The following is a 57,014-nucleotide window of genomic DNA, read 5'->3' on the forward strand; positions in this document are numbered from 1 at the left end:
GCGGACGAGGCCGCCGGCCGCTTTGCGGCCGCCCTGGCAGAAGCGACCGCCCAGGCCGAACCAGCGCCTGCAGCCCCCGGACCGCGCCAGGAGGCGCCCGTCGCCGGCGATGCCGCGCGCGCGCTGGCCGCCGCCGACGGCACCACGCCCGCGTCGGCCGCGCCGGCGGCCGAGGGCAGCGCCCCGGCATCCGCCCCCTTCCATGCCCACCTCGCCGCGGCGATCGACTCGCCGTCGTTCGCGCCGGCCCTCGGTGCCCAGGTCAGCGTGTTGGTGCGCGACGGGATCCAGGCCGCCCGGCTCGAGCTGAACCCGGCGGAGATGGGGCCGATCTCGGTGCAGATCGAACTGGCCGGCACGCAGGCGCACGTTTCCTTCGGCGCCGACCTGGCCGCCACGCGCGCGGCACTCGAATCCAGCCTGCCCGACCTGGCCGCCGCCCTCAGCGCCGGCGGCTTCACGCTGGCCGGCGGCGGGGTGTTCGCAGGGGCCGGCGGCCAGGCCGGCGGCACGGCGGACGGCCGCCGGGGCGACGGCGGGCACGGCCCGCAGCGCCCGGGCGACGACCTGGCGCCGCAGGCCACCGCCACGCCGGCGCAGCGGGCACAGCGCGGCGTGGTCGATCTGGTGGCCTGACGCAGGCCCGCGGCGGCGGCGCGCAGCCGCGGTCTGCCCAGCAATCCGGGCGCTTTTCACGGCATCGGCACAGGGCCGGGGCTCGAATAATCGGTCCCATGCTGTGCGGAAGGCCCTGCCTTTCGCGACCCGAGTCTGCCAGGAGCCTGCATGTCAGCCGCCGCTGCCACCGACGCCGCCAACGCGCCCAAGAAGAGCAACAAGAAGCTCATCGTCATCATCGCGGCCGTGCTGCTGGTGGTGCTGGGCGGCGGCGCCGCCGCCATGCTGCTGCTGAAGAAGCCCCACGACGGCGAGGAAGGCGAGGCCGAGGTCGTCATCGCCCCCAAGGCCGAGCGCAAGGTCCAGCACAAGTTCGATCCCAAGCACGCCCCGACCTTCGTGCCGCTGGACCCCTTCACCGTGAACCTCGCCGACCGCGATGCCGAGCGCTATGCGCAGATCGGCCTCACGCTGGAAGTGGAGGACCCGTCCCTGCCCGAGGCCCTGAAGGCCTACATGCCGGCCATCCGCAACAACATCCTGCTGCTGCTCGCGCAGAAGACCGCCGCACAGCTGCTGGACCGCGAAGGCAAGGAGAAGCTCGCCGAGCAGATCCGCCGCGAGGCCTCCCGCGCGCTGGGCTACGAGATCGAGGAGGACGAGGACGACGCCACGTCCGGTGCCGACGACGACAAGCCGAAGAAGAAGCGCAAGCGCCGCGCGCCGCAGGTGCTGCCGATCATCGCGGTGCACTTCTCGAACTTCATCATCCAGTGATGGTGCCCCTCGTCCGACGGCATGGGAGCGGCCTGGCACTCGGCCCGCTCGGCCGCGGTCTGCCGAAGGAAGTCCACGCATGAACCAGCAGATCCTTTCGCAGGACGAAGTCGACGCGCTGCTGCAGGGCATCACCGGCGAGAGCCAGAAGCTCGAGCAGGAGGACGTGCCGACGGGCGGCGTGCGCGACTACGACCTGTCGAGCCAGGAACGCATCGTCCGTGGGCGCATGCCCACGATGGAGATCATCAACGAGCGCTTCGCCCGCAACGTGCGCGTGGGGCTGTTCAACTTCATCCGGCGCAGCCCGGAGGTCTCGATCGGCGGCATCAAGGTGCAGAAGTACAGCGCCTTCCTGCGCGAGATCGTCGTGCCGACCAACTTCAACATCGTCAGCGTGCGGCCCCTGCGCGGCTCCGGCCTGATCGTGTGCGACCCGACGCTGGTATTTGCGGTGATCGACGCCCTTTTCGGCGGCGGCGGCAAGTACCACACCCGCATCGAAGGCCGCGACTTCTCGCCGACCGAGCAGCGCGTGATCCTGCGCATGGTCGAGGTCATCATCGAGGAGTACCGCAAGGCCTGGGTCGGCATCTACCCGCTGGAGCTGGACTACCAGCGCTCGGAGATGCAGCCGCAGTTCGCCAACATCGCCACGCCGAGCGAGATCGTCGTGGCCACCAGCTTCACCCTGGAGATCGGCGACACCACCGGCACGGTGCACTTCTGCATCCCCTACTCCACGCTCGAGCCGATCCGCGACGTCCTGTACAGCACGATCCAGGGCGACTCGGCGGAGCCCGACAGGCGCTGGATCAACCTGCTGAAGCAGCAGATCCAGTCGGCCGAGGTGGAGCTGATCGCCGAGCTGGCCCATGCAGGCGCCACCGTCGAGCAGCTGCTCAGCTTCAAGCCGGGCGACTTCATCGAGCTCGACATCAAGCCCGCCATCCAGGCCAAGGTCGATGGCGTGCCGGTGCTGGACTGCCACTACGGCATCTCCAACGGCAAGTACGCCATCAAGGTCGACCAACTCATCTCCAGCTCCAACCTGAGCTGGCTGGGAGATCACAATGCCCAATGACAACGTGAACCAATCCGAAGAAGACGCGATGGCCGCCGAATGGGCGGCAGCGCTGGCGGAATCCGCGCCGCAGACCGCCTCGGAAGTGACGCCCGCGGCCGAGCAGGTCTCGACGCCGTCGTTCACCAACTTCTCGTCGGCCGCGCCCCAGCTCACCGGAACGGGCAACGACATCAACATGATCCTCGACATCCCGGTGCAGCTCACCGTGGAGCTGGGCCGCACGAGGATCCCGATCAAGCACATCCTGCAGCTGGCGCAGGGCTCGGTCGTCGAGCTCGACGCGCTGGCGGGCGAGCCGATGGATGTGCTCGTCAACGGCTACCTGATCGCCCAGGGCGAGGTGGTGGTGGTGAACGACAAGTTCGGCATCCGCCTCACCGACATCGTGACCCCGAGCGAACGCATGCGCCGCCTGAGCCGCGCGAACTGACGCACTCGGAACCTGAATGACCGCTTCCCTCACTCCCCTGCTGTGGTTCATCGCCATCCTGGCCATGATCCCCTTGGCCCTGTGGCTGCTCAAGCGCAGCCCGATGGGCCAGGCCGCCACCCCTGGCGCCCCGATGCGCAACGTGGGCACGCTGACCCTCGCGCCCAACCAGCGCCTCGTCACCGTCGAGGTGGGCAGCGGCGAGGAGCGCCGCTGGCTGGTGCTGGGGATCACGCCGCAGAGCATCACCACCCTCTACACGATGCTGCCGCAGTCCGACGAGGCGCCGGCCGGCGGCCAGGTCGTCGCGCCGTTCGCGCAGCTGATGGCACGCCTGAGCCCCTACACCCCCAACAAGCGCAACAGCCAGCAGCCTGGCGATCCCGATGTCTTCTGACCGTACCGTGCACGGCCTGCGCATCCTCGGCCTGTCGGTGCTTTCGGCCGTTCCTGCACTCGCTTTAGCCCAGCAGGCCGGCACGGCGCCGGGGGCGCTGCCGCTCGTCGTCGCGCAGAACGCCGGCGGCACGAGCTACTCGGTGCCGATCCAGACGCTGCTGTTCTTCACCGCGCTGTCCTTCCTGCCGGCCGTGCTGCTGATGATGACGGGCTTCACCCGCATCGTCATCGTGCTGGGCCTGATGCGCCAGGCGATGGGCACCCAGGCGGCGCCGCCCAACCAGGTCGTGATCGGCCTGTCGCTCTTCCTGACCTTCTTCGTGATGGGCCCGACCTTCGACAAGGTCTACCAGGAGGCCTACCAGCCCTACTCCGCGGGCCAGATCCCCTTCGAGCAGGCCGTGGTGCGCGCCGAGGCGCCGATGCGGGAATTCATGCTGAAGCAGACGCGCCAGTCCGACGTGCAGCTCTTTGCCAAGCTGGCCAAGCTGCCCGCCGACGTGAAGGGCGAGGACGTGCCGCTGAAGGTGCTGGTTCCCGCCTTCGTCACCAGCGAGCTGAAGAGCGCGTTCCAGATCGGCTTCCTGATCTTCATCCCCTTCCTGATCATCGACATGGTGGTCGCCAGCGTGCTGATGTCGCTCGGGATGATGATGCTGAGCCCGGTGCTCGTCGCCCTGCCCTTCAAGCTGATGCTCTTCGTGCTGGCCGACGGCTGGAACCTGCTGCTGGGTTCGCTGGCGGCCTCCTTCGCGACCTGATCCCTTCCCTCTTTCCATCATGAACGCACAACAGGTCTTCACGGTCGGCCAGCAGGCGATGCACATGCTGCTGATGGTCTCGGCGCCGGTGCTGCTGGCGGTGTTGGTCGTCGGGCTGCTCGTCAGCGTGTTCCAGGCCGCGACGCAGATCAACGAGGCCACGCTGAGCTTCGTCCCGAAGATCCTGACCGCGGTTGCGGTGCTGGCGATCGTCGGGCCCTGGATGATGACGACGCTGGTCGAGTTCCTGCAGCGCACGCTGCTGTCGATCCCGACCGCCGTCGGCTGAGCCGACGCCGCCTGATGGTCACCTTCACCGAAGCGCAGTTGCTGGCGTGGATCACGCCGGTGCTGTGGCCGTTCCTGCGCGTGCTCGCGCTGTTCTCGGCCCTGCCGGTGCTGGGCCAGCGCAGCGTGCCGGCGCGGGTGCGCGTGGCGCTGTCCTTCCTGATCGCCGTGTGTGCACAGGCCGGTCTGCCCGAGATGCCGGTGGTGCCGCTCGACTCCGGCCTGGGCTTCATGCTCGTGGCGCAGCAGGTGGTCATCGGCTTGACGCTGGGCTTCGCGGTGCGCATCGTCTTCGCCGCGGTGGAGTTCGCCGGCGAGCTGATGGGCCTGCAGATGGGCCTGAACTTCGCGGGCTTCTTCGACCCGGCCACCGGCGGCCAGGCCACGGCGACCAGCCGCTTCCTCGGCACGATGGTCTCGTGGATGTTCATCGTCATCGGCGGCCACCTGCTGATCATCGACGCGGTGCTGCAGAGCTTCCGCGTGTTCCCGGTGGCGCCGGAGCCGTTCGCCTTCATCCGGGCGCTGCGCCCGGAGGTGTGGGGCGCGGAGATCTTCTCGATGGGGCTGTGGATCGCGATGCCGCTGGTCGGCATGCTGCTGTTCGTCAACCTCGTGCTGGGGCTGATCTCGCGCGTCGCATCGCAGATGAACGTGTTCTCGATCGGCTTCCCGATCACGCTCGGCGTGGGCCTGGTCGGCATCCTGCTGACGCTGCCGATGATGCAGGCGCCGTTCACGATGGCGCTGGAGCGGATGCTCGAGCGCTTTCAGTAGGCCGGGGGCCGCGGACGCCGCCCGGCGGGGGCTGACGCGCACCCCGCGGCACCGGGTGCCTGCTGTCTAGCTGCCGACGAGGCCGTTGCGGATCGCGTAGACGGTGAGTTCCGAGTTGTTGCCCAGGCCCAGCTTCTCCAGCACCCGGGCGCGGTAGACCGACACCGTCTTCGGCGAAAGCATCAGTTCCTCGGCGATGTCCGACAGCCGCTTGCCCGACGCGATCATCACCAGCGTCTGCAGTTCGCGGTCGGAGAGCTTCTCGTGCGCCTGTTCCGGCACCGGGGTGGTCAGGCTCTCGACCAGCATCTGCGCGATCTCGGGCGTCACGTACTTGCGGCCCTGCGACACGGTGCGCACCGCCTGCACGATGATCTGCGGGTCGCCGCCCTTGTTCACGTAGCCGTACGCCCCGGCCCGCAGCGCGCGGATGGCGTACTGGTCTTCGGGGTACATGCTGACGATCAGCACCTTGATCGGCGAGCCCTCGTCCTTCAGCACGTGCAGCACGTCGAGGCCGCTGCGGCCGGGCATGTTGATGTCGAGCACCAGCACGTCGCAGGTCTGGCCGCGCAGCAGCGCGCGCAGTTCGCCGTAGTCGCCGGCTTCGCCGACCACCTCGATGTCCGAGGCGTCGGACAAGGTGTCGCGGATGCCGCGCCGAATCAGCGCGTGGTCGTCGCAGAGCATCACCTTGATCATGGTTTCCCCCAGGCAGATGGATCGTGTGTTTCTTCGGCCATGTCGTCGACGTCGTCATCGCCGGACGGACCGCGGGGCGCATGCAGCGGCACCGACAGGATCAGCGTGGTGCCCCGGCCGCTGCCGCCACTGCTCAGTTCCACCCAGCCGCCGACGGTTCCCGCGCGCTCGTGCAAGCCGCGGATGCCGAAGCTGCGCGCCTTGGCCAGGTCTTCGCTCGACAGCCCGCGTCCGTTGTCGCTGACCTCCAGCGACAGCACGCCCTGCGCCAGCGACAGGTCGATGGTCACGCGCGAAGCCTGCGCGTGCTTGCTGATGTTGGTCAGCGCCTCCTGCGCGGTGCGGTACGCCACGAGCGGCACGCCGGCCGGCAGCGTCGGCAGCGCGTCGTGGCTGACCCGGCACTGGCAGGCGATGCCGGTGCGCTTCTCGAAGCGGTTCGCCATCCACTGCAGCGCGGCGACCAGGCCCTGCTCCAGGATGGCAGGCCGCAGGTTGTGCATGATGCGCTGGCTGGCCTCGATCGCGTAGGAGACGGTTTCCAGCGCCTGCTGGACGCGGTCGTAGACGTCGGTGTGCACGGTGTGCCGCGCGATCCAGGCCAAGTCGAACTTGACGGCGGTGAGCGAGCCGCCGACGTCGTCGTGGATCTCGCGGGCGATGGCGGCACGCTCCATCTCGACGCTGGTCTGCAGGTGCTGCGCCAGCTCCGACAGCCGCTGCCGCGACGCCGCGAGCGCCCGGTCGGCATCGGCCTTGAGGCGGCGCATCTCGGTCGCCTCGATCGCGTGCTCGAGCGCGGGCGCGAGGCGCGACAAGTTGGCCTTCAGCAGGTAGTCGCTGGCGCCGTTGCGCATCGCCTCGACCGCCGTGTCCTCGCCGATTTCACCCGAGACGAGGATGAACGGGATCACCAGCCCGCTCTCGTTCAGGATCTCCAGCGCCGTCAGGCCCGAGAACCCCGGCAGGTTGTAGTCGGACAGCACGGCGTCCCAGGGCTCCTGCAGCGCGGCCCGGAACTCCGACTCGGTCTCGACGCGGCGCGTGTCGACATCCAGCCCGCCACGGCGCAGGTACGCGAGTGCCAGATCGTGATCGAGTTCCGAATCCTCGATGTGCAGAACACGCAAGCGTTGGTCGATAGACATGGCTGCGAGTATCGGACCACCGGGGGACCGGCAGGGTGGGTTGAACTGGGGCGCATTTTGACGGGTGATCGCCGCATTGCGCGGCGAGGGGCTCCGAACAATGCATTGCATCGAAAACCGGGCCCTCGAGACCTGCCCGACCCCCGGGGACGATCCACCACGCCGGAGCCGCGAGAACAATGAGTGAATTAACCGTCTCCACCCCCAGCAGCATGCTGCTGGCCAATGCAGACATGCAGGATCACCTGATGGTGGCTTGCAACGACCTCGAACGGCTGCAGCGCCTGCTCACCGGCGCCTGCGACACGCTGCTGACCTGCTTCGACAACGCCAACGCGGCGCTGGCCCGGGTGCCGGCGCAGCAGGCGCACAGCGAACTGGCCGAGGCCATCGCGCAGCACCTGCAGCAGGCGGTCACGGCGTTGCAGTTCCAGGACATGTCCTCCCAGCTTGTCGCGCACACCATGCAACGCCTGCGCAACTGCGCCGACCGCCTCGCCGCCGACGCCTGGGGCAACGACGACGAGGACGGCATGGCCATCGTCGAGACACCGCCGCTGCGGCCCAACCCGGTGACGCAGGACGAGATGGACGCCGGCTCCATCGAACTCTTCTGACCCTCGCCTAAAGAAGCCCCGGCTTCGCCCGAAAACCACCGAGAACGATTCGGAGTAACGAACGATGCACTCAATCCTCGCCGTCGACGATTCGGCGTCCATGCGTCAGATGGTGTCCTTCACGCTGAAGAACGCGGGCTACAACGTTGTCGAGGCCGTGGATGGCCAGGACGCGTGGGAAAAGGCCAACAGCCGCGACTTCAACCTCGTGCTGACCGACCAGAACATGCCCCGCATGGACGGCATCGGGCTGACGAAGAAGCTGCGCGAGAACCCCAAGTTCAAGGCGACTCCGATCCTCATCCTGACCACCGAGTCGAGCGACCAGATGAAGCAGGCCGGCCGCGCCGCCGGCGCCACCGGCTGGCTCGTCAAACCCTTCGACCCCGCCAAGCTGATCGAGGTGATCGGCAAGGTCATCCGCTGACGGCGCCGGAGTATCCAATGGGTGAAATGACACAAGAAGGCGGCAACGCCTCCGCTGGCTTCGACCTGAGCCAGTTCTACCAAGTCTTCTTCGAGGAAGCGGGGGAAAACCTCGACAGCATGGAGCAGATGCTGCTCCAGATCGACCTGGAGTCCGCCGACGACGAGGAGTTGAACGCGGTCTTCCGCTGCGCGCACTCGGTCAAGGGCGGTGCGGCCACCTTCGGCTTCGCCGACGTCGCCGAGCTGACGCACCAGATGGAGACGCTGCTCGACAAGCTGCGCCGCCACGAGCTGGCGCCCAACGCGCAGATGGTCGACGTGCTGCTGCTGGCCGGCGACGCGCTGCGTGCCCAGCTCGCACGCCACCAGGGCTCGGGCGCTGATCCGGTGGACACGACGGAGCTGCTGTTCAGCATCCGTGCGCTGGTCGATGGCGGCAGCGCCCCGATGCCCGCTGCGGCCGCCGCCGCGCCGGCCCCGGCTCCCGAGCGCATCATCGACGACCTGCCCGCCCCGCCGGCGCAGGCGCCCGTGGCCGCCCCTGCGGGCCCCGCGCTGCGCCAGCTCGAGCTGACCGTCGGCCCGCTGCCCAAGCCCGAACATGCCGACAACCTGGCGGAGCTGTTCAAGGAAATCCCGGACCTCGGCGTGATCGAGCCGCTGGACGCCGGGCGCGCCGCCGACGGCATGCGCCGCTTCAAGATCACGACGGCCAGCGCGGACAACGACCTGCTGGACCTCTTCACCTTCCACGTCGCCCGCGAGCAGATGAAGCTCGAGCCACTCGGCCCGGGCTACGGCTTCCACGACGGCAACCCCGGCGTGCCGCCGGCGAGCGCCGCCGCGGCCGATCCGGGCTACGGCTTCTTCGACGACGCACCGGGCGCCCCGGATGGCAGCGCCCCCGTGGCGCAAGCCCATGCGACGCCCGGCCCCGCTTCCACCGGCGATGCGGCCAAGGCTTCGCCCACGGCGAGCGCCGCGCCCCGCGCCGCCAAGGCCGAAGCCAAACAGGCCGCCGGCGCGCTCGACTCCGCCACGCTGCGCGTGTCGGTCGAGAAGGTCGACCAGCTGATCAACCTGGTCGGCGAGCTCGTCATCACGCAGGCGATGCTGGCGCAGAACAGCAAGAACATCGACAGCGGCATCGCCCAGCAACTCGTCTCAGGCCTGGCCGACCTGGAGCGCAACACCCGCGACCTGCAGGAAGCGGTGATGTCGATCCGGATGATTCCGATGTCGATGGTGTTCAACCGCTTCCCGCGCATGCTGCGCGACCTGGCGGCCAAGCTCGGCAAGAAGGTCGAGCTGGTCACGCAGGGCGAGGCCACTGAACTGGACAAGGGCCTGGTCGAGAAGATCACCGACCCGCTGACCCACCTGGTGCGCAACAGCTGCGACCACGGCGTGGAAATGCCGGCCGACCGGCTGGCCAAGGGCAAGAGCGAGACGGGCACGATCACGCTGGTCGCCTCCCACCAGGGCGGCAGCATCGTGATCGAGGTGCGCGACGACGGCCGCGGCCTGTCGCGCGAGAAGCTGCTGAAGAAGGCCCGCGAGAAGGGCATCGACGCGCCGGACACGATGTCCGACAGCGAGGTGTGGAACCTGATCTTCGCCCCGGGCTTCTCCACCGCCGACGTGGTCACCGACGTGTCGGGCCGCGGCGTCGGCATGGACGTGGTGAAGAAGAACATCACCGCGCTGGGCGGCTCGGTGGACATCGATTCCGCCGAAGGCTACGGCATGAGCGTCAAGGTGCGCCTGCCGCTGACGCTGGCCATCATGGACGGCATGAGCGTGGGCGTCGGCGACGAGTGCTACATCCTGCCGCTGTCGAGCGTGGTCGAGTCGTTCCAGGTGCAGCCGGGCATGGTCAAGACCATCGGCGGCAGCGGCCGCGTGGTCGAGGTGCGCGACGAATACATGCCGGTCATCGACCTGGAGGAAGTGTTCGCGGTGCCGAGGTTCGACTTCGAGCACGTGAGCAACATCCTCGTGGTCATCGAGGCCGAAGGCGGCCGCGTCGCCGTGCTGGTCGATGAACTGCTCGGCCAGCAGCAGGTGGTGGTGAAGAACCTCGAGGCCAACTACCGCCGCGTCAACGACGTGTCGGGCGCCACCATCATGGGTGACGGGCGCGTGGCCCTGATCCTCGACGTCGGCAGCCTGATCCGCCGCAGCCGGCACTGAACCGGTCCACGGGGCACGAAGACGCCCCGGGGCCTGCGGACGCCACAAGGGCGTCCATCCATGACAGACGAATCGTTGGGACACCATGCAGTTCAACCACCTGATGCGAAGCTTCACCATCCGTATGCGCATGATCGGCGCGATCGGCGTGGTGCTGTTTCTTTTGGCGCTCGTCGGCAGCGCCGGCCTGTTCGGCATGTACCGCATCGCCGCGATCAACGAGGCCTTTGCGCAGAACACGGTGGCCGAAGCCTCCGAACTGAGCGACCTGCGCGCCGCGATCGGCGAGCTGCGCACCCGCGAGAAGGACATGATCATCAGCTACGAGAAGCCTGAGCTCGTGGCCAAGCACTTCGCGGCCTGGAAGCAGACCTTCGAGGGCGCGCAGCAGATCATCGACAAGATGCTGGCGGGCGAGGAGGACGTCGACAATGCCGTGCTGCGCCGCCTCAAGCCCGAACTGGACACCTACGCGCAGAAGCTCACCCCCGTGGCGCGCCAGCTCGAAGCCGGCGCCTACGACACCGCGACCGTCGCCAACCGCATGCTGGTGCAGGCGCACAAGTCGAGCGACGCGGCCGCGGCGATGCTCGGGGAGATCCGCGATGCGCTGCAGAAGGAAGCCGATGAGGCCCATGCCTCGGCAAGCTCGGCCGTCTCGAGCACGGTGCTGCTGTTCGGCGCGGCGCTGCTGCTGGCCGTGGCCGTGGTGCTGCCGCTGACGCTGCTGAACATGCAGTCGATCTGCCAGCCGATCGACCAGGCGCGCCGCCTGGCCGAAGCCATCGCCAAGGGCGACCTCACCGGCGACGTCACCGCCGACGGCAAGGACGAAACCGCCGCGCTGCTGCGTTCGCTGGAGGCCATGCAGCAGCGGCTGCGCAGCATCGTGGGCGACATCCGCGACGCCGCATCGAACATCCAGCTCGCCTCGAGCGAGGTGGCCACCGGCAACCAGGACCTGAGCCAGCGCACCGAGCACACCGCCTCCAACCTGCAGCAGGCCGCCAGCAGCATGGAGCAGCTCACCGGCACGGTGCGCCAGACCGCTGATGCCGCGACCACGGCCAACCAGCTGGCCGGTTCCGCCTCCGACACGGCCGGCAAGGGCGGCGCGGTGGTCTCGCAGGTCGTCTCGACGATGGACGAGATCCACACCAGCTCGCAGAAGATCGCCGACATCATCGGCACCATCGACGGCATCGCGTTCCAGACCAACATCCTGGCGCTGAACGCCGCGGTCGAAGCGGCCCGCGCCGGCGAGCAGGGCCGCGGCTTCGCGGTCGTGGCCGGCGAGGTGCGCAGCCTCGCCCAGCGCAGCGCCGAGGCCGCCAAGGAGATCAAGACGCTCATCGGCGCCAGCGTCGAGCGCGTCGAGACCGGTTCGCGCCTGGTGCGCGACGCCGGCACCACGATGGGCGAGATCGTTGCCAGCGTCCAGCGCGTGACCGACATCATCGGCGAGATCACCGCCGCCTCCGGCGAGCAGAGCCAGGGCATCGCCCAGGTCAACCGCTCGGTGATCGAGCTCGACCAGATGACGCAGCAGAATGCGGCGCTCGTCGAGCAATCCGCCGCCGCGGCCGAGAGCCTCAAGGAGCAGGCCGCGCGCCTGACGGGGCTGACGGCATCGTTCACGCTGGCGGGCCACGCCGCCTCGCCAGCTGCACCGGTACGGGCCCCTGTGCCTGCGCCGGCAGCGGCGCCCGCGCGCGCCGCCATCCAGCATGCGAGCCGCAGCTCGCGCCAGGTCGCGTCGAAGTTCGTCGCGACCGTCAAGAAGGCAGCGGCCCGCCCGCAGCCGACCCCTGCGAAACCCGAGGCAGCCGTCAGGCCGAAGGAGATGCACGCGCCCGCCCCCATCGCACGAGCTCCGGCCGCCGCCCCTGCGGCACCGGGTGAAGGCGACTGGGAAACCTTCTGACGCTGCAACCGCGAACACCCAGCCCCGCCGCCGTTGCAGTCTCCCGGCGATGCCGAAGGAGATGCCACGATGACCACCGCCGCCGTTCCCACCGGGCCCGCCCAGGGCCTGCTCGCCCGCCGCATTGCACTGGGGGGCAGCCTGCTGATCGCCCTGGTGCTGATCGGCATCTGCGTCGCGACCTCGATGGTCACGTCGGGCACGCAGCGCCAGGCGGCGATCACCGCCGCCACCGAACGCGCCGCGACCATGGCGTCGTTCGTCGACGCGTTCGACGCCTCGTCCCGGGAGCTGGCGCTGCGCAGCTTCGCCGCCTTCCAGGGCATGCTGCCCGGACCGTTCAGTGCCGATGCGCAGGGCACGATGAGGTCCGGCGAGGCAGCCCTCAACGGCCGGTTCGACGAGGTCGACCGTTTCCAGGCGCTGACCGGCGGCGTCGCCACCGTCTTCCTCCGCGAGGGCGAGGATTTCCGGCGCATCAGCACCTCGCTGCGCAAGGAAAACGGTGACCGCGCGATGGGCACCCTGCTCGGCACCGCGCACCCGGCCTACAAGGTCCTGAACGCGGGGCAGCCCTACACCGGCCGCGCAACGCTGTTCGGCAAGCCCTACATGACGCATTACGCGCCGGTGCGCGACGCAGGAGGCCGCCTGGTCGGCCTGCTGTTCATCGGGTTCGACATCGGCACCTTCCAGAAGCAGCTCGCCGACATGCTCGCCGGCGCCCGCCTGTTCGACAGCGGCGGCCTGGTCGTCGTCGATCCCAAGGGCGCGCCGGCCGATGCCTCGTTCGTCTTCCATCCGCAGGCCTCTGGCCGCAAGGTGCTGGAAGTGCAGGCGGGCGCGCAAGCGCTGTTGGACCGCCTGCAGGCGCAGGACGGCTCGCTGCTGGCGAACGCCGCGCCGCTGCTGGACGGCGCGGCCAGCGAGCGCTGGCAGGTTGCGCAGCGCAGCGCGGCCACCGGCTGGTGGATCGTCGCGGACTTCTCCGCCGCAGAGGCGATGGCATCGCACCGGCGCACGTTGCTGTGGTACGCAGGCCTGCTCGGCGGCGCCGCACTGCTGCTGGGCGGCGGGCTGGCGGCTGCCACCAGCCGCTGGATCGCCCGGCCGCTGCGGCAGGCACTCGATGCGTTGGAAGCACTGGCCAACGGCGACCTGACGCACGCGGCCGGCAGCCACCGGCGCGACGAAGTGGGCGCGCTGCTGCGCGGCGTGGATGCGATGCGGCAGCGCTTCGTCGGGCTGCTGGGCGAAGTGCGCCAGGCCTCCCATTCCATCGACACCGCGGCCGGCGAGATCGCCGCGGGCAACCTGGACCTGAGCCAGCGCACCGAGCAGACCGCCTCGAACCTGCAGACCGCCGCCGGCAACCTGCAGCAGCTCACCGGCACCGTGGAGCAGACCGCGGCCGCGGCCACCACCGCGAACCAGCTCGCCAGCTCGGCCTCGGAGACGGCGCAGCGCGGGGGCCGCGTCGTCGCCGGCGTGGTGTCCACGATGGACGAGATCCACGCCAGCTCGCAGAAGATCGCCGACATCATCGGCACCATCGACGGCATCGCGTTCCAGACCAACATCCTGGCGCTGAACGCCGCGGTGGAGGCGGCCCGCGCCGGCGAGCAGGGCCGCGGCTTCGCGGTCGTGGCCGGCGAGGTGCGCAGCCTCGCCCAGCGCAGCGCCGAGGCCGCCAAGGAGATCAAGACGCTCATCGGCGCCAGCGTCGAGCGCGTCGAGACCGGTTCGCGCCTGGTGCGCGACGCCGGCACCACGATGGGCGAGATCGTTGCCAGCGTCCAGCGCGTGACCGACATCATCGGCGAGATCACCGCCGCCTCCGGCGAGCAGAGCCAGGGCATCGCCCAGGTCAACCGCTCGGTCGTCTCGCTCGACCAGATGACGCAGCAGAACGCGGCGCTCGTGGAGCAATCCGCCGCCGCGGCCGAGAGCCTCAAGGGCCAGGCCTCGCGCCTGACCGGCCTGATGGCCGCCTTCGCACTCGCCGCGCACCGTCCCGAACCGGCGCTGCGCTGACAGCCTGTTACCACGGCGCGCACGTACGGCGCGCTGCTGTCCTACAGGTGGCCGGCCGGCCGATCGCCACAATCGTCCCACTTCGATTGCGGGAGCGTGTTCGTGGCAGTGGATACCGGCCGCAGGCTGTGGGAGCTGGATGCCTTGCGCGGGCTGATGCTCGTGCTGATGACGGTCACCCACCTGCCGACCCGCCTCGCCTCGCCGCTGGGGCAGCCGCTGGGCTTCGTCTCCGCGGCCGAAGGATTCGTGCTGCTGTCCGCCTTCATGGCCGGCATGGTCTACACGGCACGCGAGCGCCGCGAGGGCGGCAGCGCGATGAGCGAGGCCTTCCTGAAACGGGCCCTGAAGATCTACGCTTGCCAGATCGCGCTGCTCGTCTTCCTGATGACGGTGATCGCCGTGCTGGGCTGGATCACCGGGCAGGAAGCGATCGACAACCTGATCGGCTTCTACCTCGACCGACCGCTGGCGGCGCTGCTGAGCGGCCTGCTGCTGATCTACTCGCCACCGCTGCTCGACATCCTGCCGATCTACATCGTCTTCATGCTCGCCAGCCCCGTTCTGCTGCTGCACGGCCTGCACCGCGGCTGGGGCGGCATCCTCACGGTGAGCGTGCTGCTGTGGTTCGCGGCGCAGTTCGACCTCGGCCTCTTCGTCTACGAGACGGCGAGCGCGATCGCGCCTATCCCCGTGCCCTTCCAGCAGACCGGGGCGTTCGAAATCTGGGGCTGGCAGTTCCTGTGGGTGCTCGGGCTGTGGATGGGTTCGGCCCAGGCCGATGCCCGGCCCGACACGCCGCCCACGGTGTTCCCGCGCTGGATGGTGCACACGGCCATCGGCATCGCGCTGATCGGCTTCGTCTGGCGCCACGTGATCGGCCAGACGCCGTTCCCCGGCCAGCCGCAGCTCGCGCCGCTACTCGACAAATGGCACCTGGGCCCGCTGCGCGTCTTCAACTTCTTCGCGCTGCTGGTGCTGGCGATGCACTTCGCGCCGTTCCTGCGGCGGCATCTGCCGCGGCTGCCGGTGCTGGAGACGCTGGGCCGCGCCTCGCTGCCGGTGTTCTGCGCCCACCTGGTGCTGGCCCTGCTCGCACTGGCGCTGGTGGGCGATGCCCAGGCGCCGGGACGTCGCTGGTGGATCGATGCGCTGATCCTCGGCCTGAGTTTCCCGATCCTCTACGGCGTGGCGTGGATCAGCGGCGAACTCGACCGGCGGGTGGCCGAGCGACGCGCCCAACGGCGGCGGCACCGGCCCGCGGCAGCGGCCGCAGCCGTCAGCGCGCCGCGGTCGTAGACGGCTCGCCGGGCTGGAGCTCGGACGGGCTGCCCGGCCCTGCGGGCAGCTGCAGGTGGGGGCCGATCACCGTGCGCCACAAGGCATAGCCCGCATCGTTGAGGTGCAGCGCATCGGGCAGGAACAGGTCGGCACGCGGCCGGCCCTGCGCGTCCAGCATGCGGGAGAACACGTCGATGTAATCGAGGTTGGGCACGGAATCGCTGTAGGCCTCTATCAGCGCGTTGGTCTCGCGGGCGGCATCGATGAGGTTCGCGCGAAGCGGGCTCGGCTTGATCGACAGGTAGGCGATGCGCGTGCCGGGCAGCGCCTGGCGCACCGTGTCCACGAAGGTGGTGAAGCTCTGCAGCACCTGCTGCGGTGTGCGCCCTTCGGCCAGGTCGTTGTCGCCGGCGTAGACCACCACCAGGCGCGGCTGGTAGGGCAGCACCAGCTGGCTCACGTGCTGTGCGCAGTCCAGCATGCGCGATCCGCCGAAGCCGCGCTTCAGCACGGTGCGTGGCGGCATCGCAAAGGCCTGCTCCAAATCGCTCCACAGCCGGATCGACGAGCTGCCGACGAACAGGATGCCGCCGGTGGCGGGGGCCTGCAGCTTGTCGGCGGCGGCAAAGGCGTCCAGGCTGTCCTTCCACCGGGTGTCGATGGCCGCGGCAGCACGGGCCGAAGAGGGGCTCGCGGGCGACTGGCCGCGGGCCTGCACGGCCCAGGCTCCCAGGCCCAGCCCCAGTACGGTGAACATCAGTGACGTGGTTTTGCGCATGGCGATGGCTCGTTGGGGAAAACACGGCATGCCCTTGGGGGATCGGCGCCGCCTGGCAGGGTTCCCCGCGGTAGCGGGCTGTTGCAGATGCCGGCTCAGCCCTGGCGGGTGCACCTTAGTGCAGCAAAGGCAGGGCCTGCAAGCGCGATTCGATCTCGGCGCGCATCGCCTCGTAGGCCGGCGAGTCCACGGCGCCGTACCGCTGGCGAAATGCCGCCTCGTGCAGGAACTCCGGCAAGTCCGACACGTCGGGCAGGAGCTCGCGCTCATCGACCCCGGCCGCGAGGGCCTGCTGCACCGCCCTCGCCTCGCGCACGGCCCGCGCGCCGAGCAGCGCGCCCGCCCGGTCGGCCGCGATGTCGTTGAAGCTGAAGCCGCTGCCGTCGCTGGCATCGAGCAACTCCTTGTAAATGCCGATCGCGTCGGCCAGCGGCCCGCCGCCCTCCACCGCCAGGGCAGCCGACACGAGGAAATGCTGCGGAAAATCCACGCGCCCCTGCAGCAGCACCGGCCGCGGCGCGCGCCACCGTGCATCGGCCACCCAGGCGCCGAAGCCGCGCCCGCTGACGTAGAAGGCCATCGCCATCAGGGCCGCGCGGTTCTCGTGCGCCGCCGCCGCCTCGTCGGCGGACCGCTGCTGCGCCAGCGTGAACACCCGCTGCAGCAGCGCCGGCAAGGCCAGCGTGCCGCCGGGCGCCTGCGCGTCCAGCTCGGCCGTCCAGGCCGCCAGGTGCTCGACGTACGCCCGCAGCCGCGCCTCTTCGGCCGGCGGCAGCAGGGTCGCCAGCATGCGCTGCCGGGAGTCCGGCTGCCACACGTACGCCAACCGCACGGCACCGGGTGCAAAGCTCACCTGCTGCAGCAACTGGACCGGCCATGCACCCTCTGCGCCGTACGCTTCGAGCGCCCGCCGCAGCAAGGGCGCCGCCAGCCATGCCGGCACGGGCACCCGGCCCACCTGCAGTTGCGCCAACGCCGGCAGGCCCTCGGTGCCCTTCAGCACGAGCACCAGGTTCACCCACGGGCCGAACCCGGATGCCCAGGCGCCCGGGGGCAGGCGCAGGCTCATCGACGCCCGTGCGCCGTCCGCGAAGAAGGCTACCTTCGCCGCCGCCTCGCCCGGCCAGCGCAGCGCCGCCTGGTCGAGCAGCAGCTGCACCTCGTGCTGCGACAGCACCGCCTGCCCCGCTTGGCCGGGCCGCAGGCGGCGTGGATCGTGCTGCCGCAGCAGCGCATGGGCACGGCGGATGTCGGCCGGCCCGATGGCGGCGGCCTCCTGCACCACGGCAGGCGCCGCCTGCAGCGCGAGCGCCGCGGCAGCCAGGGCCGCCGCGCCCAGCAGGAGGAGCAGCGCGGCGAACAGACAGAGGAACCGCTTCATCGACGGGGTTTCAAGCGCGGCGGCGCCGCCGGGCGCGACGAAATTTACTTTATCGGGCGCCCCTCCCGGCCGATATGTCTCCCAGCGACCACCCTTTGCAACCAAGGACGCCCCAATGGACATGATCACAGACGCCACCGAAGTGGCCCGCCACGAAGCACAACGCGCGGTACAGAACGCCAAGGCCAAGGGCGGCACGCCCGGCGGTGAATACCTCACCTTCCGCCTCGGCGCCGAGGAGTACGGCATCGACATCCTGCGGGTGCAGGAGATCCGCTCGTACGAGCAGCCCACGCGCATCGCCAATGCGCCGGCCTTCATCAAGGGCGTGGTCAACCTGCGCGGCGTGATCGTGCCGATCGTCGACCTGCGCCTGAAGCTGGGCTGCGAATCGGCCGAGTACAACACCTTCACCGTCGTGATCGTGCTGAACGTGCGCGGCCGCGTCGTCGGGGCCGTGGTGGATTCGGTGTCCGACGTGCTGGAACTCGCCCCCGACGCGATCAAGCCGGCCCCCGAACTGAGCTCCGGCCAGATCGACACCAGCTACATCACCGGCATCGGCAGCGTCGCCGAGCGCATGCTCATCCTGATGGACATCGAGGCGCTGATGAGCAGCGAGGAGATGGGCCTGATGGACGCCGCCGCGATCTGACGGCACCCTGCCCCTGCCCCACCATGCAGCTCACCCTTACGCAGAAGCTGTGGTTGCCGGCCGTCGGCGTGGCAGTCGCCGTGGCCGTGATGTCGGCGGCCTCGGTGGTGCGCACCCGGGCCCTGCTGGCCGAATCGGCCGAGCAGCAGACGATCCAGGAAGAGAAACTGGAGACCTCGCTGCGCTGGTCGGGCCTGACCGAGGCCAATGCGGCCCGCGTGATCGCCACGCTGGTCAGCAGCGACCCGCAGACCGCGGCCACGCTCAAGCCCCAGATCGACGCGACGAGCACCCGCATCACCGAGCTGCAGAAGCGCGTGGAGGCGCTGTCCGCCAGCGCCGAGGACCGGGCCGCGCTGGCCGAGGTGGCCGCGCGCCGCCAGGCCTACCTCGACGTGCGCAAGCAGGCCGCCGCGCTGCGCAGCGCGGGCCAGGCCGATGCGGCGATGGCCGCGATGCGCGACAAGGTGGCACCCTCCGTGGCCAGCTACCTCGAGGCGCAGCAGGCCTTCGTGGACATACAGCATCGCCGGGCCGCCGGCGTGCGGGCCGAGGTGGCCGCCGAGCGCATGCGCGCGGTCTGGACGGTGGTGGGCGTGATGGGCGTGCTGGTCCTCGTGATCTGCGCCTGCACGGCCGCGCTGGTCCGGTCGATCCGCCGCCCGCTCGACGAGGTCGTGCTGCTGACGCGGCGCATCGGCGAGGGCGATCTCTCCGTGCGCATCGACACCTCGCGGCACGACGAGATCGGACGGGTCCGCATCGCGCTGGGCGACATGTGCGGCGCGCTGCGCTCGCTGGTGTCGCAGGTCCGGTCGTCGGCCGACAGCCTGGCCACCGCGTCCAGCCAGATCGCCAGCGGCAACGAGGACCTGAGCCGCCGCACCGAGCAGGCGGCCAGCAGCCTGCAGCAGACGGCGTCGTCGATGGAGCAGCTCACCGGCACGGTGAAGCAATCCACCGAGTCGGCGCGCACCGCCAACGACCTCGCCACGTCGGCGGCCTCCGTGGCGCAGCGTGGCGGCGAGGTGGTGGCACAGGTCATCTCGACGATGGACGAGATCAGCACCAGCTCGAAGCAGATCGCCGACATCACCGGCACCATCGATTCGATCGCCTTCCAGACCAACATCCTGGCGCTGAATGCCGCGGTGGAAGCCGCGCGTGCCGGCGAGCAGGGCCGCGGCTTCGCCGTCGTGGCGGGCGAGGTGCGCACGCTGGCGCAGCGCAGCGCCGAAGCGGCCCGCGAGATCAAGCGCCTGATCGGCAGCAGCACCGACCGTGTGGAAGCCGGGGCGCGCCTGGTGCACGACGCCGGCCGCACCATGGACGACGTGGTGAACAGCGTGAAGCGCGTCAGCGCGGTGATCGCCGAGATCACCACCGCCACCGGCGAGCAGAGCGCCGGCATCGGCCAGGTCAACAGCGCCGTGAGCCAGCTCGACCAGATGACGCAGCAAAACGCCGCGCTGGTGGAGGAATCGTCCGCCGCCGCGGAGAACCTGCGCCAGCAGGCCACCACGCTCTCCGGCGTGGTGCGCACCTTCCGCCTGACGGACGCCGCGGCCTGACGGCAGCGCCCCGCAGGGCGCGCGGCGCGGTCAGTCGGCCGTGAAGCCCACTGCCTTGACGATCGGCGCCCAGTGCGCCGTGTCGCGCTTTTGCATGTCGGCCAGTTCAGCGGCGCTGGAGGCCTTTGCTTCCAGCCCCATGGCCGCCAGCGCCTCCACCACCTCGGGCTTGGCGAGCACGGTGCGCACGGCGGCGTTCAGCCGCGCCGCCACGTCAGGGGGTGTGCCGGCAGGCAGGTAGAACGCGAACCACTCGTCGGTGACGACATCTTTCAGCCCCTGCTCGACAAAAGTGGGCACCTCCGGCACGAAGCGGCTGCGCTTGCTGCCCGAGACCCCCAGCAGGCGGATCTTGCCGGCCGGCAGGTGCGGCATGAAGTCGCCGATGGGGCCCGACACCCCGGCGATCTGCCCGCCGATCAGGTCCAGCACCGCCGGCTGCGTGCCGCGGTACGGGGCATGCCGCAGGTTGGCGCCGCCCGCGCGGCTCAGCATCTCGGCCGTGAAGTGCGGCGTTGAGCCCGCGGCCGGAGAACCGAAGGTCGCGTGCTCCGGGTTCGCCTTGGCCCAGGCGAGGAACTCCGGCATGGACTTGACCGCCGCGGGCACCAGCAGGCCGACGGCAAAGCCGAACTCGAACAGGCAGGCCGTCGACACGGGCACCAGGTCCTTGACCGGGTCGTACTGCAGCTTGCGGTAGATGTGCGGGTAGATGGTCAGCATCGAGGCCGGCGTCTGCAGCAGCACGCTGCCGTCGGCGGGCGACTGCTTCATCGACTGGATCGCGATCTGCCCGCCGGCGCCCGTCTTGTTCTCGACCAGCGTGGACTTGGCGTACACGCCGCGCAGCCCGTCGGCGGCACGCCGGCACACGGTGTCCGAGGTGCCGCCCGCGGCGAAGCCGGTGACGATCTTCAGCGACTCGACGAGGTTCTGGGCCTGCGCCTGCGTGCTCCACAGCGACGGCGGCAGGACGAAGGCGGCAGCGGTGCCGCGCAGCGCGGTGCGACGGTTCACGGACATGGGATCTCCTGGTGGGTGGCGAGGGTGGTATGCGGCCGCGGCGGCGGTCAGGCCTGCGGGGTGTCGTAGGGCCAGTCGACGGCGCCCGCGTGGGTGACGGCGCCGGTGCAGGCGGGCCCCACCGTCTGCGCGTACTTCTGCAGCACGCCCGCCAGCCGCCGGGACGACGGCGGCGCCCAGGCCGCGCGGCGGGCGGCCAGCGCCTGCGGCGCCAGGTCGACCTCGAGCGTGCCCGCCGCGGCGTCGATGCGGATGAGGTCGCCGTCGCGCAGCAGGCCGATCGGGCCGCCCGCCGCCGCCTCGGGGCCGACGTAGCCGATGCACATGCCGCGTGTGGCGCCGGAGAAGCGGCCGTCGGTCAGCAGCGCGACACGCTCGCCCATGCCCTGGCCGTACAGCGCGGCCGTGACGCTGAGCATCTCGCGCATGCCGGGCCCGCCCTTCGGGCCCTCGTTGCGGATGACCAGCACCTCGCCGGCCTGGTAGGCCCGCGCCGACACGGCCTGCATGCAGGCCTCCTCGTGCTCGAACACACGCGCCCGGCCGGTGAACTGCAGAGAGGCCAGGCCCGCGATCTTCAACAGCGCGCCCTCGGGGCACAGGTTGCCGTGCAGCACCGTCACGCCGCCGCTCGGGTGCAGCGCCTGCGCGGCGGCCTTGACGACGGTGCCGTCGGGCCCGGGCCAGCGCGCCAGGGCCTCGGCGAGCGGCTCGCCGTCCAGCGTCAGCGTGTCGCCGTGCAGGTGGCCGCCCTGCAGCAGGGCCCGCAGGATCGACGGCACGCCGCCGGCCTCGTGCAGGTCGCGCGCGAGGTAGCGGCCGCCCGGCTGCAGGTCGGCGATCAGCGGCGTGCGCTCGAACACGGCGGCCACGTCGGCCAGCGTGAAGACGATGCCGGCCTCGTGGGCGATGGCGGCGATGTGCAGCGCGGCGTTGGTGGAGCCACCGGTCGCGGCCACGGCGGCGCAGGCGTTCTCCAGGCTCCTGCGTGTGACGAGGTCGCGCGGCAGCGGGCCGCCGCGCGCGATCGCCCGCATCACCTGCTCACCGGCGCGCTGGGCGATGGCCAGCCGCTCGCTGTAGACCGCCGGCAGCATCGACGAGCCGAGCGGCGACAGCCCGAGCGCCTCGCCGACCATCGCCATCGTGTTGGCGGTGAACTGGCCGGGGCAGGCGCCGGCGCTCGGGATGCAGCTGCGTTCGACGGCTTGCAGCGCCGCGGCGTCCATGCCGCCGGCCTGCACGCGGCCCACGCCTTCGATCGCGGTGAGGATGGTGGCCGGGGCGCCCACGGCGTGGCCGGGCAGCGTGGCGCCGCCAAACAAGAAGACGGCCGGCACGTTGACACGCACCATCGCCATCATGAAGGCCGGCAGCGTCTTGTCGCAGCCGGCGAAGCCGACCAGCCCGTCGTAGCCGTGGCCCCGGACCACGAGTTCGATGCTGTCGGCGATCACCTCGCGCGACACGAGGCTCATGCGCATGCCGGCATGGTTCATCGAGGTGCCGTCGGACACCGACACCGTGGTGAAGCTCACCGGCACACCCCCGCCGGCGGCCACGCCCAGGCGCGCGCGGTCGGCCTGCGGCGCCAGCGCCATCGAGCACGGCGTGTTCTCGCCCTGCGTGCTGACGATGCCGACGATCGACTTCTCGAACGCCGCCTCGTCGAAGCCGGTGCCGTGCAGGAAGGCGCGATGCGGCGCCCGCGCCAGGCCGTGCGTGACGGCGCGCGAGCGGTGCTTGTGCAGCGAGGGACGCGGGGTGAACGGTGTGGCCATGTCGGGGAGGCCGCACGATACGGCCTCGGCGACGGGCCCTCAAGCGGTGATTGCCCGCAGGCGGCTCCGTCCGCACCCCGCCCCGCTCAGAAGAACCTCCTGAGAAAGCGGCCCACCATCAGGATGCCGCTGTCGAACTCGATCGTCACCAGGATCCTCGAACCCTGCTCGAAGTCGACGGGCTCGGCTTGGAAGCTGTTGTCCGCCCGGTGGCGGAGCACGAGCGTGGAACGCGAGCCGCCCGGACGCTGGAGTTCCAGCGTCGCCCGCGTTCCCGCCACCATCACGGGCTCGCCATGGTCCTCCACGTAGATGATGGTGGCGGCCGGCCCGCGCACCATCTCCATCGTGATCTCGCCCCCCACGTTCATCTCGCCGCCGTGCTTCGCGGGCCAGTCGCCGTGGGCGCCGGCCACGCTGGCCGAGAGGGCCAGCGTGGCGGCCAGGCTGCTGCAGCGCCATCGCTTCATGGCAGCACCCTGGCGCGCGTCACGAGCAGAACTGGGCGACGCGCGCGGCCTTCTGGGGGTGGTACCAGGCGGGGTCGCCCGGCTGGTAGACCTCGGGCTTCAGCAAGTCCGTCGGGTCGGTGTGGTTGCGCACGATGGGCCAGTCCTCTTTCGGGAAGCCTGGCCAGGCGTTCCTCGGCTGCTCCATCAGCTTCAAGTGGTTCATGAACCCCGAGTAGTACTGCAGCGAAGCGCCGACCGGGGCATGGCCCGAGGTCAGGATCTTCGGTCGCAGCGCTTCCGCGTGGTAGACGTGGTCGCGCCATCCGTTGTTGTCGGTGTTGCCGGACGAGAGCGACGAGAAGTTCAGGTCGGTGTTGGGCAGGCTGCGCATCAGGTTCAGGACACGCTGGCCGTCGGCGGGCGTGCCGTTGGGCCAGTTGCTGCCCTTGCCTTCCTTGAAGGCACCGATCGAGTTGTTGTAGAAGATGGTGAAGTTGTAGCCCGTGCGCAGCGTGAACTGGAAGTCGAGCTGGTCCGCGCCCCCCGGGCCGCTGCCCTGGCGAAGATCCTGCTGCCCGGCGAGGCGCGGATTGCTGGGCGTCAGGCGCACGCCCGCGGGAAAAAGTTCCTGGTCGCGCGGATCGGGCGTGTCCACCACAGGCACCGGCCCCCAGTCGGGATCCGCTGCGACCGAGGTGGAATGCAGCGCCCGGAAGCCGTTGATGCAGACCAACGGCTCGAACTGCTTGATGCGCACGACCTCGGTGCCGGGCACCGAACCGGCCGAGGTCACGCCCACGCACTTGACGGTGGCAGACGGCGCGATGGCGAAGAACGCATCGGCCTGCATGTACGGGTCGTTCTTCATGCGGTTCAGTGCCGTCTGCGCGGTGCCGCAGGCTTCCGGCGTCATGTACAGCGTGGCGCCCGTCTTCGCTGCGATGAAGGCCGCGTTGTCGGCGTGATCGCTGTGGCCGTGGCCGATGAAGATGGCTTCGGGCTTCAGCTCGACGAGGTCGCGGATCACGAACGGCGTGCGCCCCGGCGTGACTTCCAGGCGCGGGATGTACGACTCCAGCATGATCACGCGCCCGAGCAGCGACACCGCGCCCGCGTTGTGGCCCAGCCAGGAGAACACGACCTTGTCCTTCTTGACCAGGCCGGTGGCCGGGTCGACGTTCTCCGGGCCGAAGAACTTGATGCGCGCATTGACGAGCGCTGCATCGGCTGCCGAGAAGGCGGCCGAGCCGCTGCACAGGATGCCGGCGGCCAGCAGGGCCTTGGCGAGAGTGGTTGTCTTCATGGTTTGTCTCCGATCTCTGTGGTTCTTCGAGCTTCAGCCGAGGCGGCGGCGCATCAACGCCAGCGCACCGAGGCCGAGCGCCATCAGCGCATAGGTGCCCGGCTCGGGCACGGCGGTCACAGTGATGCTGTCCAGGCGCAGGGCGCCCGCGTCGTTGCGCAGGCCGAACTGCAGCTGCGTCAGCGTCTGCGTGGCCGTGAACGTGGTCGTGACCCGCGTGAAGTCCTGCAGCTTCACGTCCTCCAGGTCGTAGCGGACGGCGCCGTCCGCCAGCACCTGCAGGCGGTTGGGCAGGTAGCCGTCGCTGTAGAGCCAGAAGCTCACGTCGTACGTCTGGCCGACGCTCGTCATCACCGACTGGTTCAGGTACGCGAGGCCGCCGATGCCGCCTCCGTAGAAGGCGCTGCTACCGCTGTGCGCGATGTCGCCCACGCCGTAGTCGTAGCCCTCGAGGATGAACCCGCGGGTCGTCCAGGACGCCAGCCCCGATTCGAAGCTGCCGTTGACGAGGATGTTGTCGGCCGCATGGGCCGCTCCCAGGGTGCCGAGCGCCAGCGCGCACGCGGCCATTCCATTGAGTGTTCTCCATCTCACTTGCGTCTCCTTGTTGAGCCGTCGAGGCTCGTGTTCAGGTACTTCGACATCAAGCGATCGCCGGCTCGCGCCTCGGGCCCAAGGCTGCCGGTCTCCTTGTTTTTCTTGAGCTTTTCAGTGGCGTGGTTCAGCGACGAGCAGCCGCTCCAGCAGGCGCGCTACGTGCACCGCCTCGCGCTGCGCGCCGTCGGCGATCTGGTGGCGGCAGCTCGTGCCGTCGGCCACCACGATGGCGTCCGGTTGTTGGCGCACCGCGGGCAGCAGGCTGGCCTCGGCCATCTGCATCGACACCTCGTGGTGGCTCGCCTCGTAGCCGAAGCTGCCGGCCATGCCGCAGCAGGAGCTTTCGATCAGCTCCGGCTTCGCACCCGGGATGAGCTTCAGCACGTCGAGGATCGGGCTCACCGCGCCGAAGGCCTTCTGGTGGCAATGGCCGTGCAGCAGGATGGGCGCATCGGCCGCCTTCAGCTTCACCTCGAAACGGCCGGCCTTCAGCTCGCGGGCGATGAACTCCTCGAACAGCAGGGCCTGCTTCGACACGGCCTCGGCCTTGTCGCCGAAGCCCATCACCAGCGTCTCGTCGCGCAGCGTCAGCAGGCACGACGGCTCCAGCCCGACGATCGCGATGCCGGCCTGCGCGAACGGCAGCAAGGCATCGAGCAGCGCGCCGGCCTTGGCCTTGGCCTCGTCGACCATGCCGGTTGCCAGGTAGGTGCGGCCGCAGCAGTGGTGGCCGCCGGCCTTGGCGATGGTGTGCAGCGTGTAGCCAGCCGCCTTCAGCACGCGGGCGGCGGCCAGCGCGTTCTCGCTCTCGAAGGTGCCGTTGAAGGTGTCGACGAAGAGCACCGCGGTGCGCTCGCCGGCCGCGGCGCGGCGCAGGGTTTCGTCGGCGCTGGCGAAAGGCTCGCCGGAGCGCCAGAAGGTGTCGCTGCGCCACGCAGGCAGCGAGCGCTTGGCCGAGAAGCCCAGCAGCTTCTCGCCCAGCCAGGCCGCGCCGGGCAGCGTGTTGCGCAGGTTCAGCAGCCAGGGCACGCGGCTCGCGGCCGCGGCGTAGTCGGGCAGCTTCGCGACGAGCTTGTCCTTCAGCGTGTGGCCGTGGCGCGCCTTGTAGTGCGCCAGGAACTCCACCTTCATCTTGGCCATGTCGACGCCGGTCGGGCAATCGCGCTTGCAGCCCTTGCAACCGACGCACAGGTCCATCGTGTCGTGCATCGCCTCGCTGGTGAAGGCGTCTGGGCCGAGCTGCCCTGATATGGCCAGCCGCAGCGTGTTGGCACGGCCGCGCGTCAGGTGCTGCTCGTCGCGCGTGACGCGGTAGCTGGGGCACATCGTGCCGGCGTCGAACTTGCGGCAGTGGCCGTTGTTGTTGCACATCTCCACGGCCTTTGCGAAGCCGCCGGTGACGTCGCCGCCGGTGCCCGGCGCGGTGGTGACCTCGGTCACCGGATCGGCCTGCACGTTCCACGCCGACCAGTCGAGCACCGGCTGGATGGCGATGCGCTTGTACGGCTGCGGCGCGGTGGGCGGCGCGAAGCGGAACAGCGCACCGTCGTCCATCTTCGGCGGATCGACGATCTTGCCGGGGTTGTAGAGGTTCTCGGGGTCGAAGTGCTGCTTGATCGCGCGGAAGGCCTCGTTGATCGCCGGGCCGAACTGCCACTCGATCCATTCGCCGCGGCACAGGCCGTCGCCGTGCTCGCCGCTGAAGGCGCCCTTGTACTTGCGCACCAGCGCGGCGGCTTCCTCGGCGATGGCGCGCATCTTGGCGGCACCGTCGGTGCGCATGTCGAGGATGGGCCGCACGTGCAGCGTGCCCACCGAGGCGTGCGCATACCAGGTGCCGCGGCTGCCGTACTTGGCGAACACCTCGGTCAGCGCATCGGTGTACTCGGCCAGGCTTTCCAGCGGCACCGCGCAGTCCTCGATGAAGGACACCGGCTTGCCGTCGCCCTTCAGGCTCATCATGATGTTGAGGCCGGCCTTGCGCACCTCCCACAGGTTCTTCTGCGGGGCGTCGTCGGCCATCTCGACCACGCTGCCCGGCAGGCCCAGGTCACCCATCAGCTCGACGAGCTGCCGCAGCTTCGGCAGCAGCGCGCCCTTGTCGGCGCCCGAGAACTCCACCAGCAGGATGGCCGCGGGCTTGCCGATCAGCGCCGTCTCGATCGTCGGGCGAAAGGCCGGGTTGGCCAGGCTCAGCTCGATCATCGTGCGGTCGACCAGTTCCACCGCGGTGGGGCCGAGCTTCACGATGTGCTGCGCCGAATCCATCGCCGCATGGAAGGTGGGGAAGTTCACCACCCCCAGCACCTTGGCACGCGGCAGCTCGCTCAGCTTCAGCGTCAGCGAACGGGTATACGCCAGCGTGCCTTCCGACCCGATGAGCAGGTGCGCCAGGTTCACGCTGCCGTCGGTGGTGTAGGGCTTCTCGCTCTGGTTGTCGAAGATGTCGAGGTTGTAGCCGGCCACGCGGCGCATCACCTTGGGCCAGCGTGCGTGGATCTCGTCGCGGTGCTGCACGGCCAGCCCGCGCACGAACTCGGCGATGCGCGCCGTGCGGCCCGAGGCCTGTGCCACCGGCCCGAAGGGCAGCAGCTCGCCGTCGGCCATCCAGGCGCTGGCGCCGAGCACGTTGTGCACCATGTTGCCGTAGGCGATGGAGCGCGAGCCGCAGGAGTTGTTGCCCGCCATGCCGCCGAGCGTGGCCTGCGCGCTGGTCGACACGTCGACCGGGTACCACAGCCCGTGCGGCTTGAGCCGGGCGTTCAGGTGGTCGAGCACGATGCCGGGCTCGATGGTGGCGGTGCCGTTGGCGGCATCCACTTCCAGCACCCGGCGGAAGTGCTTGCTGTTGTCGATGACCAGCGCGGCGCCGGTCGTCTGGCCGCACTGGCTGGTGCCGCCCCCCCGCGGCAGCACGGGCACCTTCAGCTGGCGTGCGATCTGCAGGGCGATCGCGATGTCGTCCTCGCAGGTGGGCACGAACACGCCCACCGGCATGATCTGGTAGATCGACGCGTCGGTGGCGTAGCGGCCGCGCGATGCGGCGTCGAACATCACCTCGCCTCGTGTCTCCTCACGCAGGCGGCGCGCGAGCGCCTCGCTGACATCGGTGGCGGGCAGGACGGTGCCGGGCGCGGGGGCCAGGCGCTGTGCGGGATCGATGAGCATGGGCTGGGGTCAGTTCTTGGCGGACTGCGGGTAGATCTCGCCCGCCCGCATCAGGTCGATGACGGTGTCTCGCTTGTTGTTGAGGTGGTCGACGAGCACCTTGCGCAGCGCCGCCGAATCGCGTGCGGCCAGCGCTTCGATCATTTGCTCGTGCTCCTTCACGGCGCGCTTCCATTTCTCCGCGTTCTGGTTGGTACGGAAGCGCAACGACTGCACCCGCGCATTGATGCTGGCGTAGGTTTTCACCAGCACCGGGTTCTTCGCGGCGCTGTTGATCGCGGTGTGGATCAACGCGTTGATGCGGTAGTAGTTGGAGAGGTCGTCCCGCGCGTAGCTGGCCATCATTTCGTAGTGCAGCGCCCGCACCTCCGACAACTCCGCATCGGTGATGCGCTGCGCCGCCAGCTCGCCCGACTGGCCTTCCAGGCCCGCCAGCACCTCGAAGGTGTTGAGCACGTCGGTCTCGCTCAGCTTCACCGCCACCGCACCGCGGTTGGGCAGCAGGTCCACCAGCCCTTCCGAGGCCAGCAGCTTGATGGCCTCGCGCAGCGGCGTGCGCGACACGCGCAGCTGCTCGCACAGCTCGCGCTCGTTCAGCTTGGCACCCGGCTGGATGCGGCCCTCGACCAGCATGGTCCGCAGCCGCGCCGCCACCTGATCGTGCAGCGCCAGTCGGGCGATCTCGATGATTTCTGCCATAGGCTCCTCGTTCAATGAATTTTGAATGCATTTTTTTCGCAGCGCAACGGATGCGCCCAGGGGGAAACACGCAGCACACTGGTAGGCCGAGATTCACTCACGCCTGAAAGCGTCCGCAACAGATCGTCCTAGGGGAAAACCGCATCCTCATTTTTGTGTTTTGAATGCAAAACTGACTTCTCGAAAGGATCACTCATGCTGACACTCGACTTCCATCCCACCGGGCGGCACTTCCTGCAGATCCCCGGCCCGAGCCCGGTGCCGGACCGCATCCTGCGGGCCATGAGCCTACCCACGATCGACCACCGCGGGCCCGAGTTCGGCCAGCTCGGCCTGAAGGTGCTGGGCGGCATCCAGCAGATCTTCAAGACGAAGCATCCGGTCGCGATCTACCCCGCCTCCGGCACCGGCGCCTGGGAAGCCGCGCTCGCCAACACGCTGAGCCCGGGCGACAAGGTGCTGATGTACGAGACCGGCCACTTCGCCTCGCTGTGGAACAAGATGGCCTTGCGCCTGGGCGTGGTGCCTGAGTTCCTGGCCTATGCCGGCAAGGACGAGCACCTGCCGCATGCCCCGGGCTGGCGCCGCGGCGTGCAGCCCGACCTGATCGAGGACCGTCTGCGCAAGGACACCGCCCGCGAGATCAAGGCCGTGTGCGTGGTGCACAACGAGACCTCCACCGGCGTCACCTCCGACATCGCCGCGGTACGCAAGGCGATCGATGCCGCGGGCCACCCGGCGCTGCTGATGGTCGACACCATCTCGGGCCTGGCCAGCGCCGACTTCCGCCACGACGAATGGGGCGTCGACGTCACCGTCAGCGGCTCGCAGAAGGGCCTGATGCTGCCGCCGGGCATCAGCTTCAACGCGCTGTCGCCGCGCGCGCTGGAAGCGAACAAGACCGCGAAGCTGCCGCGCGCGTTCTGGGCCTGGGACGAGATCGTCGAGATGAACAAGGACGGCTACTGGCCCTACACGCCCAACACCAACCTGCTGTACGGGCTCTCGGAAGCGCTGGACATGATCCTCGGCGAAGGGCTCGACAACGTCTTCGCGCGCCACCAGCGCTGGGCGGCGGGCGTGCGCTCGGCGGTCAACGCCTGGGGCCTGCCGATCCAGTGCGCCGACCCGTCGGTGTATTCGCCGGTGCTCACCGGCGTGATCACGCCCGAAGGCGTCGATGCCGACGCGGTGCGCCGCCTGATCCACAGCCGCTTCGATCTCTCGCTCGGCACCGGCCTGGGCAAGCTCAAGGGCCGCATGTTCCGCATGGGCCACCTGGGCGACAGCAACGACCTGACGCTGGTGGCCATGGTGGCCGGCGTCGAGATGGGCCTGAAGCTCTCCGGCGTCAAGCTCGCCGGCAGCGGCGTGCAGGCCGCGATGGACCACTTCGCCAGCCACCCGGCCGGCGGTGCGCTGCGCCAGGCCGCCTGAGCGGCCCGCCCTTGTGCGGCGGTCCACCCGCCGCCCGCCCTTGCACATCACACAGTAGGAGACGAACATGAACATCAGCCAGCTTGGCCTGGCGGCCGCGGCCGCCTGCACGCTTGCCGCCCCCGGCGCCGCCTGGGCGCAGTGGAAGCCCACCAAGGCCGTCGAACTCGTCGTGCCCTTCTCGCCCGGCGGCGCATCGGACCAGATGGCCCGGGTGATCCAGGCGATCGTGACCAAGCACAACCTGATCGACCAGCCCATCGTGATCCAGAACAAGGCGGGCGCATCGGGCGCGGAAGGCATCATCGACGTGAAGTCGTCGGCGAAGGACCCGCACAAGATGCTGGTGGCCTCCACCGCCATCTTCACGCTGCCGATGGCCACCTCGCTGCCCTTCACCTGGCGCGACCTGACGCCGGTGGCGATGATCGCGCAGGACCAGTTCGTGTTCTGGGTGAACGCCGAAACGGCCTACAACACACCGGCCGAGTTCCTGGCCGCGGTGAAGCCGGCGCCCGCCAAGTTCAAGATGGGCGGCACCAGCTCCAAGCGCGAGGACCAGGTCATCACCGCCAGCATCGAGCAGGCGGCGGGCGTGAAGTTCACCTACATCCCGTACAAGGGCGGCGGCGAGGCGAGCACGCAGCTCGTCGGCAAGCACATCGATGCCAACGTCAACAACCCGAGCGAGTCGGTCGCGCAGTGGCGCGCCGGCCAGGTGCGCGCGCTGTGCGTGTTCGACGAGAAGCGGCTCGACTACACCGCCAAGGTCACCGACAAGCAGGCCTGGTCCGACATCCCCACCTGCAAGGAGCAGGGCCTCGACGTGCACTACACGATGCTGCGCGGCTTCTTCCTGCCCGGCGGCGTGACCCCCGACCAGGCGAAGTTCTACGCCGAGGTGATGCAGAAGATCGTCGCGACGCCGGAGTGGAAGGAGTACCTCGAGAAGAACGCGCTGAAGCCCGAGTACATGACCGGCGCCGCGTTCAACGACTTCCTTGTGAAGGACGAGACGCGCCACCGCGACATCATGAAGAAGGCGGGCTTCCTGGCCGGCGGCGCGCCCTGAGCCGCGGCGCAGCGCCCCCATCGGAAGTTGCCACATGGGACAACCAATGACTCAAGCCACGCTGCCCGCGGAGGCCGCGCCCCACGCCGGGGCCGGCGCCTCGGAGCCGGGCCTCTCCCGCCGCCACGCCGAGTTCGGCGTGGCGCTCATCCTCTTCGCGCTGGCCGCGCTCGTCGTCTGGGACAACCAGCGCATCGGCGCCGGCTGGGGCGACAGCGGCCCGCAGGCCGGCTACTTCCCGCTGCGCGTGGGCGCGGCCGTGGGCTTGTGCGCCATCGCCGTGTTCGTGCAGGCGCTGCGTTCGCGGTCCGGCGAGATGTTCGCCACCTGGCTGCAGCTCAAGCGCGTGGCCCAGGTGCTGGTGCCGCTGACGGTGTACGTGGCGCTCATCGCGCCGCTGGGCATCTACGTGGCATCCACGCTCTTCATCGCCGCGTTCATGGTGTTCGCCGGCCGCTACCCGTGGTGGAAGGCCGCGGCGCTGGCCGCCTTCACCAACGCGCTGATGTTCTTCATCTTCGAGGTCCAGTTCAAGGTGCCGCTGCCCAAGGGCCCCTTGGAAGCCTGGTTCGGCTATTGAGGGCCCGCCATGGACGAAATCAACTCGTTGCTGCACGGCTTCAACCTGGCCGTCACCTGGCAGAACACCGGCCTCATGTTCATCGGCATCCTGCTGGGCATCGTGGTCGGGGTGCTGCCGGGGCTGGGCGGCCCCAACGGGGTCGCCATCCTGCTGCCGCTGACCTTCGGCATGTCGCCCACCTCGGCCATCATCCTGCTGAGCTGCATCTACTGGGGCGCCCTCTTCGGCGGCGCGATCACCTCGGTGCTGTTCAACATCCCGGGCGAGGCCTGGTCGGTGGCCACCACCTTCGACGGCTACCCGATGGCCCAGCAGGGCCATGCGGGCGCGGCGCTCACCACGGCGTTCACGGGCTCCTTCATCGGCGCGATCTCCGGGGTGATCCTGATCACCTTCCTCGCGCCGGTGGTGGCCTCGTTCGCGCTGCAGTTCGGGCCGCCCGAGTTCTTCGCGGTCTTCTTCCTGACCTTCTGCTCGTTCATCGGCATGGGCAAGGAGCCCAAGGCCAAGATCGTCGCGGCGATGGGCGTGGGCCTGCTGCTGGCGGCCGTGGGCATGGACACCATCTCGGGCGACCTGCGCATGACCTTCGGCACCACCGAGCTGCTGCGCGGCTTCGACTTCCTGGTCGTGGTGATCGGCCTCTTCGGCATCAGCGAGATCCTGATGACGATCGAGGAAGGCCTGGCCTTCAAGGGCAAGAAGGCAGCCATCGACCTGAAGATCGTGCTGAAGACCTGGGCCTCGCTGCCGCGGTACTGGCTGACGATGCTGCGCTCGGCCGCGGTGGGCTGCTGGATGGGCGTGACGCCAGGCGGCGCGGTGGCCGCGAGCTTCATGGGCTACGGCCTGGCCAAGAAGTTCTCGCGCAACCCCGACTCGTTCGGCAAGGGCAACCCCGAAGGCGTGCTCGCGCCCGAGACCGCCGCGCACGCGGCCGGCACCTCGGCGCTGCTGCCGATGCTGGCGCTGGGCATCCCCGGCTCGGCCACCGCCGCGGTGCTGCTGGGCGGGCTGATGATCTGGGGCCTGCAGCCGGGGCCGCTGCTCTTCACCGAGCAGAAGGACTTCGTCTGGAGCCTGATCGCCAGCATGTACCTCGGCAACATCGCGGGGCTGCTGATCGTGATGTCGACGGTGCCGCTCTTCGCCGCGATTCTGCGGGTGCCGTTCTCGATCGTCGCGCCGATGATCCTGATGGTCTGCGCGGTGGGGGCCTTCACGGTGCACGGCTCCGGCTCGGACATCTGGATGATGCTGGCCTTCGGCATCGTGGGCTACGTGTTCAAGAAGCTCGACTACCCACTCGCGCCGATGGTGCTGGCCATCGTGCTCGGCGACCGCATGGAAGACGCGTTCCGCCAGAGCATGCTGTCGAGCCAGGGCAGCCTGGGCATCTTCTGGCACAACGGCCTGTCGGGCACGATCGTCACGCTGGCGCTGCTGATGCTGGTGTGGCCGCTGCTCGGCAAGCTGCGCGAGATGGTCTCGGGCCCGCGCCCGGCCGCCGCCTGACGCCGCGCTGGTCCTGCGGCGCCCCGGCCCGGTTGCGGGCCGGGGCGCCGCATCCGTTTTCGGAGAAAGAATCCGCCCATGCCTTCGAACCCACCTTCTCCCCCCGCGCCGGCCACGCCCGGCGCCGCGCTGGCCGACGTCGACACGCCGGCCCTGCTGATCGACCTCGACGCCTTCGAGGCCAACCTGGCGCAGGTGCATGCGCAGGCCCATGCGGCCGGCGTGCGCGTACGGCCGCACGCCAAGGCCCACAAGTCGCCCGACATCGCCCGGCGCCAGCTGGCCGCGGGCGCGCAGGGCATCTGCTGCCAGAAGCTCGGCGAGGCGGAGGTGTTCGCCGGTGCCGGCATCGACGACATCCTGGTCACCAATGAGATCGTCGGCACGTCGAAGGCGCGGCGTGCGGCGCAACTCGCGTCGCGCATCCGGCTCGCGCTGTGCGTCGACCATGCGCTGCAGGTGCGGCAGCTCGGCGAGGCCGCGCAGGCCGAGGACAGCCGCCTCAACGTGCTGATCGAGGTCGACGTCGGCCAGGGCCGCTGCGGCGTCGAATCGCCCGAACAGGCCCTGGCGCTGGCCCGGGACATCGCCTCGTTCGCGCCGGCCCTGCGCTTCGCCGGCCTGCATGCCTACCACGGCGGCGCGCAGCACCTGCGCACGCCGGCCGAGCGCGCCGCCGCCATCGCTGCGGCCTGCCAGCGCACGCGCGCGGTGGTGGCGCTGCTGGCCGCGCACGGCATCGCCTGCGAGACCGTCACCGGCGCGGGCACCGGCACCTACGGCCTCGAAGCCGCCTCGGGCCTCTACACCGAGGTGCAGCCCGGCTCCTACGTGCTGATGGACACCGACTACGCCGCCAACCAGCCCGAGCCGCACTGGCCGGTGCTGCGGCATGCGCTCTCCGGCTGGTGCAGCGTGATCAGCCGGCGCGCGAGCCACGCGGTGCTCGACGGAGGCCTCAAGGCCTTCGCCACCGACCATGGCCTGCCGCGTGTGCTGCTCGAAGGCTGGCGGGTCGACGGCCTCTCGGACGAACACACGGTGATCGTGCCCACCACCGCCGGGGCTGCACCGCTGGCGGTGGGCGACAAGCTGCGCCTATTGCCCGGCCATTGCGACCCCACCGTGAACCTGCACGACTGGCTGGTCGCGCTGCGCGGCGAGCAGGTGGAAGCGGTATGGCCGGTGGCGGCCCGCGGCGCGTTGTTCTGATACGCACGGAACTCCTGCGGTCCATCCGGATTCCGACGCCGGGAGCGTGCCGAGCCTTTCTCGCAGCTCCCTGCCCATGATCCGACTCGACGGCCTGTCGATGCACTACACGCTCGGCACCGCACGCATCGACGTGCTGCGCGGCGTCAGCCTGCGCGTTCCCGCCGGCCAGAGCGTGGCCATCGCCGGCCCCTCGGGCTCGGGCAAGACCTCCCTGCTGCTGCTGCTGGCCGGCCTCGAGCGGCCCGGCGCGGGCAGCGTGGACATCGACGGCATGCGCCTGGACACGCTGGACCGCGACGCCCTGGCCGACCTGCGGCGCGACCGCATCGGCATCGTCTTCCAGTCGTTCCACCTGCTGCCCAGCCTCACCGCACTCGACAACGTCGCGCTGCCGCTGCAGATCGCCGGCCGGCCGCAGGCCCACGACCGGGCGCGCGACTTCCTGCACCGCGTGGGCCTCGGCGCGCGGCTCGGCCACTACCCCGGCCAGCTCTCCGGCGGCGAGCAGCAGCGCGTGGCCATCGCCCGCTCGCTGGTGCACGGTCCGCGGCTGCTGCTGGCCGACGAGCCCACCGGCAACCTCGACGACCACACCGGCGAGGCGGTCCGCGAGCTGCTGCTCACCCTGAACGAGGAGGCCGGCACGACGATGGTGCTGGTCACCCACGACCTGGCGTTCGCGGCCCGCTGCGACCGCGTGCTGCGCCTGCACGACGGCCAGCTGCACGAGGCGCGGGCGGCGCCGCACGGCGATGCGCTGGCTGTTTAGCCTCGCCTGGCGCGACCTGCGCGCCAGCGGCCGCACGCTGTGGGTGTTCTGCGCCTGCCTCGCGCTGGGCGTGGCGCTGGTGGCCGCCGGCGGCGGCCTCTACGGCCAGGTCGCGGGTGCCCTGCAGGCCGACGCGCGGGCCCTGTTCGGTGGCGATGTCGAGGTCCGCCAGGGCCAGCCGCTGGCGCCGCCGGTGCTGGACTGGATGGCCGCGCGGGGCGAGGTGTCGCGCCTGGTGGAGCTGCGCACGATGCTGCGCACCGCCGACGGACGGGCGCAGCTCGTCGAGCTGCAGAGCGGCGATGACCGCTATCCGCTGGTCGGCCGCATCGACCTGGCGCCCGCCGGCGACCTGGCGGCGGCGCTCGCGCAGCGCGACGGCCGCTGGGGCATCGCGGTGGACCGGGTGCTGGCCGCGCGCCTGCGCCTGGTGCCGGGCGACCGCGTGGAGGTGGGCGACCTCTCGCTCGAGGTGCGCGCCGTCATCGTCCGCCAGCCCGACCGCAGCCTGCGCGCCGAGTGGCAGGGTGCCCCGGTGCTGGTGGCCGACGGTGCGCTGCAGGCGACCGGCCTGGTGCAGCCGCTCAGCCGCGTGCACTACCGCTACCGCGTGCGCACCGGCCTCGCGCCCGAGGCCTGGCGCGACGCCTTCATCGCGGCCTTTCCGGCATCGAACGCCAGCGTGCGCACCTTCGCGCAGCGCAGCGAACGCATGGCGCAGGTGCTGGGCCAGATCGGCTCGGGGCTGATGCTGATCGGCTTCTCGGCGCTCTTCATCGGCGGGCTGGGCGTCTTCAACAGCGTGCAGGCCTACCTGCAGGGCAAGCTCGGCACGCTGGCCACGCTGCGTGCGCTGGGCCTGCGCGATGCGCGGCTCGCGGCGCTGGTGCTGCTGCAGATCCTGATGCTCGCGCTCGGCGCCAGCGCGGCCGGCGTGCTGATCGGCGGTGCGCTGGCGCTGGGCGGCGCGGCCCTCGCCGCGCAAAGCCTGCCGCTCGCGCCAGCCATGGCGCAGCTGGCCGCGCCCGCCAGCGTGGCGATGCTGTTCGGCGTGCTCACCGCCCTCGCCTTCGCGCTGCCGGCGCTCGGCCGCGCGCTGTCGGTCTCGCCGGCGGCGCTGTTCCGCGGCATCGACGGCCAGGCGCTGCGCACGCCCGCGGCGGCCTGGGCCGCGTCGGCGGCCTGCGGGCTGCTGGTGGCCGCGCTCGTCGTCGGCGTGCTGCCCGACCCACGCTTCGGTGCCGCCTTCCTGGCCGTCGTCGCCGCGCTGCTGCTGCTGCTCGAAGGCGTGCTGCGCGTGTTGCGAGGCGCGTCGCGCCGGCTGCTGGCGGACCCGCGCTTCCAGCCCCGCTTCGAGCTGCGGCTGGCACTGGCCGGGCTGCAGCGGCCGGGCTCGCCGCTGCGCGCGGCGCTGCTGTCGCTCGGCACCTCGCTGACCCTGCTCGTCGCCTGCACGCTGGTGGTGGCGGCGCTGCTGCGCACCGTCAACGACACGGTGCCGCAGCAGGCGCCGGCCCTGGTGTTCCACGATGTGCAGACCGACCAGCTCGACACCCTGCGCCGCCGCATGGATGCGGCACCCAGCCTGCAGCGGCTGCAGACGGCGCCGCTGGTGCTGGGCCGGCTGGCCGAGGTCAACGGCGAGGCCCTGCGCGCCAGCGGCGACGCCCGGCGGGCGGGCGAGGCGCGCGACGAACACAAGCTCAGCCACCGGCAGGGCAACATCGACGACGTGATCGTCACCCGCGGCGCCTGGTGGCCCGAGGGCTACACCGGCCCGCCCCGGGTCGCGATGGAAGACCGCGAGGCCGACGAACTGGGCCTGCAGGTCGGCGACCGTCTCACCTTCGACATCCTCGGCACGCCGGTCCAGGCCGAGCTGGCCGCCATCTACGCCCAGCGCCGCCTGCAGGCGCGGCTGTGGCTGGAAGGGATCTTCAGCGACGGGGTGCTCGACCCCTTCATCACGCGCCACGTCGGCGCGGCCTGGCTCTCGCCGGCCGATGCGCTGGCGGTGCAGGATGCGCTGGCCGCCGACGCGCCCAACATCGTCACGGTGCGCACCGAATCGCTGCTCGCCGAGACGCGGGCCCTGATGGCGCGGGCGAGCGCCGGCCTCTCGGTGATCGCCGGCATCTGCCTGGCCGCCAGCCTGCTGGTGCTCGCCAGCGTGGTCGCGGCCAGCCGCTCGCGCCAGGTCTACGAGGCCAGCGTGATGCACACCCTGGGCGCGCGGCTGGGCAGCCTGCGCCGCACGCTGCGCTGGGAGTACGCGCTGCTGGCGCTCGTCACCGCGGGCTTCGCGATCACGTTCGGCAGCCTGCTGGCGCTGGCGCTGCTGCAGTGGCGCATCGGGCTCGACCCCGCCGGCCTCTACTGGACCGGCGCGGTCACCGCGCTCGGCGTCAGCGCCGCGAGCCTGGGCCTGGGCGCGCGCTACCTGCTGGCGCAGATGCGCATCGCGCCGGCCCGGCTGCTGCGCGGCGGCGCCTGATCACAGCGCGCGGCTGATCGTGAAGCTGCCGAACACCGGCCGCCGCTGCTGGCCCACGAACTCGTGCGTGCGGTGGTAGCGCGCCAGCGCGAACTTCCATGCGCCCTTGTGGATGACGAAGCCGTAGCTCAGCTCGCCCACCAGCGCACGCTTGTCGACGCTGTGGCTGTCGCGGAAGGTGTTGCCGTCGAGCGTGATGTTGCGCAGCACCCAGCGCAGGTCCGCGCCGGCGAAGAGGTGGCCCGACCACCCGCCGTCCTGCCGCACCGCGGGGGACCGGACCGGCGCCGTGTTGTCGCCGCCGGCCCACAGCGGCAGGCTGCCGAAGTCGTCCGGCAGCGTGCCGTAGCGCCACTGCCCGCCAACGACTGCCTGCGTGGCGAGCGTGCCCAGCGAAGCACCCCAATGGGTCACGGCGTCCCAGCGGCGGCGGCCGTCCGCGCCCTCCCCGGCGGCGGGCCAGCGCCGCGCCCATTCGCGCTGCAGCTGGAAGAGGGGTTCGTCGTGCAGCTGGTTCGACCAGCCGCGGAAACGCTTGGAGCCGGTGACCTTGTGCACCGCCCGCTGCACGTCCTGGCCGCGGGCGGAGGGCCCCACCCAACCCAGGCGCAGCACGCTGCTCTCGAGCCAGTCGCCCGTGCGCACGTGGTAGCCGACGCCGGCCACCAGCAGTCCCGCGTACGGCCGGTCGTCGGTGATGAGATCGCGCCGCTCGTTGTCCCGCGGCGTGAAGATGGCCTGCGCAAGCGTGAAGCTCATGTTGCGCTGATCGCCGCCCCCGGGCTGCAGCCAACCCAGGGCGCGGTTGAGCCCGCGTGCCACGCCCGGCAGGCACGGGTCGTCGAAGCCCGCCAAGTTCCCGGAGACGAGGGTCAGCACCGCACCGTTGGTATACCCCTCGTCCTGGCCGCCAAGCAAATCGTTGTCCACCCGCAGGCCGGCGCTGCCGCCCCGCCCGTCGCCGCACCGTTCATCCTGCGCCGCCGCGGCAGGGCTGATCGCGCCACCGGCGCAGAGGGCGGCCAGCGCGGCCAGCAGGGCGCGGGCGCGCGGCGGAAAAGCAGATGGCATGGGCACTCCGAAGTTTCATGGCGCCGCCATCATGGAGAAGCGCCCTCCTGCACCGCCGTCGGCATCGGCGAGGTTCTGGCGTAGGACGGCGCCCGGTGCGGTCCTCGCGCTACCGGACGGCGATGCCCTTCAGCGCATCCGGCAGCGGCGGGTAGCGCAGCCCCATCGCCTTCAGACGGTGCAGCAGCACGGTCGCGACGACGAGGTTGCGGTGCGTCTTGGAATCGGCCGGCACGATGGTCCATGGCGCCCAGGGCGTGCCTGTCGCGCGGATGGCGGCGTCGTAGGCCCGCTGGTAGGCGGCCCAGCGGCGGCGGACGTCCAGGTCGTGCGGGTCGAACTTCCAGCGCTTCGTGGGATCGTCGAGCCGCTCCTGCAGCCGCTGGCGCTGCTCCGCCTTCGAGATGTGCAGCATGAACTTGCACACCACGGTGCCGGTCTCGCAGAGGCTGCGCTCGAAGTCGTTGATGCGTGCATAGCGCTGCAGGCGCTCGGTGTCGGTGACCGTGCGCTCGACCACCGGCACCAGCACGTCCTCGTAGTGGCTGCGGTTGAACACCACCACCTCGCCCTTGGCCGGCACCGCGCGGTGGATGCGCCAAAGCGGATCGTGCGCCCGCTCCTCCTCGTTGGGCGCCTTCCAGGCGACGGTGCGCACGCCCAGCGGGCTCATGCGCGAGAACACGCCGCGCAGCGTGCCGTCCTTGCCGCTCGCGTCCATGCCCTGCAGCACCACGAGCAGCGCATGGCGCTTGTCGGCGAACAGCAGGTTCTGCCATTCGTCCAGTTCGATGGCCAGCGCCTCCACGCGCTGCTTGTCGGCCGGCTTGTCGCCGCTGCACAGGCGCTCGTCGGCGGGGTCGATGTCCGACAGCTGGAAGGCCGCCCCGGGCGAGGCGTGCGTGAGGTCGCGCAGCAGGGCCGGCGCGCGCCATGCGGTGGTCTTGGGCATGGCGGGCAGTCTATGCCGCCGCGGCCTCCCCGAACGACAGCCGCTGGGTCGCGACGGCGGCGGCGATGTCGTCGTCGTGCGTCACCAGCACCAGCGCGGCCCGTGTCTGCGCCGCCGTCTCCAGCAGCAGCGCCATCGCCTCCTGCTGCGAGACCGGATCGAGCCGCGAGGTGGGCTCGTCGGCGAACAGCAGCGCCGGCTGCACCGTGAGCACCCGCGCGAGCGCGATGCGCTGCAACTCGCCGCCCGAGACCTCGGCCGGCCGCCGGCCCAGCAGCGATTCGGGCACGCGCAGGCGGTCCAGGCAGGCCTGTACCTGCGACCAGGCGCGGCCGTGCCGCCGGGCCACGTCGCGCAGCGACTGCGCCAGGCGCGCGTGCGGCGCGAACGAGGCGGCCGGATCCTGGTAGAGCTTCTGGAACGCGGTGGCCGGCAGGTCCGGCCTGCGGCGGACGACGCCGGCATCGGCCGGCTGCAGCCCCAGCAGCACGTTGCCCAGCGTGCTCTTGCCCGTGCCGCTGGCCCCCTGCACGACGAGCCGGTCGCGGCTGTGCAGCGCGAGGTCGATGCCCTCGAACAGGCGACGTTCGCCGAAGCGCTTGGCCAGCCCCTGGGCACGCACCACCGGCTCGCCTTCGGCCGCCTGCGGCGCCGGCATCGGCCAGTGCGCCGGGTCGGCGGCGAGCAGCGCGCGGGTGAAGGGATGCCGCGGCGCGGCCAGCACCGCCTGCGCCTCGCCCTGCTCGACCACTTCGCCGTCGCGCAGCACCATCAGCCTGCCGCCCAGCGCCTGGGCCACGCGCAGGTCGTGGGTGATGGTCACCACGCAGCCCCCGCGGCGCTGCACGGCCTGCAGCGTCTCGACCGTGCGGGCGCGCCAGTGGGCATCGAGGCCCTTGGTCGGTTCGTCGGCCATCAGCACCCGTGCGCCGCCGGCCAGCGCCATCGCCGCCGCCGCCCGCTGCGCCATGCCCCCCGAAACCTGCCACGGATACCGGCGCACCGCGTGCGAGAGGCCGATGTCGGCCAGCTGCCGCGCCGCCAGCGCGGGCGCCTGCCCGAAGCCGGCCCCGCCGACCAGCGCATGCACCTCGGCCAGCTGGGGTGCGATGCGCGCGAGCGGATCGAGCGCCAGCGCGGGCTCCTGCGGCAGCAGCGCCAGGGCACGCCCCCACAGCGGGCGGCGCGCCGCCCCGTCGGCCGCGGCGGTGGTGGCGCCGCCGATCGTCACCCGCCCCCCGGCCCGCAGCGCCCGCGGCAGGTTGCCCATCACCGCCTGCGCCAGGAGCGACTTGCCCGCGCCGCTTTCGCCCAGCAGGGTCAGTGCCTCGCCCGCACGCAGCTCGAACGACACCTCGCGCAGCAGCGGCCTGCCGCCCACTTGTACGGACAAGCCGGCCACGGCCAGCAACACCTCCGTCATGCCGCCTCCCTGTCGCCGGCCAGCAGCATCATGCCCAGCACCAGCAGCATCAGCAGCACGACGGGCGCGGCGATGAGCCACGGCGCTTCGTCGTAGTGGGGCAGCAACTCGATCATCATCAATCCCAGTTCGGGGGTGGGCGGCTGCAGGCCGACGCCGACCACGCCCAGCGCCGCCAGCGACAGCACCGACTGCGCGAGGCTGAACGCCACCAGCGTGGCAAGCACCGGCGCCAGCGCCGGCAGGAGGTGGCGCCGCAGCACGTAGCCGCCGCCGAAGCCGAGCAGGCGCGACGCCTGCACCGCATCGCCGGCCAACACCGGCCGGCTCGCCGCGCGGCTGACGCGGAAGTACTCGACCCACAGCGACAGGCTCAGGCCCACGTACAGCGCCCAGTGCTGCCCGGGCGCCAGCGCGGCGAACAGCACCACCAGCAGCAGGCCGGGCACCGACATCACCGCGTCGGCCAGCATCACCAGCGCACGCTCGGTGGCGCCGCCGCGCCAGGCCGCGGCCACGCCCAGCAGCACGCCGGGCACCGCCGCCGTCAGCGCCGCCAGCAGCGCAAGGCCCAGCGAGCGCTGCGCCGCATGCGCCAGCCGCGCCAGCACCGAACGGCCCAGCACGTCGGTGCCCAGCCAGTGCTGCGCGCCGGGGGGCATGAGGCTGTCGTCCAGCACCTGCCGCGCCGGGTCGATGCCGACGAGCCAGGGCCCGACCAGCGCGAACAGCGCCAGCGCGCCGATCAGCGCCAGGCCGATCCGCTGCCGGCCCTGCGCGCGGCGTGCCGCCGACGCGGCGAGCAAAGCCGGCAGCGGCGCGCGTTTCACGTCGGTCGTCATGCCGGGGCCCCCCTGCGCTGGCGCGGGTCGATCGCGAGCGTCGCCGCGTCCACCAGCAGGTTGAACACGACGAACAGCACGCCCATGCACAACGCGGTGCCCTGGATCATCGGCACGTCGCGGCCGAAGACCGCGTGCACCATCGCATGGCCGATGCCGGGCCAGGCGAACAGCGTCTCGACGACGAGTGCACCTTCGAGCAGGAACACGGTCTGCACGCCCAGGTAGGCCACCACCGGCACGCCGGCGTTGCGCAGGCCGTGGCGCAGCAGCGCCTGCAGGTCCGACAGGCCCTTGGTGCGCGCGAACTCGTACGAAGGCGATTGCGACGCCTCGCGCATCGCGCTGCGCGCCACGCGCGCCAACCCCGCGGCCATGCCCAGTGCCAGCGTCAGCGCCGGCAGCAGCACGCCGCCATGCTCGTGCTCGCCGGCCACCGGCAGCATGCCGAGCCACACCGCCATCACCAGCATCAGCAGCACCGACAGCAGGAAGGGCGGCATCGCGCGCAGCACCACCGCCATCGCCAGCGTGATGCGGTCGACCACGCCGCCCGCATGCAGCCCGGCCCACACGCCCATCGGCAGGCCGATCAGGCAGGCCAGGAACACGGCCGTCACCGCCAGGTCGACGGTGGCGCCTAGCTGGTGGGCCACCTCGTTCCACACGGCGTTGCCGGTGACGAGCGAATGGCCCAGGTCCAGCCGGGCGATGCTGCCCCACCATTGCAGCAGCGCCTGCCACAACGGCCGGTCGAGGCCCAGTTCGGCCGTGACCGCGGCCGCGGCCGCGTTGCCGACCATGTCGTAGCCGTAGCGGCCAGCGGCCACGCGCATGGCCATGTCGCCGGGCAGCGAGCGCACCATGAAGAAACACAGCGTGCCGATCACCAGCGCGAGCGCGACGATCTGGAACACGCGGCGCGCCAGCACGGCGGTCCATCGGGAGTTGCTGAAGTTCATGCTTTCCATTCCATGCCGCTGATGCGGTACGAGCGTTCGAGCGGATCGACGCTCACGCGGGCCACGCGCGGGCTCATCGCCACGTGCTGGCGGTACCAGGTGACGGGGATCACCGGCAGTTCCTCCTGCAGCACGCGCACGATGCCGGCGCGCAGCGTGGCGGCGCGCTCGGCCGGCACGCCGCCGCGGGACAGTTCGGCCAGCGCGGCGACCACGCCATCGTGCTTCCAGCCCATCGCGCCCCAGTCGCCGCCCTGGGCGCCGTAGTCCTGCAGCAGCGTGCCGGTGGGGTCGGGCACCGTGCCGAAGTTGCGGGCGCCCAGGCCCATGTCCAGCGTGCCGTCGCGGTGGCCCAGCGGGATGTCGCCCGAGTTGCCGATGCTCACCCGCACCGCGATGCCCGCCTGGCGCCATTGCTCCTGCAGCGCGGTCGCGAAGATCGGCAGCTCGGGCCGGTCGGGGAAGCCGCGCAGCACCAGCTTCATCGGCTGGCCGTCGGGGCCGCGCAGGCCCTCGCCCGTGCGCTGCCAGCCGGCTTCGGCCAGCAGCCGTTCGGCCTCGCCGGGATCGTGCCGCAGCGCGGGCAGCGTGGGGTCGTGCCAGCCTGTCATGGTGGGGGGGAACATCTGCGTGGCGGCCAGCGACGGGTCGCGCAGCAGCGCCTTGGCGATGCCGGCGCGGTCGATCGACAGGCTGAGCGCACGCCGCACGCGCACGTCCTTCAGTGCAGGCAGGCCGGCATTGAGCTTGACGATGACGGTGCGCGGCAGCGTCGCCGACTCGATGGGCACCTGGCGCCGCGTGCGCAGCCGCTGCAGGCTCGCCGGGTCGAGGCTGTAGGCCAGGTCGGCCTGGCCGGCCTCGATCATCAGCGCGCGGGTCTCGGCCCGGCTCACCGTCAGGTAGCGCGTGTGGCGGATGGCGGGCTGCGGACCGTCGTACCCTTCGAACGCCACCGCCTCCACCAGCTGCGGCGGCGACAGCACCGCGATGCGGAAGGGCCCGGTCCCGACGATGCGCTGCACGCCGCCGTCGGGCCGGTAGCTCGACGGCGCCAGGATGATGGTGCTGCTGTGCGCCAGCAGCGAAGGCAGGCCGCCGAACGGCGCCTCGAGGCGTATCAGCACCGTGCGGCTGCCCTCGGCCTCCATGGCCGCGATGGGCGCCACACTGAGCAGCGACGGCGGCTTGCGCGCCACCGCCAGGCAGCGCAGCACCGCGTCGGTGGTCACGGCCGTGCCGTCGTGGAAGCGCGCGCCGGGCCGCAGCTCGAAGCGCCAGGCCAGGCCGTCGGCCGACAGGCGCCACCGCTGCGCCAGGCCGGGCTGCGGCGTGCCGTCGTCCGCCGCGTTCATCAGGGTCTCGGCGATCTGCAGGCGCGCGAACATGTAGCCGCTGTTGGCCGGCGCCAGGCCGGTGAGTTCCCAGGGCCCGACGATCTGCAGCGGCCGCATGGCCGGCGCGGCCGCCTGCGCCCAGGCGCCGGGGACCGCGGCTGCCAGGCCGGCGGCCGACCACTGCAGGGCGCGGCGGCGTGAGGGGGTGGATTCTTGTCTAGTCATGGTGAGTGTTTTCTGTGGGGGCTGTGCTGCCGTGCCTTGGTTCTGCATGGCCAAGGGCGCGAGGTATCCGACTCCGCGAATGTCCTTCGGGCCGGCAAGCCGGCCCTCCCCCTCTTATTTCGCTGCGTCGGATACCCCACGCCCTTGGCAGGCGAGACATGGTTTCCTTGCTTCGGAACACCCGCGGCTCCGCTCGAGCGGGGCGGCGGGGCACTGTGCGCAGCGAAATAAGAGGAGGAGGGGCGGGCTTGCCCGCCCCGGGGGACATTCGCGGAGCACAGTGCCCCGCCGTCCCGCGCCAGCCCAGAGCCGCGCCCCCACCATCGTCCGTCAGAACTTGGCTTGCAGCCCGACCGTCCAGGACCGCGGCGTGCCGGGTGTCACCCACAGCCTGCTGTAGGAACTGGTGTAGTAGGTGCGGTCGAACAGGTTGTCCACGTCGAGCGTGGCACGCAGCGTGGGCGTGATGCGCCAGTACGCGACGAGCTTGGCCGTGGTGTACGAGGGCAGATCGAAGGCCGGGCTGCCCGCGTCGGCCTGGGCCTGCGTGCGGGCCGCCCCCAGGCGCCGGCCCATGTGCGTGGCGCCAGCGCCGATGCCGTAGCGCTGGCCGCTGGCCAGCGTGTCCTCGTAGACGGCGAGCACGCTGCCGTTGACCTTGGGCACGTTGAGCAGGCGCCCACCCACCTCCAGCGTGTTGTCGCGGGTGATCTCGACCTCGTTGTAGACGAAGCTCGCGTTCAGGCGCCAGTGGGCGCTGAGCTGGCCCGCCATGTCGAGTTCCAGCCCGCGGCTGCGGATCTCGCCCGCGGCGATGGAGCGGCTGCTGTCCGCCGGATCGGCCGTCAGCACGTTGCGTTTGCGGATCTCGAACAGCGCGGCCGTCGCGCCGATGCGGCGGTCGGCGCTCTCCCACTTGGCCCCGAGCTCGAAGGCACGGCCCTTCTCGGGGTCGAAGGTCTGCCCTGCCGCGTTGGCATCGGCATTGGGCCGGAACGAGCGACCGGCGTTGGCGTACACCGTCCACTGCGCGCTGGGCAGCCAGCTCAGGCCGAGGCGCGGCGAGGTGGAGGACGGGCTCTGGTCGGCCTGCACGTCCGTGCGCCGGTTCAGCAGCGACTGCCTGTAATGGTCGGCGCGCAGCCCCCCCACCAGCCGCCACCGCGGCGCGAGCGTGATCGCGTCTTGCAGGTAGAACGCCGTGTTGCGCTGGCGTTCGTCGGTGCTGACGTTCAGCGGCGGCACCGGCTGCGGCTGACCGTACACCGGGTCGAGGATGTCGATCGCATACGGCGCCGCGTCGCTGGGGTTGGCCCGCAGCACGCGCTGGTCCATCGCGAAGCGGTAGGTCTCGATGCCGAACAGCAGCTCGTGGGCGACGCTGCCGGCCTGGACCGTGCCCTGCAGCTCGGCCTGCAGCGCGGTGTCGTGCGAGCGGTAGTCGCGGTGGCGGCGCTGCCGGCGCAGCGTGCGGCCGTCGGCCTCCAGCGCGCTGGCTTCGGTGGAGTAGCCCGACATGTCCGTCTCGCGGTACGACAGGCCCACGCGGCTGCGCCAGGTGTCGCTCCAGTGGTGCGCCAGCACGAGTTGGTGCGTCTGGTTGTCGACCGTCACGTTGCCGTCGGCCGGCTCGCCCAGGAAGCGGTCGCGCGGGATCGCACCCAGCCGGTTGTTCACCGCGACCACGCCGCGGTCCAGCGGCGTGGCGTGGCGCAGGAACTCGCCGCTGTAGTCGAGCGTGGTGTCGGCGCCCAGGCGCCAGGTGAAGGCCGGCGCCGCTACGCGGCGCTCGGCGCCGATGTGGTCGCGGAAGCTGTCGCGGTCTTCCACCGCGATGTTGAGACGGTAGGCGAAGCGCTCGCCGAGCGGGCCGGTGCTGTCGAGCGCCGCACGGCGCAGGCCGTAGCTGCCGAGGTAGCCCTCCACCGCGTGCGCAGCCGACCACGACGGCTTCTTCGTCACGATGTTGAGCGTGCCGCCGGGCTCGCTGCTGCCGTACAGCGCGGCGGCCGGGCCCTTCAGGAACTCGATGCGCTCGACGGCCGCCAGGTCGCGCGGCGCATTGAAGCCGCGGTTGGCCGAGAAGCCGTTGAGCAGGGTCGCCATGCCGGTGTTCTCGCTGCCCGGAAGGCCGCGGATGGCGATGTTGTCCCACAGGCCGCCGAAGCTGTTTTGGCGCGAGACGCCGCCGACGTAGTCGAGCACGTCGTCGAGCCTGGTGGCGCCCAGGTCGTCGATGGCCTGGCGCGTGATGACACGTACCGACTGCGGCAGCTCGCGCAGCGGCAGGTCGGTCTTGGCGCCCGACGCGTCTTCGGCGAGGTAGGCGCCCGACAGGCTGCGGCCGACGACCTCGATGGTGTCGGGGGTGCTGCCCTGGGCCAGGGCGGGGACGGGCAGGGCCAGCAGGCTGGCCATCGCCAGCAGGGGCGGCGGCAAGGTGGACTTCACGGAAGAAACTCGCAGGCGTACCGCCGGTCCCTGCATCAGGCAGGGCCGGTCGGCGGGTTCGGGGAAACGCTTGGCGACGCAAGGCCGCAGGGTTCAGACCGTGCCGGCGGGTGGGTCTCGCGACGAGAAGGGCCAGTGCAGCGGTGGCCGCGCCGAATCCGTCGTTTGCAGGGAGCATGCCACCCCCAGGTGACAAGCCGATGGCAACGCCGGGCCTGCATGCTGCGGCGCGACCGCCGCATGCCCGAGGCCCGCGCACCAGAGGCAGGCCGCGTCGACGTGGCCTCCCGGCGCTCGCGGCCCATGCCCCTCCTCGTCGCCTGCCGCCACGTCGGCCGCAGCGTCGACGGCCTGCCGCACATGCAGGGCCTCGTGCGCAAGCAGCGCCAGCATCGCGTTGAACAACGCGGCCAGCAGCAGCATGCTCACGAAGGCACGGCGGGTCGTCATGGGGGTACGGCGTCAGAAATCGGCGCGCAGGGTAACCCGAAACGCACGCGGCTCCGCCGGATGCACGTGCCGCCCCTCCTGCGCGGCGCGTCCCGGCACCTGCGAGGCGTAGTAGTACTGGATGTCGTCCACCTGGCGATCGAACAGGTTGAAGACGTCCAGCGTCAGCTCGGTCTTCGGCGTGAAGCGGTAGGCCGCGCGCAGGTTGGTGGTCAGCGACGACGCCGAGCGCTGGCTGTTGTCTTCCACCAGCGCGCCGCTGCCCAGGTAGCGCCACTGGACCGAGGCCGACCAGGGGCCCAGCGAGCGCAGCGTCGCGGCCACCGAGGCCACCTTGTCGACCGCGTTCGGGATGCGGTCGCCGTTGGCGAAGCGCGCATGCGTCCAGGCGAAGTCGGCGTCGAGCAGGAACCACGGCAGCGGCGTCCAGCGGTTGCTGAACTCGATGCCACGCCGCCGGCTCGCGCCGCTGGCCTCGGTGGCGCCGGCGTCGCCGACGTACACCAGCTCCGAATCGAAGTCGAGCTTCCACAACGCGATCGAGCTCTGCAGCCCCGGCAGCGCCTCGGTGCGCGCCCCCACCTCGAAGCCCTTGGACGCCACCAGCGGCGGCACTGGGTCGACCGCATCGCCCGTCTTCGGGTCGACGCGCGCGGTGGTGCCTCGCGCGTCGTTGCTGTGCAGGCCGCGGCCGGCGTTGACGAAGAACTCGGTCTTGTCGAAGGGGCCGAGGATCAACGAGAGCTTGGGCGAGACCTGCGTGTCGTCGGAGCGGCCGCCGTTGGCCGCCAGCGTCAGCGCGTCGACGGTGGATCGCACGTGGTCGGCGCGCAGGCCGGCGACGACGCGCGCCCACGGCGCCACTTCCACCGCGCTCTGGCCGTACACGCCCAGCATCGTCTCGCGCACCCTGTCCTCGCGGGTGGTGCGGGTGATGCGGCGCGCCACGCTGTCGTAGAGGCCGACGCGGACGCGGTCGTGCCGCAGCTGCACGCCGAACTCGCTGCGCGCCGGCAGGCCGCCCAGCAGGTGGCCCAGGCCGTGGCTCGCGTCCAGCCCGTACACGTTGCGCTCGTCACGCTGCTTGAACTGGTCGCCGCCTTCGTCCGGCCGCTCCAGCGCATAGGTGAAGTTGGAGTTGAGGTCGAGCTCGTAGTGCATCGCGTAGGCCGAGACGCGGGTGCGGCCCGCAGCGCCGTCGCGATGCCACGCGCCCGACAGGCTGTAGCGCGCCGTGTCGCCGCCGGTGGTGGGGTCGAGCGAGTCGAAGCGGCCGAAGGTTCGGCCGCCGTAGGTCTGGCCGATCAGGTCAGCGGGGATCTGGTCGGTGGCGACCCAGCGCGCGTCGTAGCCCATCGCGCTCAAGTGCCAGCCCTGCGCGGCGCTGCCGCCCGACAGCGTCAGCACGCCGTTGGCCTTGCGCAGCCGCTCCGGCACGGTCCAGGGTCCGTCGTTGTGCATCGCCTCGAAGGCACCGAGCAGCGCGACGCCGGAGGCCACCTCGAACGAGGCCCCGAGCACGCCGCGCCGGTAGCCGTTCTCGCCCAGCGTCAGCTGGCCGAAGGGGGCGTCCAGCCGCTGCCGGTAGGCGACGTCGGCGGCACCGGCCGACGCGAAGTCGCCGCGGTCGGCGAAGTACGGCCCCTTGCGGTAGCCGATGCGCTGCACCAGCTCGGGGATGAGGAAGTTGATGTCGGTGTAGCCCTGGCCGTGGCCGTGGGTGGGCAGGTTGACCGGCATGCCGTCGAGGCGGGTCGCGAAGTCGGTGCCGTGGTCGAGGTTGAAGCCGCGCAGGAAGTACTGGTTGGCCTTGCCGTCGCCGGAATGCTGCGTGACGATCAGGCCCGGGATGAACTCCAGCACCTCGCCCGGCCGCAGCGCCGGCCGGCTCTTCAGCAGCTCGGCGCGGATCACGCCCTGCGACGCGGCATCGCTCGTGCCCACCGCGTTGTCGTAGTGCCGGCCGGTGACCTCGACGGATTGCGCGGCGGCGATGTCGGCGGCGCCTGCCTGGGCCTGCACGGCCGCGGCGGCCAGGGCCATCACCACGGCCAGGGCCACGGCATGCAGCGGATGGGAACAAGCGATCGATCGGGACGGGGCGTGCACGGTTCTTTTCCTCGGGAGGTGTTCTGGTTCTCGATGCGCGGCCGTCAGGGCAGCGGCGGCGCGGGCCGCCCGGCCATCGCACGCAAGGCCTCCCGGGCTTCCGGCCGCGCCGGCTGCAGCGCGGCGAGCTCGGTGAACAAGGCCTGTGCCGCAGGCGCATCGCTGCGGGCCAGCGCGCCGGCCATCTGCAGCAGCGGGTCGTAGGCCGGGCGGAAGTCGGGGCTGGTGCGCAGCACCGCCAGCAGCGGCACGCGCACCTGCGCCAGCATGCGGTGCACGTCGGCGGTGGGCTGCACGTTCCGGCCGACCTCGATGAAGAGGTCGCGCGCGGACCAGTAGGCCGCCAGCCGGCGCGCGACGCCGGCGTCGTCCGTGAGTTCCGAAGGCTCGATCGACAGCGCGTGCAGCAAGGCCACCAGGCGCTCGCGCGGCAGCGAATCGGGCGCGTAGGTGATGCGCGGCGCGCGGTAGGCGACCACCGGGTGGTCGTCGGTGTTGACGGGCGCGTGGCCGGCAAACTGCCTGAGCGCGCGCGGGCCGGCGACGAAGCTGCCCAGCAGCGCGTACTCGTCGGGCAGCCCGAACTCGGCCGGGCCGTGGGGCAGCGCTGCGTGCGCCAGCCGGTCGCGCACCTGCGCCACGTCGAAGCGCGCCGCGTCCCGCCGGGCCACGAGCCCGAGCACCGGGGTGTCCAGGCTATGGGTCGCGAGCAGGGCCCAGCCGCCCGGGTACACCTCGGTGAAGGCCCGCACGATGCTGCGCAGCGTGGGCAGGTCCAGCTGGTGCAGCGGCAGCCATTGGCAGAACAGGCCGCCCGGTGCGAGCCGGCCGCGCACGGCCTCGAAATGCTCGACGGTATAGAGCGCGCCCGAGCCGCTGCGCGCGGGGTGGAAGTTGTCGGAGACGATCAGGTCGTAGCGGCGGTCGGTGGCGCGCACGAAGCGCCGCGCGTCGGCCGCCATGAGGTGCAGGCGGGACGCGGCCCCGCCGTCCACGAACGGCTGGCTGAAGTGCGCCGAGGCCTCGATCACTTCCGGCAGCAGTTCCACCGCGTCGACCTGCAGCATGCGGTCCTGCGCCGCGGACGACGCGGTCATGCCGGTGCCCAGGCCCAGGAACAGCGCCCGGCGCGGCGCCGGGTGCAGCAGCAGCGGCAGCAGCGCCTGGCGTGCATCGGCCAGCAGGGTCGAGCTGCTGCCCTCCTGCTGGCGGTTGTTGATGCGCAGGCGGGACACGCCCTGCGCATCCTCCACGACGCTCACCGCCGCCATCGCGCCCTCGCGGTAGCTGACGATGCGGCCGCCCTCGGGCACCTCGACGAACGCCAGCGGCGGCGCGGCCACGGCCAGGCCCAGCACGGCGGCCAGGGCCGCCCATGACGGCAGCGTGGACCAGGCCCGCATCGAGCACAGCGCCAGGTAGCCGCCCACGACCAGCAGCAGCGCCGCCTTGGGGCCGAACGCGGGCACCAGCAGCACGCCGAACAGCAGCGGCGCGGCCGCCGCGCCCAGCGTGTTGACACCCAGGGCCCGTCCGAAGCCGATGCCCGCCGCGCGCGCCTGGATGGCGAGGTGGCTGAACAGCGCGCCCATCACGAAGGTGGGCAGCAGGAAGGCCGCGGCCGCGAGCACGGCCTCTGCCGCCAGCGCCGCCGCCATGCCAGCGCCCAGCCGCTGCACGGCGACGGCCTTGAGCAGCTCGGCGCCCCACAGGCTGGCGGTGCCGAGCAGGCAGGCCGCTGCCAGCGCCCACAGCAGCCTGTCGCGCAGCAGCCCGGCATCGCCGCCGCGGCCCACCAGGCGGCGCTGGTAGAACGCCGCGCCGGCGGCCGTGCCGACCAGGTACACCGCCAGCAGCATCGCGAAGGTGTAGACCGTGTTCTCCGCCACCTGGCTGAGCACCCGCACGACCAGCACCTCGTAGCCGATGCCCAGCAGGCCGGTGGCGGCCAGCAGCGGCAGCACGCCGGGTGCGGGCACGGTGGCAGGCGGCGCGGCAGGCGCGGCTGCGGCCGCGGGAAACAGCCGCAGCGCCGCGGCGGCGCACAGCAGGTTCAGCACCGCGCAGACGAGGGCGGTGCGCGAGAGCCCGTACGCCGGCACCAGCCAGAAGGCGGACGCCAGCACCCCCAGCACGGCGCCCAGCGTGTTGCCCGCATAGAGCACGGCGATGGCTGACCCCTGGCGGCGCCAGGCCGACAGGGCCCGCTCCATGGCCGGCAGCGTCGCGCCCATCGCGGCCGTGGCCGGCAGCAACAGCACGAAGGTGCCGAGGAACGCGACGGCCCATTGCCAGCCCGCGGAAGGCTGGGGGCCGGTCAGCCGCAGCAGCCCGCCGCTGACCGGCGCCATCAGGCCGGCGAGCACCAGGCTCCACAGGCCGATGACGGCTTCGCAGCCGGCGTACCAGCGGCCCGGCCGGGGGCTGCGCTCGATGCGGCGCCCCAGCGCCAGCGCGCCTGCCGCCAGGCCGCCGAAGAACGCCGCGACGACGGCCAGCACGCCGGCCGTCTCGTGGCCGAGCCAGAGCGCGCTCTGGTGCGTCCACACGATCTGGTAGCCCAGGCCTGCGAAGCCCGAGGCCAGCATCAGCCCGAGCGCGAGGCGCCAACGCATGTTCATCCGCCGAAGCTGATCCGGTAGCCCCAGGAGTCGAGCTGGGTGGGAATGGCGTTGAAGGCCATCGTGATGCGCCGCTCGCCGGGGTTGCCGGGCACAGCGTGCATCAGGTAGCTGGGGAACAGCACCATGTCGCCGGGCGACGGCGCGGGGCTGATCCACTTGTCGGCGCTGTAGGGGGTGGTCTTCACACCGGCGTGGTCGTTCTTGAAGGCGAAGTCGGTGCCGCCGGGAGACTTCATGAACACCGTGCGCGCCTCGGGATGCGTGGGCGTGAGGTACACCACGCCCGAGATGAAGCTGTTGGCGTGGTTGTGCATCGCCTGGCGGCCGCCGGTGTCGAGCACGTTGACCCACATCTCCTTCAGCGACCAGCCCAGGCGCTCGCCGAACATCAGCCCGCCGAACTCGGCGAGCCGCGGCGTGATGAGCCCGGCCGCCTCGACCAGCAGCGGGCTGTCGCCCGGCCGCAGCATGGCGGTGTGCGACAGGTGGGACGAGGCGTTGTTCCCGCGGTCGGCCTGCGCCGTGAAATGCTCGACCAGCCCCTCCACCAGGACCGCGCCGAGCACGCCCGGCAGCCGCATGAAGGGGGTTGGAAAGAGACCGATGACCTCGCTCATCCCGTCGGGGCTCCTTGTCGTGGCGACGGCTGCGGTCAGCCGCGGCGGCGCGAGACGGCCGCGAGGCCGGCCAGCCCCAGCGCCATCATCAGCACGCTGGCGGGTTCCGGCACGGCGGTGACGGAGATGTTGTCGAACACGGCCAGGTTGGCGGCGTTGCCGAAGGTCAGCGAGTGCGCGGTGCCTGCGAAGGTGCTGGTCAGCGTGTCGAAGCGGCAGAAGGCGGTGTCGCTGCAGCCGCCGGCCTGCGCGTTGCCGACCAGGTTGAACGAGGCCAGCAGCTCGCCAGTGCCGTTGAGGCCGCTCCACACGTTGACGGCGCTGACGGCCAGGCTCGACGAGGAGTAAGAGAAGCTGACCTGGTCGACGAAGCCGGCCGCGACGTTCATCGTCGCGTCGGCACCGACCGGCGTCATCACGCCCAGCGGCGAAGGCGCGTTGGAGAAGTACTGCTCGAAGTCGTTCTGCAGGCCCAGCGCGTCGCCGGTGAACGAGACGCCCCAGTCGGCGTAGTGCTCGCCGATCGACTCGAAGCTCGGCGCCGTTTCGAAGTCGATGACGAGGGGAGCGGCCAGCGCGGGCGCGGCGGCGAAGGCGGCCAGCACGGCAGCGGTAATGAACTTCATCGGGAACCTCCTGAGGTGTGTGTGGTGGGGCGCGGCCGGGGCGGCCGCTGTCTGCGCATGCAGACGCGGAGCGACTCTATGCAGCGTTCGCGACAGGCTCATGACGGAACCGCGCGGCCGCCGCCGGCCGTCATCGTCGTTTCACCGCCGCGGCCTAGCCTGTGCGGCCCCTCGACCCAGGAGCCCCCTTCCATGCACCGCTTCATCCACCGCCGCGGCGCCCTGCGCGCCGGCCTGGCCCTCGGCGCCACGCTGCTCGTGCCCTCCGCACGCGCCTGCGAGTACTTCGCCGACAACCTGCGCATCACCCACCCCTGGTGCCGCGCCACCGCGCCCGGCGCAACCTCGGTCATCGTCTCGATGAAGTTCGACGAGGTGACCCGGCCCGACCGCCTCATCGGCGTCGAGACCATGGTCGCCGAAGGCGCCGAGCTGGGGGGCCGACTGTCGCGCCCCACGGTGGACTTCGAGATCCCCGAGGGCGTGGAGACGCACCTCGGCGAGCACGGCACCTACCTGCGCCTGACGGGCCTGAAGTTCCCGCTCGAGGTGGCGCGGACCTACCCGCTGAAGCTCACGTTCGAGCACGGCGGCGTCGTCGGCGCCAACCTCAACGTCGACTACGCGCGCTTCTTCTGAACCCGCCGGACCACCGGCCGGCCGTCACGGGGCGGTCATCACCGCTCAATAGGATCAAACGCACCTTGGCCATCCAGAGGGGCTCCGTCGACCCCGCGGCCGGGCATTCCCAAACGCTAGAGAGGAGTTCCATGAAACACAGCTTCCGCAGGAACCAGGTCGCCCTGGCATCGATGGCCGCGCTCGCCGCCATCGCCCTCACGCCCACCACCGCCAGTGCCGCCAAGCCCGCCGGCACCTACGTGACCGGCGACTTCCACAACCACACCACCTGCTCGGACGGCTCGATCTCGATGCAGAAGCTGGTGAAGAAGGTCACCGACCGCAACGAGACGCCCTGGGGCCTCGACTGGTTCGTGCAGGCCGGCCACGGCGGCAGCGGCAACCGCAACTGCACGCTGGCCGAAGACGCCAGCCTGGCCACGCCGGCCTACCCGCTGGTGTATTCCAGCACCGGTCAGCTGCAGGGCCCGACCACGACCTGGCAGAACACCAACCCCGCGGTGAACCCCAAGGGCACGGTCTCCGGCAGCGCGCCCGGCCAGAACATGTGGCGCTGGCAGTCGATCCAGGAGTACCAGTACCCGCAGCTCGAATACCTCGCCGCGTACCTGAACAAGCCGATGTTCGTCGGCGTCGAATCCGTCGCCCCGGGCCACGAGCACGTGTCGATGTCGGTGGTCACCGGCCAGATGCCCAAGTCGCTGGACAGCGCGACGCTGCCGACCACCCCGGGCTACAACGCACTGGGCAACGCCACCGCGCTGGCGCAGTGGGAGTACTGCTTCGACCGCAACGACAGCGACCGCAGCCGCGGCAACACCGTGGCCGGCGGCTCGGTCGGCAACAACTGGGACTGCTCGGTCCCCGGCAGCCTGAACAGCGCCGACCCGAGCTGGAACGTGGCGGCGCAGAAGCTCATCCCGGCCGGCGGCGCCGGCACCGGCGAGCGCGGCCACGCCAAGGCGGTCGAGAGCATGAAGTGGCTCGCGAAGAACCACCCGAACGAGAGCTACTACGTGCCTGCCCACCTGGAGCGCGCCGGCCCGTTCAACCCGGACGGCAACAACGGCTTCAACATCGAGCACCTGCGTAACTTCAACAACGCCGCGCCGACCGTGGCCTTCGGCTTCGAGACGCAGCCCGGCCATGGCGCCTCGGACAACCGCGGCGAGTACTCGCCCAACCGCAACTCCATCGGCGGCGTGCGTGTGGACTCCGTCGGCGGCACCACCTGGGGCGGCACCGGCGTGTACGGCGCGCAGATCGGTGGCGTGTGGGATGCGCTGCTGGGCGAAGGCCGCAACTGGTGGTTCTTCGCCAGCTCCGACTGGCACAACCGCGGCATGTTCGGCCCGGACGACCGCCGCTCGACGCAGGACTTCTATCCCGGTGAATACCAGCGCGACTACGTGATGGTGCGCAACGGCGCCGACAAGAAGCTGCGCCCGCAGACCATCGTCGACGGCCTGCGCAGCGGCAACAGCTTCGCGACCACCGGCCAGCTGATCGATCGCCTGGCGTTCATCGCCTGCGCGTCCTACGCCGGCCCGGCCACCCGCAGCAACGCGGCGGTCGAGGCGCTGGCCGTGGAAGCGGCGAAGAACAACACCGACATCGACCGCAGCGGCTGCGCCACGATGGGCGAGAAGCTCGTGGTGCGTCCGGGCGCGGAGATCGTCGTGTCGATCGTCGTGCGCGACCCGTCGGGCGTGAACTACGCGCCCTACACGTTCAACAACCCGTCGCTCGCGCAGGTGGGCATCAGCCAGCCGCTGAACGCGCCGGTGCTGGACCACGTCGACGTGGTGCGCGGCATGGTGACCGGCTACAAGAAGCCGGGGGCCGCCGACTACGCCGGCCAATGGCCCAACGACTGGCTGCTGAACCCGGTGATGGCCAACGTCCCGGCCGCTGCGAAGAACACCACCGCCTCGGTGATCAAGACCTTCAACAGCGCGACCTGGACCGCCGTGGCCGGCGATGCCGAGTACAAGAAGATGACCTTCCGCATTCCCGCGGTGGCCGCTTCGCAGTACGTGCGCCTGCGCGGCTCCAACCTGCCGGCCAGCGTGCCGTACGAGACCGACGCCAGCGGCAACCCGCTGGCCGACGTCTACACCAACGCCGGCGACACGACCAAGCTGACCATCCCCTGCACGGTGGCGGGGACCAACGTGCCGGCCAACGGCGGCGTGTACACCGGCACGGGGATCGACGGCTGCCCCGCGCACCTGCCCACCGTCAACGGCCAGAAGTACGTCGCCTACGACGTCGCGGCCTGGGCGGACCTGTGGTTCTACAGCAATCCGATCTTCGTCGAGGTGGCCGGTTCGACCACCGTCGCCGGGGTCAAGTAAGCCCCTCGAAGGCCTGACGGCCTGAAGCGCCGCGCCTGCCCGCGCGGCGCTTTTCCCTTTCTCGATCCGGGATCCACGATGTCTTCTTCGCGAACGAACGCCGCCTCCGCGGGCCGCAAGGCCGCACGCGGCGGCAGCACGCCGCCGGTCCGCTGGTGGCGGGAACCCCTGCTGCATTTCCTCCTCCTCGGCGGCCTGCTGTTCGCCGTCGACCATGTCATCGTCGGCCGCGCGGAGGACCCGCGCACCATCGTCCTGGCCAAGGACGTGGACGACGAGGCGAAGGAGTTGTTCAAGGCCTCGCGCGGCCGCGAGCCCAACGCCGACGAGCTGAACGCGCTGCGGCGCACCTGGCTGGACAACGAGGT

At 71.1% G+C, this 57,014-nt stretch carries 49 protein-coding genes (1 of these 49 running past the window's edge); 26 read left to right on the plus strand and 23 right to left on the minus strand.

The features are described 5' to 3' along the window. The 8 genes from V4F39_RS04695 to fliR form a co-directional block, all read left to right on the plus strand. A partial coding sequence (locus tag V4F39_RS04695) for a flagellar hook-length control protein FliK (RefSeq protein WP_332288148.1) occupies positions 1-636 on the plus strand: 636 nt, incomplete at its 5' end. A 150-nt stretch (positions 637-786) separates the two neighbouring features. Then, positions 787-1,395, plus strand: a complete 609-nt coding sequence (locus V4F39_RS04700; RefSeq protein ID WP_332288149.1) for a flagellar basal body-associated FliL family protein — start codon at positions 787-789, stop codon at positions 1,393-1,395. A 79-nt stretch (positions 1,396-1,474) separates the two neighbouring features. After that, positions 1,475-2,479, plus strand: a complete 1,005-nt coding sequence (gene fliM / locus V4F39_RS04705; RefSeq protein ID WP_332288150.1) for a flagellar motor switch protein FliM — start codon at positions 1,475-1,477, stop codon at positions 2,477-2,479. Next, positions 2,469-2,912: a flagellar motor switch protein FliN gene (gene fliN / locus V4F39_RS04710; RefSeq protein ID WP_332288151.1), complete on the plus strand. Its 444-nt coding sequence runs from the start codon at positions 2,469-2,471 to the stop codon at positions 2,910-2,912. The genes fliM and fliN overlap by 11 nt, the downstream gene beginning before the upstream one ends. A gap of 16 nt (positions 2,913-2,928) precedes the next feature. Further along, on the plus strand, positions 2,929-3,309 hold the full coding sequence (locus tag V4F39_RS04715; RefSeq protein WP_332288152.1) for a FliO/MopB family protein: 381 nt from the start codon (positions 2,929-2,931) through the stop codon (positions 3,307-3,309). Beyond that, on the plus strand, positions 3,299-4,072 hold the full coding sequence (gene fliP, locus V4F39_RS04720; RefSeq protein WP_332288153.1) for a flagellar type III secretion system pore protein FliP: 774 nt from the start codon (positions 3,299-3,301) through the stop codon (positions 4,070-4,072). The genes V4F39_RS04715 and fliP overlap by 11 nt, the downstream gene beginning before the upstream one ends. A 19-nt stretch (positions 4,073-4,091) precedes the next feature. Beyond that, positions 4,092-4,361 carry a flagellar biosynthesis protein FliQ gene (gene fliQ, locus V4F39_RS04725; RefSeq protein WP_332288154.1) on the plus strand — a complete coding sequence of 90 codons (270 nt, stop codon included), beginning with the start codon at positions 4,092-4,094 and terminating at the stop codon, positions 4,359-4,361. A 14-nt stretch (positions 4,362-4,375) separates the two neighbouring features. Then, positions 4,376-5,137 carry a flagellar biosynthetic protein FliR gene (fliR, locus tag V4F39_RS04730; RefSeq protein WP_332288155.1) on the plus strand — a complete coding sequence of 254 codons (762 nt, stop codon included), beginning with the start codon at positions 4,376-4,378 and terminating at the stop codon, positions 5,135-5,137. Positions 5,138-5,203: 66 nt separating this feature from the next. Here fliR and V4F39_RS04735 read toward each other — a convergent pair whose 3' ends face one another. Beyond that, positions 5,204-5,839, minus strand: a complete 636-nt coding sequence (locus tag V4F39_RS04735) for a response regulator transcription factor (protein WP_332288156.1) — start codon at positions 5,837-5,839, stop codon at positions 5,204-5,206. Then, on the minus strand, positions 5,836-6,987 hold the full coding sequence (locus V4F39_RS04740) for a hybrid sensor histidine kinase/response regulator (protein WP_332288157.1): 1,152 nt from the start codon (positions 6,985-6,987) through the stop codon (positions 5,836-5,838). Before V4F39_RS04740 ends, V4F39_RS04735 begins: the two co-directional genes overlap by 4 nt. A 179-nt stretch (positions 6,988-7,166) precedes the next feature. Between V4F39_RS04740 and V4F39_RS04745 the strand changes: the two genes are divergently transcribed. The 6 genes from V4F39_RS04745 (at position 7,167) to opgC (ending at position 15,483) form a co-directional block, all read left to right on the plus strand. After that, complete coding sequence (locus V4F39_RS04745; protein ID WP_332288158.1) at positions 7,167-7,604, plus strand: hypothetical protein; 438 nt, start codon at positions 7,167-7,169, stop codon at positions 7,602-7,604. Between the two features lie 64 nt (positions 7,605-7,668). Continuing rightward, positions 7,669-8,031 carry a response regulator gene (locus V4F39_RS04750; protein ID WP_332288159.1) on the plus strand — a complete coding sequence of 121 codons (363 nt, stop codon included), beginning with the start codon at positions 7,669-7,671 and terminating at the stop codon, positions 8,029-8,031. A 17-nt stretch (positions 8,032-8,048) separates the two neighbouring features. Next, the gene (locus V4F39_RS04755; protein ID WP_332288160.1) at positions 8,049-10,226 is read left to right on the plus strand and encodes a chemotaxis protein CheA; all 2,178 of its coding nucleotides are present in this window, start codon (positions 8,049-8,051) and stop codon (positions 10,224-10,226) included. Between the two features lie 85 nt (positions 10,227-10,311). Further along, complete coding sequence (locus V4F39_RS04760; RefSeq protein WP_332288161.1) at positions 10,312-12,150, plus strand: methyl-accepting chemotaxis protein; 1,839 nt, start codon at positions 10,312-10,314, stop codon at positions 12,148-12,150. A gap of 69 nt (positions 12,151-12,219) precedes the next feature. Next, on the plus strand, positions 12,220-14,184 hold the full coding sequence (locus V4F39_RS04765) for a methyl-accepting chemotaxis protein (RefSeq protein WP_332288162.1): 1,965 nt from the start codon (positions 12,220-12,222) through the stop codon (positions 14,182-14,184). A 102-nt stretch (positions 14,185-14,286) separates the two neighbouring features. Further along, positions 14,287-15,483 carry an OpgC domain-containing protein gene (opgC, locus tag V4F39_RS04770; RefSeq protein WP_332288163.1) on the plus strand — a complete coding sequence of 399 codons (1,197 nt, stop codon included), beginning with the start codon at positions 14,287-14,289 and terminating at the stop codon, positions 15,481-15,483. Here opgC and V4F39_RS04775 read toward each other — a convergent pair. After that, the gene (locus tag V4F39_RS04775; protein WP_332288164.1) at positions 15,464-16,243 is read right to left on the minus strand and encodes an SGNH/GDSL hydrolase family protein; all 780 of its coding nucleotides are present in this window, start codon (positions 16,241-16,243) and stop codon (positions 15,464-15,466) included. The genes opgC and V4F39_RS04775 overlap by 20 nt on opposite strands. A gap of 115 nt (positions 16,244-16,358) precedes the next feature. Continuing rightward, a complete protein-coding gene (locus tag V4F39_RS04780) occupies positions 16,359-17,624 on the minus strand; it encodes a hypothetical protein (RefSeq protein WP_332288165.1) in 1,266 nt (421 codons plus the stop codon). A 115-nt stretch (positions 17,625-17,739) separates the two neighbouring features. On the opposite strand from V4F39_RS04780, the gene V4F39_RS04785 reads away from it, so the two are divergent. Both V4F39_RS04785 and V4F39_RS04790 read left to right on the plus strand, forming a co-directional pair. Next, positions 17,740-18,279, plus strand: a complete 540-nt coding sequence (locus tag V4F39_RS04785; RefSeq protein WP_332288166.1) for a chemotaxis protein CheW — start codon at positions 17,740-17,742, stop codon at positions 18,277-18,279. 23 nt (positions 18,280-18,302) lie between these two features. Continuing rightward, the gene (locus V4F39_RS04790) at positions 18,303-19,850 is read left to right on the plus strand and encodes a methyl-accepting chemotaxis protein (protein ID WP_332288167.1); all 1,548 of its coding nucleotides are present in this window, start codon (positions 18,303-18,305) and stop codon (positions 19,848-19,850) included. Between the two features lie 30 nt (positions 19,851-19,880). On the opposite strand, the gene V4F39_RS04795 is transcribed toward V4F39_RS04790, so the two are convergent. The 7 genes from V4F39_RS04795 to V4F39_RS04825 form a co-directional block, all read right to left on the minus strand. Continuing rightward, entirely contained in the window at positions 19,881-20,873 is a 993-nt protein-coding gene (locus V4F39_RS04795; RefSeq protein WP_332288168.1) for a Bug family tripartite tricarboxylate transporter substrate binding protein, read from the minus strand. Between the two features lie 47 nt (positions 20,874-20,920). Further along, the gene (locus V4F39_RS04800; protein ID WP_332288169.1) at positions 20,921-22,654 is read right to left on the minus strand and encodes a dihydroxy-acid dehydratase; all 1,734 of its coding nucleotides are present in this window, start codon (positions 22,652-22,654) and stop codon (positions 20,921-20,923) included. An 86-nt stretch (positions 22,655-22,740) separates the two neighbouring features. Beyond that, a complete protein-coding gene (locus tag V4F39_RS04805; RefSeq protein ID WP_332288170.1) occupies positions 22,741-23,124 on the minus strand; it encodes a hypothetical protein in 384 nt (127 codons plus the stop codon). A 19-nt stretch (positions 23,125-23,143) separates the two neighbouring features. Further along, the gene (locus tag V4F39_RS04810; RefSeq protein ID WP_332288171.1) at positions 23,144-24,409 is read right to left on the minus strand and encodes a hypothetical protein; all 1,266 of its coding nucleotides are present in this window, start codon (positions 24,407-24,409) and stop codon (positions 23,144-23,146) included. Between the two features lie 33 nt (positions 24,410-24,442). Then, positions 24,443-25,003, minus strand: coding sequence for a carbohydrate binding domain-containing protein (locus V4F39_RS04815; RefSeq protein ID WP_332288172.1), 561 nt, complete (start codon positions 25,001-25,003; stop codon positions 24,443-24,445). 114 nt (positions 25,004-25,117) lie between these two features. Beyond that, positions 25,118-28,174 carry an FAD-binding and (Fe-S)-binding domain-containing protein gene (locus tag V4F39_RS04820; protein ID WP_332288173.1) on the minus strand — a complete coding sequence of 1,019 codons (3,057 nt, stop codon included), beginning with the start codon at positions 28,172-28,174 and terminating at the stop codon, positions 25,118-25,120. A 9-nt stretch (positions 28,175-28,183) separates the two neighbouring features. Continuing rightward, the gene (locus V4F39_RS04825; RefSeq protein WP_332288174.1) at positions 28,184-28,873 is read right to left on the minus strand and encodes a GntR family transcriptional regulator; all 690 of its coding nucleotides are present in this window, start codon (positions 28,871-28,873) and stop codon (positions 28,184-28,186) included. Positions 28,874-29,068: 195 nt separating this feature from the next. Between V4F39_RS04825 and V4F39_RS04830 the strand changes: the two genes are divergently transcribed. From V4F39_RS04830 to V4F39_RS04860, 7 genes are all read left to right on the plus strand, one after another. After that, positions 29,069-30,310 (plus strand): pyridoxal-phosphate-dependent aminotransferase family protein, encoded by a 1,242-nt coding sequence (locus V4F39_RS04830; protein ID WP_332288175.1) that lies wholly within the window; start codon positions 29,069-29,071, stop codon positions 30,308-30,310. 67 nt (positions 30,311-30,377) lie between these two features. After that, on the plus strand, positions 30,378-31,382 hold the full coding sequence (locus V4F39_RS04835; protein ID WP_332288176.1) for a Bug family tripartite tricarboxylate transporter substrate binding protein: 1,005 nt from the start codon (positions 30,378-30,380) through the stop codon (positions 31,380-31,382). Positions 31,383-31,428: 46 nt separating this feature from the next. Beyond that, complete coding sequence (locus tag V4F39_RS04840) at positions 31,429-31,962, plus strand: tripartite tricarboxylate transporter TctB family protein (RefSeq protein WP_332288177.1); 534 nt, start codon at positions 31,429-31,431, stop codon at positions 31,960-31,962. A 9-nt stretch (positions 31,963-31,971) separates the two neighbouring features. Further along, entirely contained in the window at positions 31,972-33,480 is a 1,509-nt protein-coding gene (locus tag V4F39_RS04845; RefSeq protein ID WP_332288178.1) for a tripartite tricarboxylate transporter permease, read from the plus strand. Positions 33,481-33,558: 78 nt separating this feature from the next. Beyond that, positions 33,559-34,692, plus strand: a complete 1,134-nt coding sequence (locus V4F39_RS04850; protein ID WP_332288179.1) for a DSD1 family PLP-dependent enzyme — start codon at positions 33,559-33,561, stop codon at positions 34,690-34,692. Positions 34,693-34,768: 76 nt separating this feature from the next. Then, positions 34,769-35,464 (plus strand): ABC transporter ATP-binding protein, encoded by a 696-nt coding sequence (locus V4F39_RS04855; RefSeq protein ID WP_332288180.1) that lies wholly within the window; start codon positions 34,769-34,771, stop codon positions 35,462-35,464. Beyond that, on the plus strand, positions 35,448-37,958 hold the full coding sequence (locus V4F39_RS04860) for an ABC transporter permease (RefSeq protein WP_332288181.1): 2,511 nt from the start codon (positions 35,448-35,450) through the stop codon (positions 37,956-37,958). The genes V4F39_RS04855 and V4F39_RS04860 overlap by 17 nt, the downstream gene beginning before the upstream one ends. Here V4F39_RS04860 and V4F39_RS04865 read toward each other — a convergent pair whose 3' ends face one another. From V4F39_RS04865 to V4F39_RS04920, 12 genes are all read right to left on the minus strand, one after another. Further along, the gene (locus tag V4F39_RS04865; RefSeq protein WP_332288182.1) at positions 37,959-39,029 is read right to left on the minus strand and encodes a lipid A deacylase LpxR family protein; all 1,071 of its coding nucleotides are present in this window, start codon (positions 39,027-39,029) and stop codon (positions 37,959-37,961) included. It abuts the gene before it with no gap. Positions 39,030-39,138: 109 nt separating this feature from the next. Next, positions 39,139-39,981 (minus strand): PPK2 family polyphosphate kinase, encoded by an 843-nt coding sequence (locus tag V4F39_RS04870; RefSeq protein WP_332288183.1) that lies wholly within the window; start codon positions 39,979-39,981, stop codon positions 39,139-39,141. A 10-nt stretch (positions 39,982-39,991) separates the two neighbouring features. Further along, positions 39,992-41,404: an ABC transporter ATP-binding protein gene (locus tag V4F39_RS04875; RefSeq protein ID WP_332288184.1), complete on the minus strand. Its 1,413-nt coding sequence runs from the start codon at positions 41,402-41,404 to the stop codon at positions 39,992-39,994. After that, entirely contained in the window at positions 41,401-42,246 is an 846-nt protein-coding gene (locus tag V4F39_RS04880) for an ABC transporter permease (RefSeq protein ID WP_332288185.1), read from the minus strand. The genes V4F39_RS04875 and V4F39_RS04880 overlap by 4 nt, the downstream gene beginning before the upstream one ends. Beyond that, entirely contained in the window at positions 42,243-43,208 is a 966-nt protein-coding gene (locus V4F39_RS04885; RefSeq protein ID WP_378235076.1) for an ABC transporter permease, read from the minus strand. Before V4F39_RS04885 ends, V4F39_RS04880 begins: the two co-directional genes overlap by 4 nt. Further along, positions 43,205-44,770: an ABC transporter substrate-binding protein gene (locus V4F39_RS04890; protein WP_332288187.1), complete on the minus strand. Its 1,566-nt coding sequence runs from the start codon at positions 44,768-44,770 to the stop codon at positions 43,205-43,207. The genes V4F39_RS04885 and V4F39_RS04890 overlap by 4 nt, the downstream gene beginning before the upstream one ends. Before the next feature lie 330 nt (positions 44,771-45,100). Then, entirely contained in the window at positions 45,101-47,188 is a 2,088-nt protein-coding gene (locus tag V4F39_RS04895) for a TonB-dependent siderophore receptor (RefSeq protein WP_332288450.1), read from the minus strand. A gap of 126 nt (positions 47,189-47,314) precedes the next feature. Then, positions 47,315-47,671: a hypothetical protein gene (locus V4F39_RS04900; protein ID WP_332288188.1), complete on the minus strand. Its 357-nt coding sequence runs from the start codon at positions 47,669-47,671 to the stop codon at positions 47,315-47,317. 12 nt (positions 47,672-47,683) lie between these two features. Continuing rightward, positions 47,684-49,780 (minus strand): TonB-dependent receptor, encoded by a 2,097-nt coding sequence (locus tag V4F39_RS04905; RefSeq protein ID WP_332288189.1) that lies wholly within the window; start codon positions 49,778-49,780, stop codon positions 47,684-47,686. A 44-nt stretch (positions 49,781-49,824) separates the two neighbouring features. After that, positions 49,825-52,401 carry a fused MFS/spermidine synthase gene (locus V4F39_RS04910; RefSeq protein ID WP_332288190.1) on the minus strand — a complete coding sequence of 859 codons (2,577 nt, stop codon included), beginning with the start codon at positions 52,399-52,401 and terminating at the stop codon, positions 49,825-49,827. Next, positions 52,398-53,021 (minus strand): putative 2OG-Fe(II) oxygenase, encoded by a 624-nt coding sequence (locus tag V4F39_RS04915; protein WP_332288191.1) that lies wholly within the window; start codon positions 53,019-53,021, stop codon positions 52,398-52,400. Before V4F39_RS04915 ends, V4F39_RS04910 begins: the two co-directional genes overlap by 4 nt. Positions 53,022-53,056: 35 nt before the next feature. Next, positions 53,057-53,647, minus strand: coding sequence for a PEP-CTERM sorting domain-containing protein (locus V4F39_RS04920; RefSeq protein WP_332288192.1), 591 nt, complete (start codon positions 53,645-53,647; stop codon positions 53,057-53,059). Positions 53,648-53,839: 192 nt separating this feature from the next. Between V4F39_RS04920 and V4F39_RS04925 the strand changes: the two genes are divergently transcribed. From V4F39_RS04925 to V4F39_RS04935, 3 genes are all read left to right on the plus strand, one after another. After that, entirely contained in the window at positions 53,840-54,286 is a 447-nt protein-coding gene (locus tag V4F39_RS04925; RefSeq protein ID WP_332288193.1) for a copper chaperone PCu(A)C, read from the plus strand. 131 nt (positions 54,287-54,417) lie between these two features. Further along, positions 54,418-56,646, plus strand: a complete 2,229-nt coding sequence (locus tag V4F39_RS04930) for a CehA/McbA family metallohydrolase domain-containing protein (protein WP_332288194.1) — start codon at positions 54,418-54,420, stop codon at positions 56,644-56,646. Positions 56,647-56,724: 78 nt separating this feature from the next. Beyond that, positions 56,725-57,014, plus strand: partial view of a peptidylprolyl isomerase gene (locus V4F39_RS04935; RefSeq protein WP_332288195.1) — the start only. The gene runs 577 nt beyond the window's last position; the window shows 290 of its 867 coding nt (coding positions 1-290); its start codon is at positions 56,725-56,727; its stop codon lies beyond the right edge, outside the window.

This window comes from Aquincola agrisoli, assembly GCF_036621135.1.
GTDB lineage: Bacteria > Pseudomonadota > Gammaproteobacteria > Burkholderiales > Burkholderiaceae_C > Aquincola > Aquincola agrisoli.

Bases quoted from the DNA above. Each gene is read 5' to 3' on its own strand.
- V4F39_RS04825 (WP_332288174.1), bottom strand. From the start codon at position 28,873: ATGGCAGAAATCATCGAGATCGCCCGACTGGCGCTGCACGATCAGGTG.
- V4F39_RS04760 (WP_332288161.1), top strand. From the start codon at position 10,312: ATGCAGTTCAACCACCTGATGCGAAGCTTCACCATCCGTATGCGCATG.
- V4F39_RS04860 (WP_332288181.1), top strand. From the start codon at position 35,448: ATGCGCTGGCTGTTTAGCCTCGCCTGGCGCGACCTGCGCGCCAGCGGC.
- V4F39_RS04765 (WP_332288162.1), top strand. From the start codon at position 12,220: ATGACCACCGCCGCCGTTCCCACCGGGCCCGCCCAGGGCCTGCTCGCC.
- V4F39_RS04745 (WP_332288158.1), top strand. From the start codon at position 7,167: ATGAGTGAATTAACCGTCTCCACCCCCAGCAGCATGCTGCTGGCCAAT.
- fliQ (WP_332288154.1), top strand. From the start codon at position 4,092: ATGAACGCACAACAGGTCTTCACGGTCGGCCAGCAGGCGATGCACATG.
- V4F39_RS04700 (WP_332288149.1), top strand. From the start codon at position 787: ATGTCAGCCGCCGCTGCCACCGACGCCGCCAACGCGCCCAAGAAGAGC.
- V4F39_RS04920 (WP_332288192.1), bottom strand. From the start codon at position 53,647: ATGAAGTTCATTACCGCTGCCGTGCTGGCCGCCTTCGCCGCCGCGCCC.
- V4F39_RS04790 (WP_332288167.1), top strand. From the start codon at position 18,303: ATGCAGCTCACCCTTACGCAGAAGCTGTGGTTGCCGGCCGTCGGCGTG.
- V4F39_RS04865 (WP_332288182.1), bottom strand. From the start codon at position 39,029: ATGCCATCTGCTTTTCCGCCGCGCGCCCGCGCCCTGCTGGCCGCGCTG.
- V4F39_RS04830 (WP_332288175.1), top strand. From the start codon at position 29,069: ATGCTGACACTCGACTTCCATCCCACCGGGCGGCACTTCCTGCAGATC.
- V4F39_RS04885 (WP_378235076.1), bottom strand. From the start codon at position 43,208: ATGAACTTCAGCAACTCCCGATGGACCGCCGTGCTGGCGCGCCGCGTG.
- V4F39_RS04845 (WP_332288178.1), top strand. From the start codon at position 31,972: ATGGACGAAATCAACTCGTTGCTGCACGGCTTCAACCTGGCCGTCACC.
- V4F39_RS04750 (WP_332288159.1), top strand. From the start codon at position 7,669: ATGCACTCAATCCTCGCCGTCGACGATTCGGCGTCCATGCGTCAGATG.
- V4F39_RS04795 (WP_332288168.1), bottom strand. From the start codon at position 20,873: ATGTCCGTGAACCGTCGCACCGCGCTGCGCGGCACCGCTGCCGCCTTC.
- fliP (WP_332288153.1), top strand. From the start codon at position 3,299: ATGTCTTCTGACCGTACCGTGCACGGCCTGCGCATCCTCGGCCTGTCG.
- V4F39_RS04915 (WP_332288191.1), bottom strand. From the start codon at position 53,021: ATGAGCGAGGTCATCGGTCTCTTTCCAACCCCCTTCATGCGGCTGCCG.
- V4F39_RS04835 (WP_332288176.1), top strand. From the start codon at position 30,378: ATGAACATCAGCCAGCTTGGCCTGGCGGCCGCGGCCGCCTGCACGCTT.
- V4F39_RS04740 (WP_332288157.1), bottom strand. From the start codon at position 6,987: ATGTCTATCGACCAACGCTTGCGTGTTCTGCACATCGAGGATTCGGAA.
- V4F39_RS04820 (WP_332288173.1), bottom strand. From the start codon at position 28,174: ATGCTCATCGATCCCGCACAGCGCCTGGCCCCCGCGCCCGGCACCGTC.
- V4F39_RS04925 (WP_332288193.1), top strand. From the start codon at position 53,840: ATGCACCGCTTCATCCACCGCCGCGGCGCCCTGCGCGCCGGCCTGGCC.
- V4F39_RS04875 (WP_332288184.1), bottom strand. From the start codon at position 41,404: ATGACGGAGGTGTTGCTGGCCGTGGCCGGCTTGTCCGTACAAGTGGGC.
- V4F39_RS04735 (WP_332288156.1), bottom strand. From the start codon at position 5,839: ATGATCAAGGTGATGCTCTGCGACGACCACGCGCTGATTCGGCGCGGC.
- V4F39_RS04810 (WP_332288171.1), bottom strand. From the start codon at position 24,409: ATGAAGACAACCACTCTCGCCAAGGCCCTGCTGGCCGCCGGCATCCTG.
- V4F39_RS04890 (WP_332288187.1), bottom strand. From the start codon at position 44,770: ATGACTAGACAAGAATCCACCCCCTCACGCCGCCGCGCCCTGCAGTGG.
- V4F39_RS04895 (WP_332288450.1), bottom strand. From the start codon at position 47,188: ATGGCCAGCCTGCTGGCCCTGCCCGTCCCCGCCCTGGCCCAGGGCAGC.
- V4F39_RS04850 (WP_332288179.1), top strand. From the start codon at position 33,559: ATGCCTTCGAACCCACCTTCTCCCCCCGCGCCGGCCACGCCCGGCGCC.
- V4F39_RS04930 (WP_332288194.1), top strand. From the start codon at position 54,418: ATGAAACACAGCTTCCGCAGGAACCAGGTCGCCCTGGCATCGATGGCC.
- fliR (WP_332288155.1), top strand. From the start codon at position 4,376: ATGGTCACCTTCACCGAAGCGCAGTTGCTGGCGTGGATCACGCCGGTG.
- V4F39_RS04780 (WP_332288165.1), bottom strand. From the start codon at position 17,624: ATGAAGCGGTTCCTCTGTCTGTTCGCCGCGCTGCTCCTCCTGCTGGGC.
- V4F39_RS04805 (WP_332288170.1), bottom strand. From the start codon at position 23,124: ATGAAGCGATGGCGCTGCAGCAGCCTGGCCGCCACGCTGGCCCTCTCG.
- V4F39_RS04800 (WP_332288169.1), bottom strand. From the start codon at position 22,654: ATGGCCACACCGTTCACCCCGCGTCCCTCGCTGCACAAGCACCGCTCG.
- fliN (WP_332288151.1), top strand. From the start codon at position 2,469: ATGCCCAATGACAACGTGAACCAATCCGAAGAAGACGCGATGGCCGCC.
- V4F39_RS04900 (WP_332288188.1), bottom strand. From the start codon at position 47,671: ATGACGACCCGCCGTGCCTTCGTGAGCATGCTGCTGCTGGCCGCGTTG.
- V4F39_RS04910 (WP_332288190.1), bottom strand. From the start codon at position 52,401: ATGAACATGCGTTGGCGCCTCGCGCTCGGGCTGATGCTGGCCTCGGGC.
- V4F39_RS04840 (WP_332288177.1), top strand. From the start codon at position 31,429: ATGACTCAAGCCACGCTGCCCGCGGAGGCCGCGCCCCACGCCGGGGCC.
- V4F39_RS04755 (WP_332288160.1), top strand. From the start codon at position 8,049: ATGGGTGAAATGACACAAGAAGGCGGCAACGCCTCCGCTGGCTTCGAC.
- V4F39_RS04855 (WP_332288180.1), top strand. From the start codon at position 34,769: ATGATCCGACTCGACGGCCTGTCGATGCACTACACGCTCGGCACCGCA.
- V4F39_RS04880 (WP_332288185.1), bottom strand. From the start codon at position 42,246: ATGACGACCGACGTGAAACGCGCGCCGCTGCCGGCTTTGCTCGCCGCG.
- V4F39_RS04775 (WP_332288164.1), bottom strand. From the start codon at position 16,243: ATGCGCAAAACCACGTCACTGATGTTCACCGTACTGGGGCTGGGCCTG.
- V4F39_RS04785 (WP_332288166.1), top strand. From the start codon at position 17,740: ATGGACATGATCACAGACGCCACCGAAGTGGCCCGCCACGAAGCACAA.
- V4F39_RS04715 (WP_332288152.1), top strand. From the start codon at position 2,929: ATGACCGCTTCCCTCACTCCCCTGCTGTGGTTCATCGCCATCCTGGCC.
- fliM (WP_332288150.1), top strand. From the start codon at position 1,475: ATGAACCAGCAGATCCTTTCGCAGGACGAAGTCGACGCGCTGCTGCAG.
- V4F39_RS04870 (WP_332288183.1), bottom strand. From the start codon at position 39,981: ATGCCCAAGACCACCGCATGGCGCGCGCCGGCCCTGCTGCGCGACCTC.